The organism is Bradyrhizobium sp. LA2.1, from assembly GCF_040547725.1.
Lineage (GTDB): Bacteria > Pseudomonadota > Alphaproteobacteria > Rhizobiales > Xanthobacteraceae > Bradyrhizobium > Bradyrhizobium barranii.
The window spans coordinates 112,452-169,872 of sequence record NZ_JBEPQI010000012.1 but is presented as its reverse complement, the minus strand read 5'-3'; the positions used below and the strand labels follow the sequence as shown (position 1 = coordinate 169,872).

General features: G+C 61.9%; 51 protein-coding genes (2 of these 51 only partly in view). 12 read left to right on the top strand and 39 right to left on the bottom strand.

The window, feature by feature from the left end:
- Positions 1 to 820, bottom strand: partial view of a Na+/H+ antiporter NhaA gene (nhaA, locus tag ABIB95_RS24150; RefSeq protein ID WP_502917860.1) — the 5' portion only. Its footprint begins 554 nt before the window's first position; only the first 820 of its 1,374 coding nucleotides appear in the window; the start codon lies at positions 818 to 820; its stop codon lies beyond the left edge, outside the window.
- Between the two features lie 1,421 nt (positions 821 to 2,241).
- On the bottom strand, positions 2,242 to 4,335 hold the full coding sequence (locus ABIB95_RS24145) for an adenylate/guanylate cyclase domain-containing protein (RefSeq protein WP_247314939.1): 2,094 nt from the start codon (positions 4,333 to 4,335) through the stop codon (positions 2,242 to 2,244).
- Positions 4,336 to 4,631: 296 nt separating this feature from the next.
- Here ABIB95_RS24145 and ABIB95_RS24140 point away from each other — a divergent pair, with 296 nt between their 5' ends.
- From ABIB95_RS24140 to ABIB95_RS24125, 4 genes are read left to right on the top strand one after another with little or no spacing between them, the layout of a single operon-like run.
- Positions 4,632 to 4,937 (top strand): BufA1 family periplasmic bufferin-type metallophore, encoded by a 306-nt coding sequence (locus tag ABIB95_RS24140; protein WP_027544620.1) that lies wholly within the window; start codon positions 4,632 to 4,634, stop codon positions 4,935 to 4,937.
- Positions 4,938 to 4,975: 38 nt separating this feature from the next.
- The gene (bufB, locus tag ABIB95_RS24135) at positions 4,976 to 5,878 is read left to right on the top strand and encodes an MNIO family bufferin maturase (protein WP_247314937.1); all 903 of its coding nucleotides are present in this window, start codon (positions 4,976 to 4,978) and stop codon (positions 5,876 to 5,878) included.
- A complete protein-coding gene (locus tag ABIB95_RS24130; protein WP_354242645.1) occupies positions 5,868 to 6,650 on the top strand; it encodes an HvfC/BufC N-terminal domain-containing protein in 783 nt (260 codons plus the stop codon). The genes bufB and ABIB95_RS24130 overlap by 11 nt, the downstream gene beginning before the upstream one ends.
- Positions 6,647 to 7,159, top strand: coding sequence for a DoxX family protein (locus ABIB95_RS24125; protein WP_354116267.1), 513 nt, complete (start codon positions 6,647 to 6,649; stop codon positions 7,157 to 7,159). Before ABIB95_RS24130 ends, ABIB95_RS24125 begins: the two co-directional genes overlap by 4 nt.
- A gap of 142 nt (positions 7,160 to 7,301) precedes the next feature.
- Here the strand turns inward: ABIB95_RS24125 and ABIB95_RS24120 are convergent, their stop codons facing one another.
- The 3 genes from ABIB95_RS24120 to ABIB95_RS24110 form a co-directional block, all read right to left on the bottom strand.
- Positions 7,302 to 7,541, bottom strand: a complete 240-nt coding sequence (locus ABIB95_RS24120) for a DUF2798 domain-containing protein (protein ID WP_247314930.1) — start codon at positions 7,539 to 7,541, stop codon at positions 7,302 to 7,304.
- A gap of 90 nt (positions 7,542 to 7,631) precedes the next feature.
- Positions 7,632 to 8,783: a DUF3734 domain-containing protein gene (locus tag ABIB95_RS24115; protein WP_354242641.1), complete on the bottom strand. Its 1,152-nt coding sequence runs from the start codon at positions 8,781 to 8,783 to the stop codon at positions 7,632 to 7,634.
- A 70-nt stretch (positions 8,784 to 8,853) separates the two neighbouring features.
- Complete coding sequence (locus ABIB95_RS24110; RefSeq protein ID WP_354242638.1) at positions 8,854 to 9,678, bottom strand: 3-hydroxybutyrate dehydrogenase; 825 nt, start codon at positions 9,676 to 9,678, stop codon at positions 8,854 to 8,856.
- A 189-nt stretch (positions 9,679 to 9,867) separates the two neighbouring features.
- Here ABIB95_RS24110 and ABIB95_RS24105 point away from each other — a divergent pair, with 189 nt between their 5' ends.
- On the top strand, positions 9,868 to 10,755 hold the full coding sequence (locus ABIB95_RS24105; protein ID WP_247314923.1) for a LysR family transcriptional regulator: 888 nt from the start codon (positions 9,868 to 9,870) through the stop codon (positions 10,753 to 10,755).
- A 39-nt stretch (positions 10,756 to 10,794) separates the two neighbouring features.
- On the opposite strand, the gene ABIB95_RS24100 is transcribed toward ABIB95_RS24105, so the two are convergent.
- Positions 10,795 to 11,511, bottom strand: coding sequence for a peroxiredoxin-like family protein (locus ABIB95_RS24100; protein ID WP_247314921.1), 717 nt, complete (start codon positions 11,509 to 11,511; stop codon positions 10,795 to 10,797).
- Between the two features lie 273 nt (positions 11,512 to 11,784).
- Between ABIB95_RS24100 and ABIB95_RS24095 the strand changes: the two genes are divergently transcribed.
- From ABIB95_RS24095 to ABIB95_RS24080, 4 genes are all read left to right on the top strand, one after another.
- Positions 11,785 to 12,279: a DUF302 domain-containing protein gene (locus ABIB95_RS24095; RefSeq protein ID WP_247314919.1), complete on the top strand. Its 495-nt coding sequence runs from the start codon at positions 11,785 to 11,787 to the stop codon at positions 12,277 to 12,279.
- Between the two features lie 11 nt (positions 12,280 to 12,290).
- On the top strand, positions 12,291 to 13,715 hold the full coding sequence (locus ABIB95_RS24090) for a dihydrolipoyl dehydrogenase family protein (protein WP_354242633.1): 1,425 nt from the start codon (positions 12,291 to 12,293) through the stop codon (positions 13,713 to 13,715).
- A 48-nt stretch (positions 13,716 to 13,763) separates the two neighbouring features.
- On the top strand, positions 13,764 to 14,246 hold the full coding sequence (locus tag ABIB95_RS24085) for a cupin domain-containing protein (RefSeq protein ID WP_247314917.1): 483 nt from the start codon (positions 13,764 to 13,766) through the stop codon (positions 14,244 to 14,246).
- 114 nt (positions 14,247 to 14,360) lie between these two features.
- On the top strand, positions 14,361 to 15,563 hold the full coding sequence (locus tag ABIB95_RS24080) for an MFS transporter (RefSeq protein ID WP_354242629.1): 1,203 nt from the start codon (positions 14,361 to 14,363) through the stop codon (positions 15,561 to 15,563).
- Positions 15,564 to 16,041: 478 nt separating this feature from the next.
- Here the strand turns inward: ABIB95_RS24080 and ABIB95_RS24075 are convergent, their stop codons facing one another.
- The 14 genes from ABIB95_RS24075 to ABIB95_RS24010 form a co-directional block, all read right to left on the bottom strand.
- Positions 16,042 to 17,220: an LPD7 domain-containing protein gene (locus tag ABIB95_RS24075; RefSeq protein WP_354116265.1), complete on the bottom strand. Its 1,179-nt coding sequence runs from the start codon at positions 17,218 to 17,220 to the stop codon at positions 16,042 to 16,044.
- The gene (locus ABIB95_RS24070; RefSeq protein ID WP_354242625.1) at positions 17,204 to 19,150 is read right to left on the bottom strand and encodes a type IV secretory system conjugative DNA transfer family protein; all 1,947 of its coding nucleotides are present in this window, start codon (positions 19,148 to 19,150) and stop codon (positions 17,204 to 17,206) included. The genes ABIB95_RS24075 and ABIB95_RS24070 overlap by 17 nt, the downstream gene beginning before the upstream one ends.
- Positions 19,116 to 20,147: a P-type DNA transfer ATPase VirB11 gene (virB11, locus tag ABIB95_RS24065; RefSeq protein WP_247314913.1), complete on the bottom strand. Its 1,032-nt coding sequence runs from the start codon at positions 20,145 to 20,147 to the stop codon at positions 19,116 to 19,118. Before virB11 ends, ABIB95_RS24070 begins: the two co-directional genes overlap by 35 nt.
- Positions 20,144 to 21,289, bottom strand: coding sequence for a type IV secretion system protein VirB10 (virB10, locus tag ABIB95_RS24060; RefSeq protein WP_354242622.1), 1,146 nt, complete (start codon positions 21,287 to 21,289; stop codon positions 20,144 to 20,146). Before virB10 ends, virB11 begins: the two co-directional genes overlap by 4 nt.
- A gap of 12 nt (positions 21,290 to 21,301) precedes the next feature.
- Positions 21,302 to 22,153 (bottom strand): P-type conjugative transfer protein VirB9, encoded by an 852-nt coding sequence (gene virB9, locus ABIB95_RS24055; RefSeq protein ID WP_354242619.1) that lies wholly within the window; start codon positions 22,151 to 22,153, stop codon positions 21,302 to 21,304.
- Complete coding sequence (locus tag ABIB95_RS24050) at positions 22,150 to 22,821, bottom strand: VirB8 family type IV secretion system protein (RefSeq protein ID WP_354242750.1); 672 nt, start codon at positions 22,819 to 22,821, stop codon at positions 22,150 to 22,152. Before ABIB95_RS24050 ends, virB9 begins: the two co-directional genes overlap by 4 nt.
- Positions 22,822 to 23,172: 351 nt before the next feature.
- Positions 23,173 to 24,159 (bottom strand): TrbL/VirB6 family protein, encoded by a 987-nt coding sequence (locus ABIB95_RS24045; protein WP_354242616.1) that lies wholly within the window; start codon positions 24,157 to 24,159, stop codon positions 23,173 to 23,175.
- Between the two features lie 11 nt (positions 24,160 to 24,170).
- Positions 24,171 to 24,416, bottom strand: coding sequence for an EexN family lipoprotein (locus ABIB95_RS24040; protein WP_247314904.1), 246 nt, complete (start codon positions 24,414 to 24,416; stop codon positions 24,171 to 24,173).
- Positions 24,413 to 25,132: a P-type DNA transfer protein VirB5 gene (gene virB5, locus ABIB95_RS24035; protein ID WP_354242748.1), complete on the bottom strand. Its 720-nt coding sequence runs from the start codon at positions 25,130 to 25,132 to the stop codon at positions 24,413 to 24,415. Before virB5 ends, ABIB95_RS24040 begins: the two co-directional genes overlap by 4 nt.
- Complete coding sequence (locus ABIB95_RS24030) at positions 25,132 to 27,498, bottom strand: VirB4 family type IV secretion/conjugal transfer ATPase (protein ID WP_354242613.1); 2,367 nt, start codon at positions 27,496 to 27,498, stop codon at positions 25,132 to 25,134. Before ABIB95_RS24030 ends, virB5 begins: the two co-directional genes overlap by 1 nt.
- Positions 27,491 to 27,829 (bottom strand): VirB3 family type IV secretion system protein, encoded by a 339-nt coding sequence (locus tag ABIB95_RS24025; protein WP_247314900.1) that lies wholly within the window; start codon positions 27,827 to 27,829, stop codon positions 27,491 to 27,493. Before ABIB95_RS24025 ends, ABIB95_RS24030 begins: the two co-directional genes overlap by 8 nt.
- Entirely contained in the window at positions 27,829 to 28,125 is a 297-nt protein-coding gene (locus tag ABIB95_RS24020; RefSeq protein ID WP_025038371.1) for a TrbC/VirB2 family protein, read from the bottom strand. The genes ABIB95_RS24025 and ABIB95_RS24020 overlap by 1 nt, the downstream gene beginning before the upstream one ends.
- Positions 28,126 to 28,204: 79 nt before the next feature.
- A complete protein-coding gene (locus ABIB95_RS24015) occupies positions 28,205 to 28,774 on the bottom strand; it encodes a lysozyme family protein (RefSeq protein ID WP_354242609.1) in 570 nt (189 codons plus the stop codon).
- Between the two features lie 43 nt (positions 28,775 to 28,817).
- Positions 28,818 to 29,453 (bottom strand): acyl-homoserine-lactone synthase, encoded by a 636-nt coding sequence (locus ABIB95_RS24010; RefSeq protein WP_354242606.1) that lies wholly within the window; start codon positions 29,451 to 29,453, stop codon positions 28,818 to 28,820.
- Between the two features lie 204 nt (positions 29,454 to 29,657).
- Between ABIB95_RS24010 and ABIB95_RS24005 the strand changes: the two genes are divergently transcribed.
- A complete protein-coding gene (locus ABIB95_RS24005) occupies positions 29,658 to 30,389 on the top strand; it encodes an autoinducer binding domain-containing protein (protein WP_247314897.1) in 732 nt (243 codons plus the stop codon).
- A 902-nt stretch (positions 30,390 to 31,291) separates the two neighbouring features.
- On the opposite strand, the gene ABIB95_RS24000 is transcribed toward ABIB95_RS24005, so the two are convergent.
- The 8 genes from ABIB95_RS24000 to ABIB95_RS23965 form a co-directional block, all read right to left on the bottom strand.
- Positions 31,292 to 31,795 carry a DUF8737 domain-containing protein gene (locus ABIB95_RS24000; protein WP_354242603.1) on the bottom strand — a complete coding sequence of 168 codons (504 nt, stop codon included), beginning with the start codon at positions 31,793 to 31,795 and terminating at the stop codon, positions 31,292 to 31,294.
- Positions 31,796 to 32,060: 265 nt separating this feature from the next.
- Positions 32,061 to 32,999, bottom strand: a complete 939-nt coding sequence (locus ABIB95_RS23995; protein ID WP_247314895.1) for an NmrA family NAD(P)-binding protein — start codon at positions 32,997 to 32,999, stop codon at positions 32,061 to 32,063.
- 87 nt (positions 33,000 to 33,086) lie between these two features.
- Entirely contained in the window at positions 33,087 to 33,908 is an 822-nt protein-coding gene (locus ABIB95_RS23990) for an alpha/beta fold hydrolase (RefSeq protein ID WP_247314893.1), read from the bottom strand.
- A gap of 134 nt (positions 33,909 to 34,042) precedes the next feature.
- Positions 34,043 to 35,053 (bottom strand): nitrilase-related carbon-nitrogen hydrolase, encoded by a 1,011-nt coding sequence (locus ABIB95_RS23985; RefSeq protein ID WP_354116254.1) that lies wholly within the window; start codon positions 35,051 to 35,053, stop codon positions 34,043 to 34,045.
- A 114-nt stretch (positions 35,054 to 35,167) separates the two neighbouring features.
- The gene (locus ABIB95_RS23980) at positions 35,168 to 35,566 is read right to left on the bottom strand and encodes a hypothetical protein (protein ID WP_354121848.1); all 399 of its coding nucleotides are present in this window, start codon (positions 35,564 to 35,566) and stop codon (positions 35,168 to 35,170) included.
- A 162-nt stretch (positions 35,567 to 35,728) separates the two neighbouring features.
- Positions 35,729 to 36,103, bottom strand: coding sequence for a hypothetical protein (locus ABIB95_RS23975; protein WP_354242599.1), 375 nt, complete (start codon positions 36,101 to 36,103; stop codon positions 35,729 to 35,731).
- Between the two features lie 42 nt (positions 36,104 to 36,145).
- Entirely contained in the window at positions 36,146 to 36,289 is a 144-nt protein-coding gene (locus ABIB95_RS23970; RefSeq protein ID WP_247314888.1) for a hypothetical protein, read from the bottom strand.
- Positions 36,290 to 36,590: 301 nt separating this feature from the next.
- The gene (locus ABIB95_RS23965; RefSeq protein ID WP_354242596.1) at positions 36,591 to 37,463 is read right to left on the bottom strand and encodes an alpha/beta fold hydrolase; all 873 of its coding nucleotides are present in this window, start codon (positions 37,461 to 37,463) and stop codon (positions 36,591 to 36,593) included.
- A 147-nt stretch (positions 37,464 to 37,610) separates the two neighbouring features.
- Between ABIB95_RS23965 and ABIB95_RS23960 the strand changes: the two genes are divergently transcribed.
- Positions 37,611 to 38,567: a GlxA family transcriptional regulator gene (locus tag ABIB95_RS23960; RefSeq protein ID WP_354242593.1), complete on the top strand. Its 957-nt coding sequence runs from the start codon at positions 37,611 to 37,613 to the stop codon at positions 38,565 to 38,567.
- Positions 38,568 to 38,733: 166 nt separating this feature from the next.
- Positions 38,734 to 39,705 (top strand): GlxA family transcriptional regulator, encoded by a 972-nt coding sequence (locus ABIB95_RS23955; RefSeq protein WP_354242590.1) that lies wholly within the window; start codon positions 38,734 to 38,736, stop codon positions 39,703 to 39,705.
- A gap of 99 nt (positions 39,706 to 39,804) precedes the next feature.
- Here ABIB95_RS23955 and ABIB95_RS23950 read toward each other — a convergent pair whose 3' ends face one another.
- The 11 genes from ABIB95_RS23950 to ABIB95_RS23900 form a co-directional block, all read right to left on the bottom strand.
- Positions 39,805 to 41,187 (bottom strand): tyrosine-type recombinase/integrase, encoded by a 1,383-nt coding sequence (locus ABIB95_RS23950; protein WP_354242745.1) that lies wholly within the window; start codon positions 41,185 to 41,187, stop codon positions 39,805 to 39,807.
- 344 nt (positions 41,188 to 41,531) lie between these two features.
- Positions 41,532 to 41,711, bottom strand: coding sequence for a hypothetical protein (locus ABIB95_RS23945; RefSeq protein WP_247314882.1), 180 nt, complete (start codon positions 41,709 to 41,711; stop codon positions 41,532 to 41,534).
- A 125-nt stretch (positions 41,712 to 41,836) separates the two neighbouring features.
- Positions 41,837 to 42,346: a cyclic nucleotide-binding domain-containing protein gene (locus tag ABIB95_RS23940; RefSeq protein WP_247314881.1), complete on the bottom strand. Its 510-nt coding sequence runs from the start codon at positions 42,344 to 42,346 to the stop codon at positions 41,837 to 41,839.
- A 63-nt stretch (positions 42,347 to 42,409) separates the two neighbouring features.
- A complete protein-coding gene (locus tag ABIB95_RS23935; RefSeq protein ID WP_354242587.1) occupies positions 42,410 to 45,262 on the bottom strand; it encodes an NHLP bacteriocin export ABC transporter permease/ATPase subunit in 2,853 nt (950 codons plus the stop codon).
- A gap of 38 nt (positions 45,263 to 45,300) precedes the next feature.
- Positions 45,301 to 47,517, bottom strand: a complete 2,217-nt coding sequence (locus ABIB95_RS23930) for an NHLP family bacteriocin export ABC transporter peptidase/permease/ATPase subunit (RefSeq protein ID WP_354242584.1) — start codon at positions 47,515 to 47,517, stop codon at positions 45,301 to 45,303.
- 12 nt (positions 47,518 to 47,529) lie between these two features.
- Positions 47,530 to 48,798: an NHLP bacteriocin system secretion protein gene (locus tag ABIB95_RS23925; RefSeq protein ID WP_354121853.1), complete on the bottom strand. Its 1,269-nt coding sequence runs from the start codon at positions 48,796 to 48,798 to the stop codon at positions 47,530 to 47,532.
- 1,197 nt (positions 48,799 to 49,995) lie between these two features.
- Positions 49,996 to 50,727, bottom strand: coding sequence for a sulfite exporter TauE/SafE family protein (locus tag ABIB95_RS23920; RefSeq protein ID WP_247314876.1), 732 nt, complete (start codon positions 50,725 to 50,727; stop codon positions 49,996 to 49,998).
- 91 nt (positions 50,728 to 50,818) lie between these two features.
- Positions 50,819 to 50,992 (bottom strand): hypothetical protein, encoded by a 174-nt coding sequence (locus tag ABIB95_RS23915; protein WP_354116247.1) that lies wholly within the window; start codon positions 50,990 to 50,992, stop codon positions 50,819 to 50,821.
- Between the two features lie 69 nt (positions 50,993 to 51,061).
- Positions 51,062 to 55,006, bottom strand: coding sequence for an autotransporter domain-containing protein (locus tag ABIB95_RS23910; RefSeq protein WP_354242581.1), 3,945 nt, complete (start codon positions 55,004 to 55,006; stop codon positions 51,062 to 51,064).
- Between the two features lie 293 nt (positions 55,007 to 55,299).
- Positions 55,300 to 57,069, bottom strand: coding sequence for a hybrid sensor histidine kinase/response regulator (locus ABIB95_RS23905; protein ID WP_247314875.1), 1,770 nt, complete (start codon positions 57,067 to 57,069; stop codon positions 55,300 to 55,302).
- 57 nt (positions 57,070 to 57,126) lie between these two features.
- Positions 57,127 to 57,421 carry the final stretch of a response regulator gene (locus ABIB95_RS23900; RefSeq protein WP_354116245.1) on the bottom strand. It continues 368 nt past the right edge of the window, so 295 of the gene's 663 nt are visible here — the last part of the coding sequence; its start codon lies beyond the right edge, outside the window; its stop codon occupies positions 57,127 to 57,129.

Genomic DNA, 57,421 nt, shown 5'->3' with positions numbered 1-57,421 from the left:
GCATCGGTATGGCGCGTGCCGGAGTGATCAACCCAAGCACGACACCCGCAAGGGTTGGATGGATCCCGGCTACCGTGAACCCGATCCAAACCAAAGAGCCGGGCAATACGTAGAACGGTGCAGAACCGATGCCGATGCGCTGAAATCCTAAAGCCGCGAGAACGCCAATTGACGCGATGATGAAACCGCCAGGCTGAAGACTGGCGGTGTAGAACAGGGCAATGATCAGCACCGCAATGATGTCGTCGATCATCGCCAGAGCAAGCAGGAACACACGCACATTGACCGGGATGGTTCGCCCAAGCAGCGCGAGCACTCCGACTGCAAAGGCGATGTCTGTCGCGGTTGGCACGGCCCAGCCCTGCCCTCTAGCCGGATCGCTGTTGAGGCTCAGATAGATGAGCGCCGGGACGATGACGCCACCAGTCGCGGCGACCAGCGGCAGAATGGCTTGGTCGAGTTTGCTCAGTGCGCCTTCGTGGACCTCGCGCCGAATCTCCATGCCCACGACGAGGAAGAAGACGGTCATCAGTGCGTCGTTGACCCAGAAATGCAACGACCGGGAAAACACGTATTCGCCGACACCGATTGTGAGCGGAAGGTTCCAAAAGGCGTGATAGCTATGAGCGAACGGAGAATTGGCCCAGATAAGTGCAGCGGCAGCGGCCGCGAGGAGCACGGCACCGCTGACAGCCTCGACATGCAGGAACCTGTGTAGGGTGCTGAGGGCCTGTTCCGCGAGCCGCTGAGCTTTCGGCAGATCGTCGAATAAAGAGCTATCGTTCACGGGCGCACGCTTTCCGCGTGGCGGCCCGACCATCGCTTGACCTGTCGCTGCTCAATGCAGCGAGCACCCGAACGTCGTTATACATCGTGGCAATGACAATTCAACCTTGGAAGAAGGCGCCTGTCTGTTTCAGGGCGGTCTCGTTAGTTCGGTCTAATTCCGGGAGCATCCAGTCTCCATCGCCGGGGGGCAAATCTTCGGAGCGGGGAGCTGACGTTTTCGTCTAAAGGTGCATTAGACTTCGGTCATATTGGTCCAGGCTGACTTTGCTCTAGGATCGACCAATGCGGGGAATGATCATCATCACGGTGGCCTTCTTGGCCCTGGCGCTCGCATTCTCGAGCGCACATCAACCGGTCATCCAGCCGACAAGCCGCATCCTCCCGTAAACGTGCCAGCCAACTAAGGGCAGCCCGACTGCTTCCTTTGCGTGCGGATTGGCGAAGCGGCATGTCGTCTTTGAGACCCGAAGCGGACCAAGCGGTGACAGTCGACCCTATCGCATCGCATAGTCCCGCACCCTGCCAAGCAGTCGATCCGCCCGCACGCGCTCGCCCGGGGTCATGTCGCGAAGATCGTTCGCGTCATCTTCGCAAATGTAGATAATTTCTCCCATGGGATCCAACCCATCGCGCTGGGATATGCCCCCCAAGCTGAGATGCGCTCTCCATGGCTTCGCCCTCGTCAGAGACGGCTGCCAATTCGATCCAGTGGGCGCGTGGATTTCGTGCGATGACACACTCGCCCAAAAATACGGCGAGGTCGAAGATTGCGTTCAGTCCACGCAAAGTGCCCTCCCATGGCGTCAGATGGCGAAAGAAGATTTGCATCACTTTATCTCTGGGCAATGTCGGCATGAGTACGCCGTAATGACCCGGGAGCCAAGCGGATACAGCAGCGAGACCATCGTCCCGCAAATGCGCACTTACACTGAAGCGCGCCAGAAAGTACTTGAGCGCGTCCAGCTGTTCCGCGCGATGGTCCATAAAGTAGCCAACATTTTTCCTTGCCGCGGGTGATGAACTCTCGCTCCTCTAGATCGGAAACGCCGCGAGGGCAATTCGGGCCCTGACAGTGAGGTGGCTTGTAGGTGGGATAATCTGCCAAGGCTTCTGACATCTGGTGAAAGGTCAGTGAGTTGCCGAGGCTCTCTGCGAAACCAACTGAGCATCGTCTTTCCCTATCAAGAACCACCTTGAAGCAATCTAACACACGCTCTCGCAATAGAAGCGACATTCCGCGAGTGACGTCGGCCGACCTTACGACACTCTAAGATCCTCCGAAGTCAGCTTGTGGCCCGAAGCCGTCTGCGAGGGCAGAACAGAGCGCGTCCGCTCTGCCCCGAAGTCAGACGTCAACCTGTTCTGCTATTGCGATGGCGTCGTCGACCTCGATCCCGAGATAAAGTCGGCCTGATTGCCCAGCAGGCGCAACGAAGGAGTGGCTATTGTGTGCTATTTCGATTTCAATGCAGAAACCGGATGCCAATCCTCTGGATCATCACTTAGCAACTTTCTGCAACGACCCAACAGCTCGACTGCAGACGAATCCTGCGGTCGCTCCAATAGGACGGCTTCGAAATCGGCAATCGCGCCGACGAAATTGCGTTCGCGGTATTTGGCCAGACCCTGCTCATAGCGTGCGATCCAAGTCTCGGATTGGCGCGCTGAGCCCACCTCGCTCGCCAAACCTATCAATTCATGGACTGCGATTCCCCCTTCGCGACCGTAGACCGCGATAGTGTCGATCTCGCGCGTGACTACCGCGCCGCGCGCGAGACGCTCAGTCGCCTCACCGATCAATATTTGTGTGCCGTAGCTCTTGTTGGCCCCTTCCAGGCGGCTCGCCACATTCACGGCATCGCCGATCACCGTATAGTTCAGCCGCAGCTCGGAGCCGATATTGCCGACCAGCATGCGGCCGGAATTGATGCCGATGCGAATCTGCAGGGGATGGCCGAGATCGTCGCTGAGGCCGGAGTCCGCGATGGCGCGGCGGATGTCGAGCGCGGCGCGGCAGCAGCGCTCCGCATGATCGGCTTGCGGCTGTGGTGCGCCCCAGAACGCCATCACGGCATCGCCGATAAACTTGTCGATCGTCCCGCCATTGGCGACCACGACTTCCGAGGCAAGGTCGAGATAGCGCGACAGCAGGGGCACGACGCGGTCGCCCATGCGTTCTGAGAGGCCGGTAAAGCCGGCCACATCCACGAACATCACGCTCAATTCCTGGATCGCGCCACCGGGTTTTGCCTCGACACCCTGGCGCAACAGCGCGCGGACGAGATCGGCGGGAATGAACTTTCGGAACGCCGAAAGGCCGGCTGCCATCTCTGCGATGGCGCCCGACAAGCTTGCGATCTCCTTCAGCCGCGAGGGATGACGGCGCACCAGCTCCAGCGCAAAGGTCTCGACGTGGCGGATCTCTCCGACGACGCGGGTGAGCGGTGCCGCGATCACCGTACGCGCGAGCAAGGCGGAGGCGAGCGCCGCAAGCACTGCGCCGACAGCGAGGCCGAGAATTAAGCGACGCAACGTCGTCTCGACAGGACCGAGAAACTCGGCCTCTGGAATGATGGTCGCGAGCCGCCAGCCGGGAAACGGCAGCGGCGTGAGTGCGAACTCATAGGCGGCACCGTCGGACGTAAGCCTGCTGCGCCAGCTGTCCTTGCCAGTGCCGGCCTGGGCCAGCGCCTTCTGTGCCAGCGGCAGCAGTTTCTGGTCGCCGCGCGCGGGGTGCAATTCGTCAGCGTCCTTGTCGGGCGCGGCGACGAGCTCGCCGCTGCCGTCGAAGATGAATGCCGTTCCTGTGCGCCCGACCTCGAGCTGCGCAAGGAAGCGTGCAAGGCGAGTGTATTCGATGATGATGGCAAGCACGCCCTGCCGCTCTTGATAGACGTCGATCGGACCTGCAAAGGCGATCGACGAGCGCTCCCCGATCGGATGGTCTGTGACCCTGAACCACTCGGGCTGTTCCGCCTTGATGCCGGTCTTGAACCAGGTACGATCAGCGACACGGAAGTCAGTCGGCTCGAAACGGCGGTTGGCGAATTCGATATCGCCGGGCACGACGTCGTATTCGTCGACGCGGCGCTGGCCGGCATGATCGGTGAGCGAGATTTCCATCATCTCGAGACGGCCGTCGCCGAGCTTGTGGGCGGCAAAGAAAGCGCCGTCGGGCCACCCGAACGCGACCCAGGAGATCGTGGCCTGCGATTGCAGTTGAGACAGGAACACGAATTCGCGTTTGTCGGCCTCGCGGGTATCGAGGACGTTCTGCAGGAACAAGGTACGGATCGCGGTATGCGCCGCGCGCGCCTCGTCGACGATCGCGGCGACTTCCTTGCGGACAGCAGCGACGATCTGCTCATTGATGGTCAAGGCGAGTTGTCGGCTGGTTGCCTCCGCCGTGCGCCACCAGACAAGGCTGGACAAGGCCGCGGTCAAAAGGATCGCTGTCAGGACCAGCGCCGACACCGCGAGACGGATGCTGACCGTCAGCCGCCGCAGCGCCTGGCCTGATGTCGCATGTCCGGGGCTGGCGTTCATGGCTTGATCCGACGGGTTGGCGAGGCCGACTGTAACCTCCTTCGCAGGCCCGCAGCCGTTCGTTACATCTCGCAAATGCCCGCAGTCCCGGCCAATGCCCGCTGGCTAAGGTCTCCATAGAGACTAGGCATTGGAATTATCTTCCCACCTGCCGCTAATCCGTCACCCAAGCGCACGACGTCGCGCGCTTCACCCAACGATCTCACCAACTCGTGAGCGGCTTTTCCGGTAACGGCGGCTGCGGCGGGGACGAACGAGACAGTGGGCCCATTGCCCTACTCCAGAGGAGAGAACTCATGTCTGCCAAAACCACCATCAGCTCGCTCATGCTCGCCGGCGCCGTCTCGACCGCGCTCGCGACCCTCGCCACCGCCGCTCCGCTGACCAAGGCCGAGGCCGATGCCGCCATCGCAGCCAAGAAGGAAAAGTGCTTTGGCGTTGCGCTGAAGGGCCAAAACGATTGCGCCGCCGGACCGGGCACGACCTGCCAGGGTACCTCGACCGTCGATTTCCAGGGCAATGCGTGGAAGTTCGTCCAGGGCGGCACCTGCGCCAGCATCGAGCTCCCCGGTGGCAAGAAGGGCTCGCTCAAGCCGGTCTGAGACAAACGCAGCATCAAGGCAAACATGCGGAGGACGACATGGACGCAGCGATCAGGCCCCGGACGTCTGCGGCCATTCCCCTCCGCTTTTCGCTTCCCATCGGCAGTGTTGCCGGGACGAGTTTCAAGCCCGAGCACCTCACCGCGATTCTTGAGGAAGGTCCGCAGCGCGGCTTCTTCGAGGTCCACGCCGAGAACTACATGGGCGCGGGCGGACCACCCCACCGGATGCTGGAACGGCTGCGCCGGGATCATCCGCTCTCGCTGCACGGCGTCTGCATGTCGATTGGTGGACCCGCCCCACTCGACCGCACGCACCTGGCACGCTTTCGCGGCCTCGTCGCGCGCTATCAGCCGGCGCTCGTCTCCGAGCATTTGGCATGGTCGACACACGAGACGAGCTTCTTCAACGACCTCCTGCCGTTGCCCTACAACAAGGCGACGCTAGCTCGCGTCTGCGAGCACATCGACGAGGTGCAGGAAGCAATCCGGCGACCGATCCTGCTGGAAAACCCCTCGACATACGTGGCGTTTCGCAACTCCACGATGTGCGAAACCGACTTCATCCGCACTGTCGCCGAGCGTACCTGCTGCGGCCTATTGCTCGACGTCAACAACGTCTTCGTCTCCGCCGCAAACCACTGTTTCTCGGCATTGCAATATCTCGCCGATTTCCCGTTGCCGCGCGTCGGCGAAATTCACCTCGCTGGCCACACCGAGCAGAGCGGCGAAGGCGAGCTGTTGCTGATCGACAGCCATGACGGTCCCGTCGCGGACGCCGTGTGGAAGCTGTTCGAGATCGTGATCGCGCGCTGCGGCCCCATTCCGACGCTGATCGAATGGGACAGCAACATTCCGGATTGGCCGGTCCTGAAGGCCGAGGCCGCATCCGCACAGGCGATCCTGGATCGTCATGTCCGGAGGATTCGCCATGCAGCCTGAACCGCAGGCCTCCTACGCGGCAGCGTTCGCGCCGGCCTTGCTCGATCCTGTCAGCCACGTGCCCAGCATCGTGACCGGCCCGTGCGGAAAATCGGCCGTCAAGTGCTACAACGTCTATCGCAACAACGTCATGGTCAGCCTGATCGACGCACTCGCTTCGATCTACCCGGCAGTGCTGCGTCTGACGGGTGCAGGTTTTTTCCGCGCCATGGCGCGTTTCTATATCCGCGAATCCCCGCCGACATCCCCGCTGCTGTTCGACTACGGTCGCGATTTTCCCGCCTTCATTCAAGCCTGTGAATTCGCTCAATCGTTGCCCTGGCTCGCCGACGTCGCCCGGATCGAGCGGGCATGGCTCGACGCCTATCACGCCGCCGACAGCGCGCCGTTGTCGCCATCCGCACTCGCTGCTGTCGCGTCGGATCGTCTTGCCAGCCTCGTCTTCACTCTGCATCCCGCGACGCGCGTGGTGTGCTCGCCCTTCGCAGCGGTCACGATCTTTGCCACCAACCGCAATACGGCGCCGAATTGCATGATCGACGCATCAACGCCTGAGGATGCCTTGATTACTCGGCCGGACGCCGACGTCGTGGTGCAAATACTGCCGCCGGGCGGCGCAGTCTTCCTGACCTCCCTGATGTCAGGATGCATGCTGGCAGAAGCCGCCGCTGCGGCGCTGGAGGACGCACTCGACTTCGATCTCGCCACCAACATCGCCGGCCTGTTCGAGGCTGGCGCAATCACATCGCTGACGTCTGGAGATGCAAGATGATCTCGGAACAACGCATCGTGCCCGCAAATGCCCTGCCCTCTTTCGGTGTGCTCGTCGATAGAGCCAAAGGTCTTGTCCAGACAATCGCGACTCCGTCCATGGTGCAGCTCGTGCTGCGCCTGGCATTGGCCGTCCCGTTCTGGCGTTCCGGGATCCTCAAATGGACCGGCTTCCTCAAGCTAAGCGACGTTGCGGTGACGCTGTTCACCGACGAGTTCATGCTGCATCTGCCCGGCGGCCCCTATCATTACCCGATCCCCGCGACAATGGCCTTCCTGTCCGGCTGCGGCGAGATCATGTTTCCGATCCTGCTCGTGCTCGGCCTCGGCACACGTTTTGCTGCGCTCGGCCTTCTCATCATGACCGTCATCGTCGAGCTCACCGTGCCCGACGGCTGGCCGGTCCACATCACCTGGGCCGCGATGGCGCTCGGCATCATGGCCTACGGGCCTGGTCGCATCTCACTCGATCATCTGCTTTGTAGATTTGTGATGCATCGCAACAGGTAGCGCGAGACTGCGCAATGGGGCCCATCAGGGCGGCTCCACGCGTTTCCGCCGTGCCGCCGTTCAACCTCATCCTCGAGGCGCGCCCATCAGGGACAGTTGGATGTCCGTGGTTATATTACCGCGGACATCCACTCGTCAGGTCTCACGCGACGGGTTCGTCGCGGGTCAGGGTAAGCGACAACGACCTGATGGCCGGAGCGGCCAAGAGAACGATGGGTGCCATTGCGATCCACGACACCAGCCACGACGCCATCCAATTCAACAGGAAATGTCCGCTCGCGATGGCAGAGAGGCTCGCGATTCCCGCTGCAATCAGGGAGGTCAATCCCGACTGAATGACGCCGAAAACAAAGTGACTGTAGCGACGCGGAATTGCGAGCATGACGTTTCGCTCCATCTCGATGCGGCTACCTTACTCGGCCAGACTCCATTTTCAATCCCACGGGAATGCTCGCGCGTGCCTATAGTCTACTCATTCGGCTGCTATTGGCATCATCTCGTGCTGATCGTGCAGGATCACGCCCGCGAGAGGGTCGAATTCGCCTTCCCATGGCTTGCTTGCCAGCGCCGACCGTGTGTGTGTGTAGCCGGCTTCCCAGCGCCGCATGATGCCGGACGGGCTGAAGTCGATATCCTTGGTGTGGGTTTCGTGGTTCAGTTGTGGGGCGAGCAGCCGCACCACGTGCATATGCGTGGGACAGCCATAACTCGTCAGTTCGCGCACCACGGGATCGTTGCGTTCGCTCTCGGGGAGCCGCGCGGCCAACTGGTTGATGACGTGACGCAAGCGATGCGCCTGCTGCTGACGCGTGATCTGGCTTGCGATACGGCTGGAATACTGGACGTCCTTATGGCGGTTCAGGACTTCGGCCATTGTGGTCGGCTCGGCCCCCAGAGGGTTCCAAAGGTGCACGGCGAAGATCAGCGAGTTCTTGCGCGGATTGTCGTCGAATACCGCTTCGGTCTGCGTGTTGGAGAGAATGCCGCCGTCCCAGTAGAGCTCGCCGTCGATACGCACGGCCGGAAACGCCGGCGGCAGCGCGCCTGACGCCATCACGTGCTTCACCGTCAGCTCACCGTCGCGGCTGTCGAAATAGCGCATCCGGCTTGTGCGCACGTGGGCCGCGCCCACCGTGAGCCGCGGCATGCAGCGATTGATCAGGTTGAAGTCGACGAGTTCTTTCAGCGTCTTCTCGAGCGGCGCGGTCGAATAGAAGCCTGCGTGATCGGCACCGAGCGGATAGGAATCGCCGGCATGCGCCAGCGGATTGGGCCGGAAGAAGCCGGGAATCCCGTTGGTGACGGTCGACCAATAGGTGAGCTTTTCGTTGAAGCCGGGGAATGCGGTACGGAAGCTCCAGGCCGGATTCTGCTCTATCCGCTTCCAGAATTCTCTCAGGCGCTCAAGCCGGTGCTGCGGCTCATTGCCGGCGATCAGGCTGGCATTGATGGCGCCGATCGAGGTGCCGATGATCCAATCCGGCTCGATGCCAGCCTCGTGCAGTGCCTGGTAGACGCCGGCCTGGTAGGAGCCGAGGGCGCCGCCGCCCTGCAGCACCAACACGACCTGGCCCGGCAGGCCCATGGACCCGATGCTCTGCGTATTGCCCTGCATGCCGTTCATGTCACGCTCCTGATGAGCTTCTATTGGTCGGATATTCGTCGGCCGTCGCGATTTGTTACGCCGGCTCATGTCAATGCGCGGTCCAGCCGCCGTCGACCGGCAGCGCGATGCCGGTGATCGAACCCCCGGCTTCGGTCGACAGAAACACCGTGAGCGCGCCAAGCTCCTCGACCGTGGTGAAGCGCTTGTTGGGCTGCTGTGCCAGCAGGACGTCACGGATCACCTGGTCGCGCGAGATGCCGTGCGCCTTGGCCTGGCCGTCGATCTGCGCCTCGACCAAGAGCGTATAGACATAGCCGGGGCAGATCGCGTTGCAGGTGATGTGCTCTTCCGCGGTCTCCAGCGCCGTCACCTTGGTCAGACCGACAATGCCGTGCTTGGCCGCGACATAGGCCGCCTTGAACGGGGACGCGATGAGGCCATGCGTCGAGGAGACGTTAATGATGCGGCCGAACCCGTTCTGACGCATCGCGGGCAAGGCGAGCCGCGTGGTGTGGAAGGCCGACGACAGATTGATCGCGAGGATCTGGTCCCACTTCTTGACCGGAAACTGCTCGAGCGGCGCGACATGCTGGATGCCGGCATTGTTGACGAGAATGTCGAGCCGGCCGGACTGCGCGACGGTTGCCGCGATCATGTCGGCGATCGAATTTGGCCGGGTCATGTCGGCGGGCGAGAAGCTCGCCTTGACGCCGAACTCGGCGGCGATCTGCTCCCTGACCTTGCCAATCTCGGCGGCGACGCCGAGCCCGTTCAGCACGACGTCGGCGCCGGCTGCGGCAAGCGCCCGGGCGATGCCCAGCCCGATGCCGCTGGTCGAGCCCGTGACGAGGGCAACCTTGCCGGCGAGCGCCCGCGTGGCTTGAGACGTCTGCAGCTTGACGGGAATGTTCATGGCCAATCCTCCGGTTGCGACGGGCGGCCCGATGACCGCCCCCTGACTTTCGCAGACAGTGAGGGACGGCCTTTCGAAACGGAAATACCGGCTGGCTTCCGAAACGATACGTGCCCGCTATCGCGCGCAGGATGTCATTCCCTGCCCCGATCGGCTAAGTTCCGGTCCGATCCTGTTGGGAGCCGATCCATGGAAATGCACCAGGTCCGCTATTTCCTCGCGGTAGCGCAACTCCTGAACTTCACGCGCGCCGCCGAGGAATGCAACGTGACGCAGCCGTCGCTGACGCGGGCCATCAAGCAGCTCGAGGCCGAGCTTGGCGGCGATTTGTTTCGCCGCGAGCGGCCGGCCGCGCAATTGACCGAGCTCGGCCAGCGCATGCATCCGCTCCTGAAGCAGTGCTACGAGGCCGCCGCCGGTGCGCGCTCACTCGCCTCCTCCTTCAAGAGCGGCGAAATCGGCGCGCTGCGCGTTGCACTGACGCATGCGATCGATCTTTCCCTGCTCATCCCCCATCTCAGCCAGATCAAGCGGCAGTTCAACCGGCTCGAATTCCGTTTTCTGCGCGGCACCGGCCGCGAGGTCGCCGAATATCTGAAGAAGGGCGAGGCCGAGCTCGGCATCGCCGCCGAGATCGACGAGGCCTGGGAGCGGCTCGATGTCTGGCCGCTGTTCACCGAGGGTTTCGAGCTCGTGGTCGGCAAAGGCCACCGGCTCGCAGGCCACAGCACGATCGAATTCGACGACCTGCGCTCGGAGCAGTTACTGAGCCGAAACTATTGCGAGCACGCTGGCCGCATCTCGGCGAATCTGCGCGAGCACGGCATCGACGTGGACCACAGCCATGAGACCTCCAGCGAGCGCGACCTCATCGAGCTGGTCGAGGCCGATATCGGCATTGCGATGGTGCCGCACACCTCGCCGGTGCCCGAGAGCCTCAAGCGCGCCGCTGTGAGGGGCCTCGACGCGCGCCGCACCGTTAACCTCTACGGCGTCGCCGGCCGTCAGCGGACTGCAGTGGCCAACGCGGTGATGCGAATGCTGCGTGGCGCGGACTGGCGGGAGATTGCGGGGTGATCTTCTCCCCTCGTGAAGGATGATTGGGCAACGAGAGAGCTAATTCTCCCGCCCCGCGCTCTCCAGCGCCGCGAGCAGATCGTCGATCTCCATGCGCTTGCGAAAATCCGGGTCGACGAAGCGAGCTTTGACGAGGCCGTCTCGACCGACAACGAAGACGGCCGGAATCGGCAGCATCCAGCCATCATTACCGTGGAATTTTGCCATGTCCTGATAGGACAAGAGCTGCTGGATCTCGGTGCCGAGCCAGATCGCCAGGTTAAGCGACAGCGCATAGCCATTGTCGAGATCGGTCAGCACCGGAAACGGTGCGCCAGAGTCGGCCTTGAACGTCTCGGTGTACTCCTGCGTCTCCGGCATGATCGCGACGATCTGCGCGCCCATCGCCTTGATCCGCCCCTCTGCCTGGATCACCGCGCGGACGTTCAGCCGGCAGTAAGGACACCAGTGCCCGCGAAAGAACATCACCGCGACCGGCCCGCACGCAAGCAGCGAGGGCAGCGCGATGAGCTGTCCCCGATCGTCGGGCAGCACAAAGGGCGGCATGGCCTCGCCCGGACGCGGCGCATTCTCGCCGCCGCCGTTCTGGCTCAGCCGCTCCACCAGGCGATCGACCGCATCGCCATAGGCAGGGAAGATCTCGCGGCCGGCGCTCGCATAGGCACGGAGCTGCTCGTTCAGCGTTCCCTCCATGTCGCGGCAGCGCTGGAAGGCTGATTTGAGACGTTCGGCATCGGCTGGGGTCAACGACGTCATCTTACCGCTCCGGCACCATGATGAGAGGGACATTATTTTGCGTTCGGGCCACCCTGCAAGGATAACCGTGAACGCCCGCCAGTTGGGTGCCCTGTCATCGAACGCCGGATCTCCCGGGAGCGGAAATGCCGATCCCCAATCGGTTCGATAGCTGTCGCCTATCGCAGCCCGATAGCGAGGAGCTATCGCATCGAGAGCCAGTTCGCATTTCACCTCTTTCGGTACGGCGTCCATCCTGCGCGCAGTTCAAGCTGCAACCGACAGGAGCCGGTCATGAATCGCCAAATCGCCTTGCGTCTCTCCCGTTTCGCCAGCTGGCTGGCGCTGTTGTTCCTCCTGCTGTCGGCGGCCACCCAGGTGGCCCGCGCCGACAGCGATGACGGCGTCGTTCGCGTGAAAAGCGCCGTGCCGATCCCGGAGGCGATCAGCCGCATCAAGGCCGACATCGCCGCCAAGGGCATCAAATTCTTCATCGAGGTCGATCAGTCAAAGCTTGCCGCAGACGCCGGCATCAAGCTGCGGCCTTCGACCCTCCTCATGTTCGGCAATCCGCCACTGGGCACGCAGTTCATCACCGCCAATCCCAATGCCGGGCTCGACTGGCCGGTGCGCCTGCTGCTGACGCAAGACGACAATGGCGAGGTCTGGGCGGTGTGGACCGATTTTGACTGGATCGCAAAGCGCCACAACATCACGAACCGCGAAGCGCAGTTCAAGATGGCAACGACGGTCGTCAAATCGATCACGTCCACCATCACCAGCAAATAACGGCTGCCCCGGTGGCGCGCGAGACATTCGACGTGGTGATCCTGGGCGGCGGCAATGCCGGCATCGGCGTGACCGGCGCGGTCCGACGTGCTGGCCAGTCGGTGGCGATGATCGAAGCGTCCGATCTCGGGGGCACCTGCCCCAACCGGGGTTGCACTTCGAAAAAGGTCCTGGTCGCCGCAGGGCAGGTCCTGCACGATATCGAGCGCGCCGCGGTCCACCACATCGCGGTCGGCAAGCTCCGGCTCGACTGGGCCGCGCTGATCGACCGCGAGAAGGACCTGATCAAGGACATTCCTGCTAGTCTCGCCCGCGCCATGGTGCGCCGTGAGGTCGAGGTGATCAAGGGTTTTGGCACCTTCGTCGCGCCCGATACCATCCGCGTCGGCGACCGTCTGCCGGAAGCCCGTCACATCGTGATCGCAAACGGATCAAAGCCGCGGCCATTGCCGATTCCCGGGGCCGAGCACATGATCACCACGGACGATATGCTACGCGACCGTGAGCTGCCTGCCTGCGTCATTTTCGTCGGCGGTGGCGTGATTTCGCTGGAATTCAGCCACGTCTATGCGCGGGCCGGTGCGGACGTAACCATTCTCGAGGTACTTCCGCAACTCCTGCCCGCCATGGACACCGACGCGGTCGCCCGCTTGCAGACCGAGAGCGAGCGCATCGGGATCAAGATCAGTACCAGTGTCAGCGTCCGACGCATCGAGCCCGCAGGCGAACAGTTTCGCGTGATCTTCACCCATGACGGCGTCGAACAGGTCGCGATGGCCGATCGTGTCGTCAACGGAGCCGGACGTGTGGCGAATATTGACAATCTCGATCTCGCCGCCGGTCGCGTCACGCATGCCAATGGACGTGTCGCGGTCGATCAGTACCTGCGCTCGACATCCAACCCCCGGGTTTATGTCTGCGGTGACGCTGTCCCGATCTCGCCGCAACTGTCGCCGATCGCGACCTATGAAGGCGACATCGTCGGACGCAACATCGTCGCTGGGGCGAAATACATGCCCGACTATGTGGGCATGGCGACGTCGGTCTACACCGTACCGGCGCTGGCCGCCGTCGGCCTGACTGAGATCGCGGCACGGCGAACCGGCGCCACCATCGACGTTCATGACAACGACATGCGCGACTGGTTCTCAGCCCGCTCCTATGCCGAGACCGTGGCCTGGTCGAAGGTGATCGTGGACCGCGTCTCCGACTGTATCCTCGGTGCGCATTTCGTCGGACACGGCGGCCAGGAGCTGATCAACATCTTCGGGCTTGCTATCAAATTCGAATTACGGCCGGCGAGATCCGAGACAACGTCTACGCCTATCCGACGTTTTCGGCCGACATCAAGCACATGCTCGGACGCGCATAGCGACACGCTATCGTCTCAAGAGCGAGAGGGCATTTCATCACGCACGCCATTTCGACGATGCTGAGGCCATAGCCGGTGACCGGAGGTCGCGGCCAACAGAGGAGACACATAGATGACCACGAATACCAAACTCTTGCGCGCGATCGGGCCTGCCCTCGCTCTGGCCGGCGCCGTCACTCTCATCGCGCAACCCGCGTCCGCCGGCGAATGCCCGGCCGACAAGATGAAGCCGAATGCACGTCAGATGGTCGACTACAAGCCGGTCGGAGTCACCGATGTCACGCTCGGCTCAATCAACCTCGAGAAACAGCCTGCCAATATCAAGGACCGCGAGCTGCGCTTCCGCAAATTGACCATCGAACCCGGCGGCATCGTGCCTTGGCACAGCCATGACGATCGCCCGGCGCTGATCTACGTGCAGCAGGGCGAGATCGTCGAATATGCCTCCAACTGCATCGACCCGATCGTGCACAAGGCGGGCGATCTCCGGCCCGAGGTGTTTGGCACCTCGCACTGGTGGAAGAACCTCGGCGAGGAGGCCGTCATTCTCTATGTCGGCGACGTCCGCAAGGACCCGCACGACCACAATATGTAACGAGCGCCTCCGGCCCCCCAGCCGCACTCGTTACCGGATGTGATGACCCGGAATCCCCGTGCCAGCCCCGCGCCGGGCGTCACATCCTCCCTTCTATGCAGGAGACGTCACGTCATGACCGACCTGACCACACATATAAGACCGGCAGCAATTGAGATGCATGGACATTCTCCAGGCGTCCTGCTCCGTTCATTCGTCATCGGCTTGACCGCCTTCCTGACCGTGGTCGATCTGTTCACCACTCAAGCGATCCTGCCGTCGCTGACCCGCCACTACGGCGTCACCCCAGCGGCAATGGGCTTTGCAGTGAATGCCAGCACCTTCGGCATGGCGACGGCGAGCCTCGTCGTCGGCTTTTTCAGTCCACGGATCGACCGGCGGTTGGGCATCCTGCTCAGCCTCACCTTGCTCGCGATCCCCACAAGCCTGCTCGCGGTCGCCCCCAACCTTACCGTCTTCACGGTTCTGCGCATCGCTCAGGGCTTATGCATGGCTTCGGCCTTTGCGCTAACGCTCGCCTACCTCGGAGAGCAATGCAGCGCGATAGACGTCGGAGGCGCTTTTGCCGCCTACATCACGGGCAATGTCGCGAGCAATCTGGTCGGCCGGCTGATTTCGGCGGCACTTGCCGATCATCTCGGGCTGTCCTGGAACTTCTATTTCTTTGCCGCGCTCAATCTGACTGGTGCGGTCCTGGTCTATTTCACGATAAGGCGCGTCCAGCCGATGCGGGCAACGATGATCACGGAATCCCCGCTTACTGCGATCATAGCGCATTGGCGGAATCCGCAGCTACGTGCGGCGTATTCTCTCGGCTTCTGCATCCTGTTTGCGTTCATAGGCACGTTCACTTTCGTGAACTTTGTACTGGTGCGGCCGCCACTGTCGCTCGGCATGATGGAGATCGGCTTTGTTTACTTCGTGTTCGCGCCATCGATCGTCACGACTTTGCTGGCCGGCACCGTCGCAACACGCGTCGGTACCCGGCCAACGATCTGGAGTGCGCTGGGTTTTGCCGCGCTCGGTCTTCCCTTGATGCTTAGCTCACATCTGCCCGAAGTGCTAACAGGTATGGTCCTCGTCGGAGTAGGCACCTTCTTTGCGCAAGCCGCTGCAACCGCCTTTGTCGGGCACGCCGCGAGGGAGAACCGGGGCGTTGCCAGCGGCACCTATCTGGCATGCTACTTTTTCGGCGGCCTTGTCGGCACTGAAGTTCTTGGCCAGCTATTTGATCATTTTGGATGGACCGCGTGCGTCATTGGCGTCGCAGTTTCGCTTGTGTCGGCGGCGCTGCTGACTTCGTCACTAAGAAGCTAACGATTATTTCGCCGAGTCCGCTTTGGCCGAGGCTGGCCATCCGCGATTTCGCATTTTGCTCCGGGATCGCACTTCCTGATCGGCGAGAAAATAGTCAGCACTCAGTGCCGCAATAGTTTTAGCGAATCCCTCGAATGCTCGATGACGCTCTCCGTTTCCGACGTCTGATGTCGGCGCATCCGCCGTCGGCCGCCCCTTCGCACCGTCAAGGGAAAGTAGGTAAGACCGTTTGAAAAATCAGCTGCTCAAACGGTATTTCTCGCTAAATCATTGATATGGTGGGCGCACCAGGGCTCGAACCTGGGTTAAGAGTCGGCTGTCCTGAACAGCGGGTGTTTACGTGACAGCCCAACGCCTAAAGCAACTGCTTGCTATCTCGTACCGAGATCACGCACGAGCGTGCAGCCAATATGGCTTGGAAACTTTAGCACCATTTGCTGACGGTTTCGCAGTAATCGCTAGACCGTCCGGCCGATCCTCACCGCTCTTGTCCTTGAGTTCTAATACGCTCACTATTTGGGTCTCGACGGATATCGTCTTTGTCATTTCCGGATCGGCTGCGAGTTTGCATCGATTCCATAACGTTCGCTCGCGCAAAAAGATGTCCGTGCTCGAGGTGCTGGGAGATTCGCTCCCGTGCCACTCCAGCAAGCTTTTGTCGTGCACGCTCATTGTCCGGGAATGCGCGTTCTAAAGCTCTCTCAATGATCGCCATTTGCGATTGAGCTGTCACAAGGGCGGGATCACGCGCGGCCGTCTGCCGGTCGGCTGAGCGAAACGTCTCCGCTGTCACCCGCCAGCGGTTACGCAGCACCTGCCGTCGCTCGACATGCGCCTGCCCGTTGGCGGCGTCAATCACCTTGATTGTCTTTGTGACCTGTTCGACGCCGTCCCTCCGCACCTGAACGCGATCGCCGGGCTTCGCGTCGCTGTCGGCGGTCGCCTTTTCGAGACCGACGCCCCACACCTGATGCCGACGGCCGCTGTCGAGCTCGATCGCCACGTAGGCGGTTTTCTCGGCATCGTTTTGATTGCGATACGGTGCCTGGCCAACCTCGATCAAGCGTCCCGAGACACCTTTGTCGTAGTCAAGTCTCTCTGCGCGCCCATCTTTGTCAGAAACCGGACTAGGCCCTGTCTCCAGACTTCGCGGTTGCGTTCGTTTCCAGACGTCTTGCCGGTCGGCGAGCGTCTGCCTGTCGAGTTCGGTCGGCTGATAGCCCCGCACCTGCATGCCGCGTGCGCTAGCCTCGAGCCACGCCTCACGACGGAATTCCACGGAGCCACGGACCTCGAGAGACGTCCATTGCCGATGTTGCGCCACGCTGACCATGTCGCGGATCACCTCGGCCGCCGCGTGGCGCGTGACCAGGCGGTCGTCGGCGACCTTGAACGCGAGATACTCGCCCTTATCGTCGGCATAAAGCCGGGCACCGCCGTTTGCCCCTTCTTTGCCGGGCTCGTTGACCGCAACGTAATATTTGCGGCGGATGCGATCGGGTAGCGCATTGTCACCCATCGCCGCGGAGGATGCATTTTCGGCCGATGCTGACTTCGCTGCGGATTCCTTGGCTGTGATATCCGTGCCAGGATCGTGCCCTGTCCGCTCTCGCCGTTTGAAGCTGAAGTCCTGGCTGTTCTCACGCGTGTTGTTCATGTTGCCGTCCATTATGCTTCCGGCTTGCCCGTCGCGCCGGCGGGATGGCCTGAGCGTCGATGTAATTCAGGGTCCAGGCTTTCATGTCGTCCTCGGACAACCCTTCAAGGTCGACGTCCGCGTCTCCGAAATCGAAACTAGCGTTGGCGGGAATTGTGGACGGGTCAGCCACCTCCTCATCCGTCATCGGCCGGGCCCGGAACACCGCCCGCAACTCGGCGACCTCAGAGCGAAGCACCTTGATCTCTGCATCGAGGAGCGCGTTTGAACGTCCTTTGGGCAATTCCGGGGCTGGCACCGGCAGCAATCGCTTCAGGAACGCCTTGTCTTCGTAGTATACGATCTTGTCGGCGATAACGGGCGGAATGCCGGTACCCAGAACGAACGCTTTGGATTTGGGAAGAAGCTTCAGCTCCTGCGGCAGCATGAGGGCCCGACGATGCTCGGAGACCGTCTCGCTGGTCGAACGCATCGCCAGCCCTTTCGGTCCGCTGCGACTGCGCGCTTTCACGGTGTCGTACCCGATGCGTTCCGAAAGTTCATTGGCGACGTCCTGTTCCTTTGGGGCGAACACCACCTCGACAGCATGGTTGGTCATGAAGTTGCGGGCCGCGTCGGTCCCGTAAATCGCGCGTAACTGCGCCGGGCTCTGGACCACGGTAAGCAGGCGGATGCCGTATCCGGCGATGAACGCGACGGATTTCGCGAGCACATTGACATTGCCCAAGGCGGGAAACTCATCAAGCAGCAGCAAAAGCTTGCGATTGAGTTTTGGGTTCTGTTCCGGCAGTTCGCGGGTGTTGAGATCGACGACTTGCTGGAAAAACAGATTGAGAAGTGGCGCCATGCGGTCGAGATTGTCAGGCGTGACCCCGAGATAGATCGACATCGGCCGTTGCCGCAGTTGCCGCAAATCGAAATCATTGGCCGAAGTTGCGGCATCGATCCTGGGGTTGAGCCACAAACCCAGGCGCGCCGTCACGGTCTTGCGCACCGAGTTCATGGTGTTCTCGGAAGCGGCAAGGAAGTCATTCAGTGCCGTGATGCAATGCCGGGAAGGAGGTGACGGACCTGACTTTCGCGCCGCGATGAGTTTATCGAAATGCGCCTTTAGGTCGGGGGCAGCGGACAGCTGGTGCAGGATCTCGCCGATCGTCAGGGGAAGGCCTGGAGTTTCCGCGACATAGCCTCCAACAGCGACAAAGGCCGAGCGGGCGGCCTCGAACCAGAACGGGTCGCCGCGGCTCTCCGCCGGAAACAGCATGACGGCAATGCGTTGCAGATCATCATAAAGATCCGCAGGATCGCTGCGCACGTAACCGAGCGGATTGTAGCGCGCGGTGCGTCCGTTCGCCTCAAGCGGGTCGAACAGATGGACCTCCTGAGCATGGGCCGCCCGAAACCCTGCAGAGCGATCCCAGTTCTCTTTCTTGACGTCGAGAACAACCGCCGAATCTGGCCAGTTCAGCAAATTGGGAATGACATAGCCGACGCCCTTGCCTGCCCGGGTCGGGGCATAGACGAGGACGTGTTCGGAACCGCCGAAACACAGTAGCGCACCGTCCTTGCGGCCGAGCAGGATGCCTTCAGTGGAACGCAAGCCCGCGGCCTTGATCTCCCGCTCTGAGGCAAAGCGCGCGCTGCCGTGAAGAGGCAGAGGACGGTGACGGAGCACAGCACCCAGCATTCCGAACACCACAACGACACCGGCAAGCGTCGCCAGCGTCAGCCACCGGTCGAAACGTGGGTCGGCGCCGTAACGCGGCCAGCCTGTGACGATCTCCGACCAGTGCAAGCCACCGTCGTGAAGCCGCAGCCCGAGCAGCAGAACATTCGAGGCGACCAGCAGAAACAGCGCGCAGGCCGCGAGAGCCAGCGCGATGCCCCGCGCCGCCTTAGCTGATGCGGTCGCGCTTGCGAACGGGGTCATAGTAAATCTCCGAGATGCGGTAGCGGCCGTCCCGCTTCTGCATCTGGATGACGACGTCCACGAGAAGCAGCAGCAGCGAGCGAATGTCGTCGCGATGAAGGTCGCGGCCTTCCGCGCTTTCCTTGACCAACAACGTCAGCTGCTCGAAGGCGAGCCGCGCGCTGTCGGCATGAACCGTTGTGATCGATCCTGGATGGCCTGAGTTGACATTTCTCAGATAGAAGAACGCCGTCCCGTCGCGTAGCTCCTGCAGCAGGATTCGATCCGGCCGCATCCGCAGGCAGGACTCCAGAAGTTCGCGCGGTCCAATTTTGGCAACGCCCTGCCCGTCCTTGGCGTAGAGTAGCCGCACGCAATTCTGATGCGGGATGACAAGCTCGGCGGTGTCCTCAATGGTGATGAGCCGCTCTTGTGCGGGGATCGCCGTGATCAACGCCTTGGATAGCGTCGTCTTTCCCGAACCGGTCGCCCCGGAAATGATGACGTTGCGGCGAGTTGAGACGGCAAGCTGGAGGAAGTCGCGCCAGGCGCCGGCATCTTTCAGCGCCAAAAGCCGATGCTCGTCGGCCGTGAGATCGTCATTGGCGACACGGACCTCATCGAACAGTTTTGTCCGCTCAAAGGCGTCCAGTGTCAGCGTCAAAGCCGACGGCTTGCGGATTGTGAGACTGACCGTGCCGGCTGGCACAGCCGGCGGGACGACGATTTGGCAGCGCTCCTCGCCGATCAGGGTGGTCGACACCACTGGATGCTCCGGACCGATGTCCTGACGGGTATGGCCGGCGGCCGCGGTCGCGAGATTTGAAAGATAGGCGTGTGTCAGAGTTGGCGCTTCGTGCCGGGTCCAGCCGCCAGGACCTTCCACGAAAATCTCGCCGGGGCGGTTGACGACGATTTCCGTCAGGGAGTTGTCTGCCAGAAATGGAGCCAGCGGCTCCAGATAGCGCGCCAGCACGAGCCAGCTGCCATCGCGTTCGACGGAGTGTACCGCGCTCACTTTGTCACCACGGCCGGGGCGGCGAGGCCCCCGGGGATGGTGCGGTCCAATATCTGCGTGCGGGTCTCGACCCGCCGCAGTTGATAGACCGAGGAGAAATCGACGTCGCGGGCGACAAAGATATTGACCAATTCGCCCTGATTCTTGTTGAGCGTCGGCGGAATGTTGATCGACTGCTCGACAGCGATACCGGCGGCGGTGTTGGTGGCGCCGGTGGTGTTGTTAATTTGGATGGAGCTGTCCTGTAGCTGCTGACGTCCGATCGAGGAGGCATCGCTAACGATCGACAGCAACAGCGCCGAGCCGAACCGTTCGAAGAAGTGGGTGTCGATGTCGCCGTCAAAACCGGCGCGGCCCAGAGCATCGGTGGCCGGCGAGGCCAGTGCCGCAATGACGCCGGTCGGTGTCTTGGCGCGGGTCCACAGCACGAACAGGCGTTTTGAGCCGCGTCGCACGTTGCCGCGATATTCACCGACCACTTGCGTGCCCTTTTCCATCAACACCACGTTGCCGGAATCCGACATCGCGTCGCGTACGACGACGCAGGAGACGAAACCCGCCACGTCCGAGGACATCGCCGTCTCCAGCACGCACGGGATCGAGGTGCCCTGGGTGATGAGCAGATTGCGGTTGGGAAGCCGCGCTGCGCGCACGCCCTCAATCGGCGTGGGCTTCAGCTTGTCGGCAAGGTCGTTGCGCGGCTCGCCCCGGCCAAATCCATAGGAATCGGTGACGACACTTCCGGTCACGCTGTCGTGGGCAGCACGCCCCGCAGAGATCGGCCGATTATAGGCCAGCACCGGTGCGCGCCGGGCACTTTCCAGAAGCTGGTCGGAAGCGAGCGCGGGGGCGGCTGGCGTGGCTGCGACCGGCGCGGCTCCAACTGAGGCCGTCGTGATCGGTGCGGGAGGTAGCTCCGGGATGGGCTCGAACGCCGCCGCCTGGCGGATCACCAGCTTGCGGGCGGAATCGCTGACGGGCTTATCACCTTTCCAGGTGCCCCAAATGATCAGAGCGGCAAAGGCGGTGAGTGCCAGCGCGCCGAAGCCGCGTTTGAGCATTGCCGCTCGACCATTGTCCCCTCCTCCCACGGGCGTAATGCCACGGTCGCCGGCGATCGTCTCATCGTGATGTTCGGTCATGTCGCCGCTCGCCTATCGTGGCCTTGGGGTTGCTGGTGATTTCTTCGCCCGCCGATCGATCGAGGGGCTTGTGGTATTGGTGCCCGGGTTGACCCCCACAGCGTCGAACGCTTCGTTGAAGATGCAGAGCACGTTGTCGCCTTTGCGCAGCCGAAATTCCCGGGCCGTGGCATGAACGACCACGAGCTCGCCGCGGACATCCTTGGGCACCAGGCTTTCCGAGCCGTCCGAATTGATCAGGTAGATCGCGGGGATTTCGCGGTTCCCTGCAAAGCGGAACGTGGTCTCCTTGCCGTCGTCGAACACGGCTTCGGGTTCGAGGTCGACCGAGCCCTGTGCCGAAAAACGCCAGTTGCGGGCGCCATAGGCATGATGCAGGTCGAAAGTCTGGTCGATCAGCGCGCCTTCCCGCTCGGCGCCGCGGGCGGTCGCCTCCGCACGCCGGCGTTCGATCTCATCGCCGGGATAAGCGAAGCGGACGACGAAGTAACTGTCCGCGAGCGTCGTTTCGGCGATCGACAACTCGAATTGATACGAGCGCTTGCGTCCGTCAGGACGCGTGGTGACGACCTGCAAATTGGTTGGTGGATGTTTCTCGCGGGGTTTAAGGAACAGGATTGAGCCCGCCGGTGCGACCTCCCATGCAATCGCGTCGCCGATCGCGACATGCGCGACCTCCTCATCGTCGGCAAACAACACCTGGGTCGATGCGCGAATCACGCCGTTGACCTTGACGACGTTGGCTGGGTCGTAGGTCACGGTTCTCACGCGGGCATCATGTTGACCTGGTGACGGCTGTTGCAAGGCCATTGCCGGCCCCGCGAATCCCAGGGCGAAAATCATCAAGAGAGCGAAGGATTTCATGGCACGACCTCCGGATCGGCGCGATATTCCGAGACCAGAAATCCGAGGGGATTGGTGAGAGGGTCGGCGGAGGACATTGGCGCATTGGCGTAGGCAAACGTCAGGGTCGAAACCCAATGGGTGACGCGGGTTTCCTCGCCCTTGCGGCTCTCTTTCATAAAACGGACCGAGGCGACATTGTCTGCCAGGAGCGAGATCGCCTTGATCCGCACCGTGGCGACCCCGAAACGGCCCTGAACGACTTGTGGGCTTTCGGGATTGGAGCCGCGATACCAGGCCGCGAACCGGGCCTGTTCGCCCTGACCCGAAAGTAGCGAAATGGTGCGGAAGTTGGTTTCGGCCTCCGGATAGCTGTAACCTTCGCGCGCGCGGACGTAGCGGCCGAGGAAATATTTGGTGACGGCTTCATCATAGCGCGCCGGAGTCGAATTGAGCGCGGAGACGGTATCTACAATCCCGGTCGCGTTATCGACCCGGATCACGAACGGCTCGACCGTCTTTAGCGGCGCAAGTGCTACGACCGCGCCAACCGAGGCGACCGCCAACGCGCAGGCGCCCGCGGCAATCACCCACGCCGTTCGCCGCGAGCGATGCGCCGACAGCAACAGATCCTGTTCCCATCGCCGCGCATTGTCGAAATAGGTTTGCAGCTCGTCGTGTCCGACCATCTCACGCCTCCTTGCCGCAAGCGCGGTAAGAGGCTGCAATCTCGGCGCGCTGGTCCGACGCGGCGAGTTGGCTAGAGGGCGCCGCCGGGCTGGCTTCGCCTTTGCGGATGACTGGTCCTGGCGCGGATGGCGCAGGTGATGGCTCGGGGGCCGCCAACGGCGTGTTGATTTCCCAATCCCACAACGACCGATTGAGCGGCCGCCGAGCTTGGCCATCGCATGACGGCGGTCCCTTTGACCAGATCGCGCATCCGCCAAGCTGAAATCCGATGACGCAGATGATGAATAGTCGACGCCACATCGTTCTGATGCCCCTGTCTGTCTTTCTCGTCTGTTGCCGACGATGATTGCTTACGCGGCTGTGGCCCCCGACGATCGGGTGCGCCGCATACTGCCGCCCTGCCGACTTGCTCTTACGGCGGCGAGACCGCGGCTGGCCGACCAACGGGCGCCGGCATAAGCGCCGCTGGCTGCGGCCGAAGCGTTGGCGATCATTGGGCTCGTGACCAGCCGGCTTGCGAGCGACGCACCACCCCCGGCGAGGCCGCCTGCGATGACCGGCAGTTGAAGCGAGATGTAACCGGACAGGCCGAGCACCGCGCTGATGGCGACAGCGGCCACCACCATCTCGCCGGCTGTGCCGGCGTTTGCCGCAAACCTGTCGATGAAGCCGGTGACGGTCGTTAACATCAACCCGACCAGAGCGACCACCAGCACCAGCAGGATCACGAAATTCGCGACCTGCCGAAGCCAGGCTTCAGTAAACGGCCGCGTGGCCTCAAGTAAGCCAAGCGCAATGAAGACCGGGCCGAGCGCGATGACGACGCTCAGACCAATCTTGGCATAGAGAAGGATGGCAAACTGCAAGAAGGACCCAACCGCAACAAAGACCAGGAGAATGGCCGCAATTAGTGCGGGCGCGATGTTAGTCAGACCGGCTTGTTCGTAAATCCGGTTGGCGACGTCAATTCCTTTGGACAGAAGCTGATCGAATGGAGCTCCGGAGTTGGTATTCAGTCCAGAGCCCGCCAAGGCGTTGCCGATCTCCTTCGGCAAGGAATCAAGGAACAGACCGGTGACGTATTGCTGGAACGCACTCGAGTTGGTCGCGAGCAGCACCACGACCACGATCCGCATCGCCCGCCAGGCAAACTCCATGATTGGCTCCGAGATTGCGCCCCGCATTACGGCGAAACCGTACAGGATGACATAGAGCATCACGGCCGCGCGGAGGGGGCCATCAATGTAGGAGGCAAGATTAGACACTGAGGTCGATACAAATGCCGTGATCGGCTGCTCGAACTCTTTCAGGAAACTGTCAAAGACGTTTACGGCCATCGCGGCGATCCTTACTTCAGGGCGTCTTTCATCTCTTGGATGGTGATCTTGTTGCTTGCTTCGTTGGCGTTGATGCAGTTCGGCGTCTTTCCCAATTCTCCGGGATTGTCGCGGCACGCCTTGATGGCCACCGCCAAACCGTCCCGATGATCAAGAAACCAGCCGACGGTTTTCGTCTGCTCACTCCTGTCGGCCTCGTTACAACCCGTTAGGGTGGCTGCGACGGTGATCGCCAGAATGGATGCCTTCATCGTCATTGCAGCGCCGCCTTCATTTCATCAACCAATTGGCGCTGCTTCTCGCGCTCGCGTTGTCCGTCCATGTCCGTTCGGGCCTGCTGGATCATTGCGAGACCCTGCATCCGGAGCACATCGTTCTGCAGCAACGCCTGTTCAGCCTGAAGCCGCGCCGACAGATCGAGCGTCTCCTTGACGTCGGTCGCCGAGCTGATGCGCGTTCTCAATTCTTCGAGTGCATCGATACGCTGCGACGCCGTGTCATAGACCGCCTGGCCCATCGAGTGCTTGGCGCCAGTCTGCCGCGCGATGCGATCGAGCTCGCTCTGGTAATACGAATTGCCGCTGTTGCCGGCATAGGCGCGGTTCTGCGAAAGATAATGGTTCATCGCGTCGGCGAAGTTGCCGCCACCCTGCCCCGCAACGAGACGTTCGATGTCGGAGAACTGTTGGGGTAGAACTTTCCGGAACTGCGGCGTGTTCAAAAGCGCGCCAATGTCGTTGGCGTTGGTCCGCTTGTTGAAACTATCATAGAGCTGCTTGGCCTGGTTCAATTGATCCTGCGCCACCCGTAGCTGGGACGTCAGAGTGTCGACCTGCTTCTTCAGTTCCGTCAGTTGCTCGAATTGCCGCGCATAGACGCTAGGATCGAACACAATCTGCGCTCCTGCAGGTGATGCCGTCAGGAGCGTCAAGACTGAGATAGATGTGAGAATCGTCGGGATACGCTGAACCATCATCGGACCGTCCTCCGTTCCGCGTGAAATACGGGCAGCCATTGGGCCGGATCGTCGCCGACCTCCGCCCGAACGCGGTCGAGCAGTTCGACCGTTTCCGTCCGTCCGGACAGCACGGCGAGCGCATCGTCGAAACCGCCGAGATCAAGTTCCGCCACCACCGAGTTGTGGCCTTGCTTGACCAGGAACCGCCGACTTTCGGGCGCCAGCTCCTCCTTGATCAGACGGAATTCCGTGTCGGTCAGATGGAAACCGTCGACATAGTCCGAGCGAGTCCCCCGCGCATTCGGCAGGAAAATTTGCGTCGGGCATTGCTCGACAATAGTGTGTGCGATTGGGGAAGCCAGCGCATCGCGCGGCGACTGCGTGCCGAACACCATGACGCCGTTCTGCTTGCGGATGGTTTTCAGCTTGTTGTTGGCGAGATCCCGAAAGGCCTCGTCGCCGAGCGCCTTCCAGAACTCGTCGATGTCGATGATCAAGCGCCGGCCGTCGATCAGGCGCTCCACGCGATGAAAGAGGTACATCATGAGCGGCGTGCGAACGGCGGGATGATCGAGCAGATCGGTCATGTCGAAGCCGATAAACCGGGCATCGAGGCCGATCGCGTCGTGCTCGCCATCCAGCACCCAGCCGAAAGGAGCACCCCGGCACCATCGCTCCAATCGGGCGCCGATTCCTTCGCGATCCTGTTGGCCCAGAAAAGCCCGCAGCGCACCGAACGAGCGCTCCGCCTGCCGCAGGTGACCAAGCGCTCTCAACCCGGAATCGATCCGCTCCTCCTCGGATACGGTCAGCGCGCGGTCTTCTGGCGTAACGAGCTTCCGGATAAGAGTGCCCAGGAAGGAAAGATTGGCTGGCGTCAGCTCTAGCGCCTTGAGCGGCGCGCAGCCGGTCGCAATGCCGTTGTGGAGCGTCAGATAGGTGCCTCCGGCGGCACGGACGAAAATCTCAGCGCCGCGGTCCTTGTCGAAGAAGACGTAGGTGGCGCCGAGCCGCTCGGCTTGAGACAGCAGGAAGTTCTGCACGACGGTCTTGCCGGACCCCGAGGGCCCGCAGATGAAGGTGTTGCCGAGGTCGCCGTGATGGAACGAGAAGTAGAACGGCGAGCCGGACGCGGTCTTGAGCATCGCAACCGCCGGTCCCCAATGGTTGCCGGCAGGCTTTCCGGTGGGATAGGTGTGGAACGGAGAAAGTGCCGCGAAATTGCGCGAGGTGATCGCACCAGTTCGCGCCCGATACTTGAACAGTCCCGGAAGCTGGGCCCAATAAGCCGCTTCAAGACCGAGATCCTCGCGCGCAACCACGGCACCCGCGTCAGCCAGTGCGCGCCGCGCCACGCTCATGTGATCCTGCAGCTGCGAAGGCGTCTCGGCGTAGATCAGCAGCGACAGGTGGTGATCTCCAAGCACGAACCTGTTGGATTCGAGATCGTCGAGCGCGTCAGAGAGCTCATCGACCTGCGAGGCCGCCGGATCCTGAGCCGAGACCAGCTGGTTCTGCTTGCGCGTCAGGACAGTCTTGGCGTCGGCTTTCGACAAAAATGCCAAGGATTGGGTGAGGATAACCTCGAAAGGCGCGGAAAGCAGTGCGTTCAACAGGCCAGGCCTGGTGGACGCCGGATACTCCTTAAGCCCAAACATGCCAGCGAAGCGCGACCCGCCCGCGCTGCGGACTTCGATGGCTTCACGGCCGAAGATGACCCGGTTTGAATAAAGTGCGGGGCCAATCGGTCCTTGCGGCAATGGCATCGGCATCCACTCGCCGGAGGCGACGGCATGGAGCAACTCCATTGGCTCTGAGAAGACGATGCCGTCGCGCTCAATCAATCCGAGGGCATGGGCGCCGTAGCGCTCCAATGCCGCGACCATATCGCGGGCGGCATCGTTGAGCCTCTTGATGGCGTCGCTGTCGACCTCGAGGGAAGCCGCAGCACTCCGACCAAGCCGTTTGAAGAACGCGGCCGCAGCGTCGGCGGGGGCGCGACCGGGATGCCAAACCAACGTCAGATAGAGATCGTTGCGAAACAGCGCGGCCTTGCGGAGCCGGTCGCGATATTGCGCATCGAGCGAGGCGGCAAATGTCGATCGGAACGCACCGTCCGGGTAGTCCGACGTTCGGCGTCGGACCAGATGGGTCCAGAGTGCCAGCCGCGGATCTGCCACATTGCGCAGGGTGAGGTTCAGCTTGGCGTGCAGGTCGTTCAGATCCGCAGTCTCGGAGGTCTCGAACGAGGTGCCGTCGAGCCAGATCACCGTCAGCAGGGCCCGCGTCGTGAGACTGATCACCGTATTGGTGACGTGCCGGCCGAACGGCAGGTAGACATCGGGCCCGATCTCCCGGGTTTTGAGCGCTGCGTTACGCATAACCAAGGTCCCGTGTTCGATATCGCCGGACGAGCTTGAGCGGCGTGCAGGACGATCCGCCCCAGAATGACGCGTTGCGCGTGCGTCCGCGGGTTTCGATCCAGGCGAGCAGGATTCGGAACATGTTGGGGTCGTGCCGGCAGATGACGCGGCAAAGACCATGGATCGGGATCGCGACCAGACCGTAGATGATGCTTCCGGCCACCAGGAACAGGATGCAGGAAAACATCATGTTGAGCGCCATGGCTTCCATGGTGACGCCGGCAATCATGGCCGGACGCGTGCAGGCGAGGAACAAGGTGTCCTCCGTGAGACGCACGGCCTCATTCATCAACGCCCCCCGGTCAAGGTCGAGACCACCTCGGAGGCGCCAAACGTGATGGCGACACCGAGCACGACATAGGCGGCCTTGCGCAGATCGAGATAGCCGAACATCCAGGCGATGCCGACGATGATGACCGCCAGCGTCGCCAGCAGGCGCGCGACGTTGCCGGTTAGCATGTTGACGATGTTCTGCAGCACACCCTCGATGTTCGCGGTCTGCGCGAGCGCAGGCTCGACCAAGGCGATGCTGAGAACGGCCCCCATGCAAAGAAGGGCAGCGGAGTGTTTAAGAGGAGAAGTCATGACACGGCTCCGATTGGCGGCGCAGCCGGACCATCCCGGACCGCGGTGTTGAGTTGAGGCAAAAAGAGGTCCTCATCGTTCATAGACGAAGGCTGACGTGCCGAGGCCCGAGCGGTAAACATCCCAGTTCGGACGTTGCCTTGGTAGGTGTGGCTGGCGTGTTGATCGTTGGGATGTCGCCGGTGGAAATGTCGGCACTGCGAGTGACTGTCGGTCGGGTACGGGCTTCGGGCGGTGTGGCGGGAGCCTTAATCGCGAAGCTCGCGAAAACGTTGGCAATGGCCTGTTCGTGGCCCGAGGCGTTCGCATTTGCTGCTTGCAAGCGGGTTTCGAACAATCTGCCGAGGCCCGCGATGTGCTTGCAGGCGTTGAAAGTCGTGGTGGTCGTCAGCCCCGCCTCTTTCATGTCCTCAGCATCGAGCTGAGCGAGACCGGTCCGGACCGGCTGGCCAGTGGCGATGGCCTCGGCCGCGAGCTGGATCGCTTCGTCACGGTCACTTGCCTGAATCGGAACTGGTTTGCGCGCCTGAACTGTGATGAGCAGCGGCTCGAACGAACTCGCCTGCCGCACAATCGTCGTCAGCGGCCGCACCAAGTCCGGCGTCGGGGCGCACTGTTCGACCAGAGCTACGAAGGCAGCTGGATCCATTGCTGAAAGCCTCTTTATATTTTGGGGAGCTGGAGACGCGACGCTATGCCGCGAGCGCCGTGTTTGACGGAACATCAATTGCCGGCTTCGAAACCTTGCCGGCCGCCCGGATCTCCCCGAGGGCCTCATCGGAGACTGGCAACAGCCCAGCGACGGCCGTGGTGGCTCCGATTTGACGGGGTGTGCCGAGGCGATCCAGATGCCATCCGGCCCGGCGCAGGATTCGCTCCATGCGCACGTCAGTGACGGTTGCGATGGCCAGCAGGCCGCGCTGCTGGCCCCATTCGATCATGGCCGCAAAAAGCAGGAACGTCGCTTCCCGCAAGCCGTTCTCGGCTGTCGCAGCGACGGTTTTGGTGTCAACGCAAAAGCGCGAGCTCTCCCAGATTCTGGCTGCTCTGGGCGCCGCGTGGCCATCCAGCAACACCGGGAACGTGTCGGCCAGCATGTTGCGCCCAGTGGTGGGCAGCAGGCGAACACAACCGACAACCGCGCGCTGCTCGATCACCAAAAGATAAGTCGGCTTGAGTGCGTCGTACTGGTCGATCTCCAATCCGCCTGCGACAGAGACGTCCCAGTCGAGCCGCTCCTTGAACACGCGCCCTCGCAGACGATGCATTCCCATTGTCAGGTCGGAGTCCTGCAGGAGTGCCGTACGTGTGCGCACAATGACCTTCATTCTAAACCTCCCGCTTACGAATCACAGCTTCGAGATCAAGAAAGCAGGCGCGGTCACAGCGTTGCGCTGTCAGTTCTGACAGGGCGTTTTGGAATCGTTCTTGCCGCAAAGCTGCCGCAAGGCGGCAATACATGCCCCACACGTAGCGCGCGAATGTTGCGCGGTTGTCGCTTTTGGGGACCAGAATAGTTCTAAAGGGGTGTGATGAAAGAAGTCAAAAGAGCATGCGATGAGTTTGTCGATTGTCTTCACTCTGCCCATACGGAAGATGATTTTAGACGCGTCGCGGAACGAACCGCGCATGCATTGGGCTTTCGCTGGTTCGCCTACTTTGGCCACCGCGCGAATGGTCCCCAACTGATCTCATCGTATCCGAAGAGTTGGACCAGCCACTATTTTCGGGAAGGATACGACAACATCGATCCCGTTCTTCAGGACCCGCGAAACACAAGCCGGATGTTCCTGTGGGATGGACGTGAGGCGCGAAGCGCAAAGTCGGCGAAAGAACGCCGTCTGTTTGACGACGCGCTCAGCTTCAAGATCAGGACCGGTCTGACCGTTCGCATTCCCGCAAGCCAAAATCAGTTTGCAGCGTTCACGCTGGCGGTGGACGATCGCAGCCTTGGACTCGACCGTTTCATCGAGACTTCGCGGGACATGTTGGAAAGGATGGGCCTCACCTATCATGCGCATGTGAACGCCGCCAGAATCGGACGCACGCCCGCCGATGGTCAGCAGGGAAGCCCGCTGACTCAGCGCGAGCGGCAGTGTCTCGCGTGGATCTCTGATGGCAAGACGATGCAGGACATTGCCGACCTTCTAGGGGTTTCGTCGCGTGGGGTGAAGTATCATCTGGACAATGCCAGGCGAAATCTTGCTGCACTGACCCTTCCACACGCTGTGGCTCTCGCGTTTCGGCAAGGATTGCTCCCATAGTCGGGCGACCGCCGTCCAGTGCGGCCAACTTGCCATGCACTCGTGGTTTGGCCAGGATGAGCTTGCCAGGAGAGTGCAAGCGGTCGCGTCGAACGAAGTCAACGCTACATCATTTGCGGCATTCAGCCAGAAATGGATGGTTGCTCGCAATTCGTCATAGCCATGTCTTTGCGGAACCTTCGGCTGGGCAATTGGCCGTCGCCCTGCGGCCGGGCTGTTGGCCCGCTGAAGCCCCGCAAGCGGGTCTCCCCAGCCTGGCGCGGAAACCGCTGCCGCAGTGATGAAAGTTGCCGTGTGGTGCATCGCGAGATGACCGATTGCCTTTCGCTGCCTATCCGAGCAAGGGGGCATAGCCACACATGGCGCCCGATCGAGAAGCCAACCTCGCTCGCTCGGCTGAAGTATTTCTCTCCGAAGGCAAAGGTCACACGTTCGAATCGTGTCGGGTGCGCCAGCTTTCCTTTGTTTTACAACGCGATATGCAGACCCAGCCTCGGACTTCAGTTCTGGTTCATTCGCGCGAGTAAGCAGTTGGGAGTAACACGCGCCTAATTTAGCGCTCGCAATGCAGGTCGGTCCAGTTCACCGAGAGGAAGTTGTTCGGGCTAGGTCAGGATAGCGGGAGCTAGCGAGACATCCACAACGACCGCTTCGCGCCGATACTGTTGAAAAACGAAACCCGAACGACATCGAAACCGCGCGAATGTCCACTCTTGGCCGTCTCTAACGCTAAAGCGCTCTTCAGCGCTGGTACGAAGGCTGGTGGCCGTCTTGGTGTGAAACGATGTGGGCCCAGGTCCCTGGATGCGAAATGCATCGGCGGCCCTGAGAAATTTCGTTTGTCGCCAAATAGACTGTTTCAACAATATCCGCCAGAAGCGCTCCTTCGCGGACTCACCTTATTAGCTTCCGGCGGCTGCGTTGGTCGACATTGACCGGGCCTTCAGGAGAAGCGCGAAAAGCATAAAATGTACACACAGAAGAAGGGGCACATATACGGTCGGAATGTAAAACGTGGCGCCCAGTGCCGAGGGGTGAAAGTCTTCATCAAAGAGGCCTTGGTAGAATGCAAATAGAAGATCGCCCGCTCCCCACAGGTTGAAGAGCCAGAGCGCGGCGTATCCGGCCGGTCTCCGCAGGAGCATTAGGGCCACCCCAGCGAGTACAACTGCAAACAAGTCGCCGAAAGCACCGGGCGCCGCGAAGGCTCTGGGCAATGAGCCCGCGACACCAGGAACAAGGAAAGACGCCCCAACGAAGCGAAATACATTGAGATAAAGCAGCGGCGTGGCCGCGTCGGGCAATGAGCGGGATCGGACAAATGGCCAAATGTAGCGGGAGCAAACCGCTCCCCAAGCTACAAAGCTGAACGCGACGCTGATTCCGAAAATCATAAGGTCGGTCATGAGATTCATCCAATGAATGACTTCAATGTGACTAGAAAGCAACCCTGGTCCGCATCGCAAACGCGTTGAACTTCTAACCTGCATCTCCAAAGTTCGTCGCACTTAGGGGCCATACATCGACCGCCAACTTAAGCGCGACGTGATAAGGCTCATTCGTGATGAACGGCCTGGTAGAATTAGAGGCGCGAGCGTGATGGCCGCGATTCGCCTTGGCCCCGCAACCACGCTCCTTAGCGAAGCCGGACCCCTGTCTACGATGCCGTGCTTATTCAGCCGCGCTCGAAGGCGCGACCGGTGCGAACGCATGTGCGTTCTTCTGCACGAATTCCCGAACGCTCATCGGACGTATGCCGGTCAGCCTTTCGACATCATTGCTGAACCGATCGTACCGGTTGTCCTGATGTAGTTCCGCCATGGTCGCCACGTGCGCAACGACATGAAGCGGCATTCCGAAGGTGGCGAGTTGCCCCTTCATGACCTCAAGTGGAACGTTGACGTACGAGATCGTGCGACCAAGCGCGACCGAGAACTCGCGTGCAACCGCGTCCATGTCCTGCGAAACCGGGCCGGTCAGATGGTAGGCCTGGCCGATATGCTCGGCGGGCTCACTCAAGATCTCGGCGATCACCCGAGCGACATCGGCTGCAGCGATGGCTGAGTTCTTGCCCCTACCAAAGGGCGCCATGATTTTGTCCTGCATGGAGACGGTTTTCGCGGTTTGAAGCAGTAGCCCTTCCATGAAGGCCGTTGGTCGTACTTCCACCACTGGCAGCCCGGACCAGGATAATATCTGCTCCGCCAACCAATGCTGCTTTTGCTGTGGGCTAGGGGTCGTATTGAAAATGTCCATCTCGTTGACGGTCATCTGGGAGAGATTGACGAACGCCTTTACGCCGCGGTGCTTCGCGACGACGGCGACGTTGACAGCCGCTTCGAGATAGGTCGGCGCGACCGACATTGCGAAGCAGAGACGTTCGCACCCTTCGATCGCCCGATGTACCGCCATAAGATCAAGCAGATCGCCAACCACGACTTCTGCACCGAGCGCGCGCAACCTTGTGGCCCGCTCGTCGTCCACACGAACCTGCGCTCGTACCCGGAACCCACGGGCGAGAAGCAGCTCCGTCACGCAGCGGCCCACCGAGCCGATCCGTCCAGCCGCCCCGGTCACCAGAATCGGAAGTTCGTGTTGTGCCTTGCTCATCTTTCGCCTCACTCAGAATGAATATGCTTTGCCGCGCGACGTATCCGCTTTTGCCGCCGGTCGATCGGCAGGAGGATTTCGTCCCCGTCATCCTTTGAGGAAGGCCAGCAGGTCTGCGTTCACTTGATCGGCGTGGGTGACGCACATGCCATGTGGAGCACCGGCATATTCCTTCAGGCTCGCGTTTGGCAGGATCTTCACCGAACGCCGGGACGCGATGTCGATAGGAACGATCTGATCGTCATTACCCTGCAGCAGCAGGGTTGGGATCGTCATCTTCTTGAGATCATCCGTAAAATCGGTCTCGGAGAAGGCCTTGATGCAGTCATGCTCGCCTTGGAGGCTCCCCATCATGCCCTGAAGCCAGAAAGAGTCTATCTGGCCTTGCGAAACCTTTGCATTGGGACGGTTATAGCCAAAGAACGGCATTGCCAGTTCTTTGAAGAACCCCGCCCGATCGGCAAGCAGGCTCGCGCGCAGACCGTCGAAGACGCTCATCGGCGCGCTGTTAGGGTTGGTGGGCGTCTGCGCCATATGGGGAGGTACCGCGGAAATCAGGACTGCTTTCGATACACGCGATGTGCCATGGCGGCCGATATAGCGCGCCACCTCGCCTCCACCGGTCGAATGGCCGATCATCGTCGCACCCTTGACGTCGAGCGTCTCGAGTAGTGTGGCGAGATCGTCGGCATAGGTATCCATGTAGTTGCCGGTCCAGGTCTGATCCGATCGACCATGGCTGCGTCGATCATGAGCAATAACGCGGTAGCCGTGGTTCGCCAGGAACAGCATCTGGGCGTCCCAGGCGTCTGCGGTGAGCGGCCAGCCATGGGAGAAGGTTACGACCGGACCGGCACCCCAGTCCTTGAAGTAGATCTTCGCGCCGTCTTTCATTGTCGCGGTCGTCATGAGCTTTGATCCTTTGTGAGCAGGTTGGTGGGCTGGCGGCCTGGCGACCTTCGTCGCGTCCGCGAGCGCCGCTTTCGGGAGGCCGAGCGCGGCGACGAGACCGCCGCCAGTGAGAAGAAGATGCCGGCGTGAAGTCATGAGGTAGCTGCCACTACCAGACGCGAGTCGACTTCTTCCAGCCGATCGGCCGGGTCTAGGGATTTCAGCGCTGGATGCGCGTTGCGCTCATGCACATGGGACTTCGGCGTACGGTCGATCAGGAGGCTGAGCAGTTCCGGGCGGCTGTAGTGACCGCGCGAGTCCATCAGGCGCTTGCGCTTGTCGATAGCCCAGAAATCGAGATCGGCGATGACCTCGCCTTCGCCCGATCGCAGCGGCGCGCCCATCAATGCGCCCTCTGGAGAGACGATCGCGGTGAAGCAGCCGCTAGAGATCGGCTCGATGCTGCAGCCGGTATCCTTCATGATCTGAGCTTGCTGCTCAGCGTTCAGCCAGGCGGTCGCACAGACCACGAAACACCCGGCCTCCAGTGCGTGCTGGCGAATATTGACTGAAATCTGCTCGGAGAAACCGTCACCGGCGAACGAGCCAGGATACATAGCGGAGTGAATCTGCTCGCCGTCGGCCATCAAGGCGTAGCGGGCCAGCGGGTTGTAATGCTCCCAGCAGGCCAGTTGACCGATGCGCCCTATGGCGCTGTCGACACAGCGCAGCCCGGAGCCATCGCCCTGACCCCAGACCATGCGTTCATGATAGGTCGGAGAAATCTTGCGACGGTGCTGGATGAGTGTGCCGTCGGCATCGAACAGGAGTTGCGCGTTATAGATCGTGCCGCCATCGCGCTCGTTGACGCCGACGGAGACGACCATGCCGGCTTGCTTTGCGGCCTCACCGATAGCCCTGGTGGCGTCAGACGGCACGGTCACAGCCTGATCGAGCAACTTGTAGTGCTCCGCGCCCATAAGGTAGGGCGCTTCGACGAAGGAAAAATAGGGGTAGTAAGGAATGACCGTTTCCGGGAAGGTCGCGAACTGGACGCCTTGGCGCCCAAGCTCGATGATTTTCTTGACCACTTTGCCAACAGTGCCTTCCCGGCTGTAGAGAACGGGACTGATCTGCACGGCCGCGGCTTTGACAACAGGCATCGTGGCGGGTCCTTTTTGGCGGGTTGTTGATGTAATCTTTGGTCCCCGACATGGCTTCACCATACCCCGGTCGACCTCAATCGGTTGGCGATGGAACCTGGAGCGCCACCAAGCTCACAACGAAACCCGCGGATCGCTTTGCGAACCCGGAGGTTCGGCGATGAGCATGGCGAGCGGCGCAAGCGGCCCGAGAGCGATCAACTCGAATTCCATCATTCCGGCGACGCCGAGTGGAAGCTTCTCCAGGAGTTCGTGCGCCTCTGCCGTGCTGGTGGCGTTCACGATGAAGACGACGCCGCGGCCCTCTGTCTGGGAGAACCACTGCTCGATTTTTCCAGCGAGATGATTGCGAACCGTGGCGCGAACCTCATGGGGGCGGACCGAGGCGATCGCCTCGGGTGTGCCCTTCGCCGTGACCGAGCCGATCGCCAGGATCTTGGTTGTCGGAGCGACAACGGCGGCGAGCGCGGGCAATATCTCGGCATGGACGCGCGGATTCTTGACGTCAGGCATTTTACTGCTTGCTCTCGGCATATCGGTAGGGGGACCACGAACGACTTCGCAGTATCCGTAAAAAGCATCCGAAGCGGAGCGATCGGGTAGTCACGAAGCTACGAATGCGGTCTGACGGAGTCTGGGGCGCTACCAAGTTCCCAACGCGGTTTGCGGATCGCATCACGAACGCGGAGGCTCACGGATGAGCATGGCGAGCGGCGCAAGCGGGCCGAGAGCGATCAGCTCGAATTCCATCATGCCGGCCACACCAAGAGGAAGCTTCTCTAGGAGTTCGTGCGCTTCCGCAGTGCTGGTCGCGTTCACGATGAAGACGACGCCGTAGCCCTCCGTCTGGAAGAACCACTGCTCGATCTTTCCAGCGAGATGATTGCGGACCGTCGCACGAACCTCATGGGGCAGGACCGGTGCGATTGCCGCGGGCGTGCCCTTGGCCGTGACCGACCCGATCGCCAGGATCTTGGTCGTCGGAACGACGACGGCGGCAAGCGCGGGCAGTATCTCGGCATGAACGCGCGGATTCTTGTTGTCGGGCATTTTGCTAATTCCTTTTGATAGATTGGTCCGGAGCGCCGCGAACTACTTCGCAGGCTCGGTCAAAAGCACGCGAAGCGGCGCGATCGGGCCGAGCGGGATGATCTGGAATTCCATCATCCCCGCCTGGCCGAAAGGAAACCTGCCCAGCAGTTCCAGAGCCTCCTTCGGATCGGTGACGTTCATCATGAACACGACACCGCTCTGGTCCTGCTTGAGGTACCATTGGTCGATTCTCCCAGCGAGATAGAGCCGTACGGTGTCGCGCACTTCAGAAGGAAGGAGCGGCTTCCACTGGTCCGGCGTCCCTTTGGCTGTGAAGGTCCGATCGCCAGCAGCTTGGTGGTCGGTACGTCAAGGCCCGAAGATGGTGCCGACTGAGCGGACGAAGTGGCCGGGCTGATCGCTACGAACATCGCGACGAGGGCGCCGAAGCAGGCGAGCCTGGTCATGCGGGTCGCGTTCACAGCGAGCTTGTCGAGGACGCGGCTCATGACAGCATCGCCTTCGCCACTTGCGCGGGCTCGTCGGCCTGCAGCCAATGACCTGCCGGTATGACGGTGAGGGACGCATTCTTGAGCTGAGACTGGCGCCGCTCGGCCATGGCGGCGGAGAAGTAAGGATCGTACCGTCCCCAGATCAGCTTGACTGGAATATCCAGCGTCTTGAGCGCCGTCAGATGCTTTGCGTTTCGGGCATGTTCATCGAAGAATTCCGCCGCCAACTGGACGAAGGCAGGACCGGCGCCAGGTTGGACGATAAAGTTGTCGCTGATCAGCGGACCGATGAACGCGCTGAAATGGGACTTTTGCGCCTCGGGCAAAGAATCCAGGAATTTCTTCTGCTGCCATCTCAGCAGCCAGCCAAACTGTTCGGGGCTCTGGGCGATCGCCATGGCCAGGGGCTGCATGCTCCGGGTCGCGAACAGCGTGATCATCTCGGGCCAAAGAACCGTGGAGTCCTCGCTATAGGCCGAGTTGAGCATGATCGCGGAATCGACACCGTCCGAATGGGTGAGCGCGTAGTTGAGCGCCGCCATCCCCGAGGAATCGTGAGCGACCGGGACGATCGTCCCCAGACCCAGACCCTCGACCACCGCTTCAAGGTCGCCAAGTTGCTGCTTAAAGCTATAGACGGTGCCGGCGGGCTTGTCGGAGGCGCCAAAGCCCAAAAAATCGAACGTCACCACGCGCCGCCCGCTGGCGACCAAGTGCGGAATCAGGTCGTCCCAGATGTGCAGATTGTCGGGGAAGCCGTGCATGAGTACGAAGGCCGGGCCAGAACCCGCATAATCTCGAGCGTAGACTTTTCCTTCGCCCCTAGAAATGCGATGCTCGACGAAGGCGGCGTGATCGGAAGACATGCATCATCCTTTCTTCCTCACGGAAGCGCTGACATGGGTGTCGCTTAGCGGCGAGGAGCCAGTGCGAGATTTGTTGCTCGGACTCTAGCGATTACGGCGGGGCTGACGTAGGTCGTTCTTGCCACCATTCGTGCCACAGGAGCGAAAATGCATCGGGTCGGTTTCATCGTGCCGCAACGGTTTCAGCTGATGAGCCTTGCGGCTCTGACGGCATTCGAAATCGTCAATCTGCCTCCCGCCGACCAGCGCTACGACATCCATTTGTTGTCAGAGCATGGCGGTCCGGTTCGGTCTTCGTCAGGAATGACGCTGCAAACCGAGGCGTTCGGAGATCCCGCCTTCGACACAGTTATCGTGGGTTCGATCACCGAGATGGACATGCCTTCGTCCGATGCGAGCATGATCGCGTTCGTGCAGGAGGCAGCCAAAGCATCCAGGCGGATCGCCTCGATCTGCAGCGGCGCGTTTGTGCTGGCTGAAGCGGGCCTTCTGAATGGTCGACGCGCGACGATGCATTGGGCTCATGCAGATAGTTTCAGGGCTCGGTTCCCGGATGTCAGGGCGGAGGAGGACCGCATCTACATCAATGACGGACCGGTCTGGACTTCGGCGGGAATGACCGCGGGGATCGACCTCGTTCTGGCGTTGATCGATAATGATCTCGGTCCCGAAGCCGCGAAAATGGTCGCTAGGCTTCTGGTCATGAACCAGCGTCGGATGGGTGGACAAAAACAGCATTCCGCACTCCTTGATATGACGCCGAAGTCCGATCGCATCGAATTGGTCCTGGCGCACATCCGCCAAAATTTGCAGAACCCATTGACGATCGAAGAGCTTGCGGCGGTCGCCAACCTGAGCCCCCGCCAGTTCAGCCGCGCCTTTCTGGCTGAGACCGGCCAGTCACCAGCAAAAGCCGTGGAGCGGCTCCGGCTGGAGGCCGCTAGGTTCATGATCGAAGAGGGACGGCACACGGTTAACGTCGTGGCGCGGGAAACGGGCTTTGTGGACCGAGAACGCATGCGGCGCGCGTTCCTCCGGACCTTCGGCGTGCCACCGGAGATATTGCGCAGGAACGCTCGACGGGAGGCGGTGGCGGCTGCCTGACTTGGGCTATAAAAAATGTAGGCTTGAGTCTGGCTCTCAATGCGGGGCCGAACGGCGCTCTCGGCCATCCGGCCCGTGCGTGAGCATCCGGGTTCGACAGCAGAGCATGCCTCCTGGATGATACCCGTCTGGACTATCATCCACATTTCGGACAGTAGGAGCAGCCATGCATCGGGTAGGTCTCATTGTCCCGCACGACTTCCAGCTCTTGAGTCTTGCGCCCATGACGGCATTCGAAATGACGGGATTCGGGCTTGCGAAGCCGCCTCCGGCCGATACCCACTATGACCTCCATCTGTTGTCAGAGCACGGCGGTCCCGTTCGATCTTCCTGTGGTTTGACCGTTGACACCGAAGCATTCGGCGATCCGGCTTTTGATACAATTATTGTCGGCGCGATCACCGCGTTCGAAATGGCCCCATCGAGCGCAAACTTGATTGCCTTCGTGCAAGAAGCTGCGAGGGCGTTGAGGCGCACCGCTTCATTTTGCAACGGGGCGTTTGTTCTCGCTGAAGCCGGACTTCTTGATGGTCGCCGTGCGACAACGCATTGGATTCAAGCGGCAAGTTTCAAGGCTCGGTTTCCGGATGTCAGGATGGAGGAGGACCGGATCGACATCAATGACGGTCCGATCTGGACGTCGGCTGGAATGACCGCAGGAATCGACCTTGTCCTAGCGATGATCGATAAGGACCTGGGTCCCGAAGTTGCGAAGGTCGCTGCCAAGCTTATGGTCATTAATCAACGTCGGATGGGCGGACAAACACAGCATTCCGCTCTCCTCGACATGACGCCGAAATCCGATCGCATAGAATTGGTCGTGGCGTACATCCGTCAAAATCTGCGGAATCCGCTCACAATCGAGGAGCTTGCGGCCGTCGCCAACCTCAGCCCTCGTCAGTTCAGCCGCTCTTTTCTGGCCGAGACGGGTCAGCCCCCGGCGAAGGCTGTCGAGCGACTTCGGCTGGAAGCTGCCAGGTTCATGATGGAGGAAGGGCGGCACACGGTTAACGTCGTAGCGCAGGAAGCGGGTTTTGCTGACCGCGAACGCATGCGGCGGGCGTTTCTCCGGGCCTTCGGTGTGCCCCCGGAGGTGTTGCGCAGGATTGCTCGACGGGAGGCGGTGGCGACTGCCTGACTTTGGGTCTGGCCGAGGTTTTCTGTCAGGATTGGCATCTACGGAGCGCATTCTCTTTGGGGATAAGTCGCCTGCAACCCCACTAAGCGCCGATTATACCTAGGCGGCCAAGCGGCGATCCTCTTCGCCGTCTTCGTGGTCGCCGTTGGATGCCTTCTTTAAGAAGCGGGCCAGCGCGGCTTTTCGTGAATCGCGGTCCAACGCGTAGGCGGTTTGCTTGAATTCGATGCCGTCAAGGAGCCCCTGAATATAGCCCGAGATGGTGTCCGCAGCCATGATGAGCGCGGTGTCAAGCGTATGGATGTACTTGCTCGTCACCGAACCTTTGGCATGACCGACCAGAGCCGCGATGGTCACCTCGGTAAAGCCGAGATCGTTGGCCATGCTCGCGAAGCTGTGACGGAGGACGTGCGGCGTCACATCGGATAGCGGGGAGTCCTTGAAGATATGCTTCCAATGGCTCGGGAAACTGCCGAACGCGTTGTCCTCGCCCTGCCCCGGGAAAACAAATGTGCCGACATGGTCGGTGCGACGCTGCTCGAGATATTCGACGACAGGCAATCCTACGGGGCGGATCGATTCACCTTCCTTACTGTCCTCCAGTCGCAAACAACTCGCCTCGGTATCAGCCTCCGTCCATTTCAAGCCGATCATTTCGCTTCGCCGGGAGCCGGTCAGCGCAATCTGACGGACAATGTCCCCGATCGTGGTGTATTTCTGCTGCTTGGCGGCGTCGCGGAGCATCCGACCGAGTATTCGATACTCCGCCTCCGATAGTCGACGCTTTCGCACATTGTCCTTTGGCTTGCGGATACCATGGGCCGGGTTGCTCTCGATGATCCCTGCTTCGACGGCGTAGGTAAGGATGCCGCCGAGAAGGCCCACGGTACGCGTGGCCGTTCCAGCGCCGCCCCGGACGATGGCCTTGCCGCGCAGCTTCTTAGTCTTGACCGACACCCGGGTCTTTCCGGCCATGATGTCCTTGAGGACCTTGTTGATGTCGGTCTTGGTGAGATCCTTGACCCGCCTGGTTCCTAGGAGCGGAATGATGTGCCGCTCAATGCGGCCCGTGTCTGTGGTGATCGTTGAGGCCTTCTTCGGTCGCCCGCCTTTCCCAAGGATGAGGCCGGCCTGCAGATCCGCGAGATAGCGGGTGCACAGCTCCCTCACAGTGATCGCCTTGTGATCGAGTTGGCGATCTTCGACGGGATCATCACCCCCAGCGACCCGGCCGAGTTGCACCCTTGCCTCTCGGCGTGCCGTCTCTGGTGCCCAGGCTCCGTGAAGCCCAATTGTGTATCGACGAGACCGACCTCTCGATCGATACTGGATGACGTAGCTGCGCTTTCCGGAGCTAAAAACCCGGAGTCCAAAGCCCGGTAGCTCGTCGTCCCAGATGAGGTAGTCCTTCTCTCGGGCATCCGCCGCCTCGACAACCCTCTTCGTGATCTGACCATGACGTTCCTTCGTTCCAGGCGCGATCTCCCAAGTAAGCAACGCGTAAGCAGGCGGGAGAAAATCGGTGCGGGGTTTCGGATAGGAACGTCGCTGTTGTTGTTGAGAATACCCAGTTGCTTCAGGTGGATAGCGTAGCATAGCGTGCCCTATCGCATTTTTCGGATGGGTACGTTATCTTGCTCCGAAGGCAGAGGTCACACGTTCGAACCGTGTCGGGCGCACGATGACCTGACGCCCTTTCCACCGGGAATGGGCAAAGCGGAGAAGCGAGTATTTACGCGATGGCTATTTCCGGCCCGATGCACCGCGGCCGGGCCGAACTCTTCGATCACGCCATCGGATGACGCGCGTTGTTGGTCAGCAAGAAATCAGATGGTCCGGTTGTATGTGCTGCCGGACATTACAGACGGCCAAAGCCCGCCTGAAACGTCATCCAGCGAGCTGTCGCCGAGCGCATCCTTATGCGAGTTTGACGAGATCTTTTGCTCGCTCACTTGCTGCCCAGTCGGAGCGCTGTTCGCTTGTTGATGCAACTTGTCGTCCGTCATCAAATGCTCCTTTGCTTGGTGCGCTTGAGGGGGAAAGGTACCGTTGGATTCGTTTGCGAGCGATACGGCAGATGTCGTACTTCGTCGTCGGTAAGCGGGAAATTCCGAAAGGCCCTGCCTCGACCTCAGGATTTGGCACCCTTCATCGCGACCTGCTCGACAAACTTGAGCAGACGGTCAAATCGCTCGCCTGCCACCGACACCTGATCGAGGACGCCAGGATCAAGCTCATCCTTCAGGCGTATCGCTTCGTCACCCAGTCCATGGTCCTGCTCGCCGTAGGCCATCCTGCGCTCGGTGGCCCGCAGGCGATCCGACAGCAGGATTGCGAGAGCGCGATAAAATCGGCTGGCGAACGCGTGGTCTCCCGCGAGCTTCCGGAGCAGGATTTTCTTGTCGAGAAAAAGGGCGACGGAATCGATCTTCGCAGCAACCGTGGCCGAGGGCGGCACCGAATCGACCAGCGACATCTCGCCAATGAAGTCACCGGCCTCGAGCTGGGCGATCTCACCGGCGCCGGACACGCTCACGCCCATCCTTCCCTGCAACAGCAGGACCATCGCGTCGATCGGCACGCCCTCCCGGATCAAGACTTCCTGTCGTCCAATTCCGCGGCGGAAGCCGGTACGCGCCATCCAGTCGATGTCGGAATCATTCAGCACGCCAAATATGAAGAGGACCTTGCGCATATCGGCTCCCTAAGCCAGTTGACGTTCTGCGAAATCCGTAAACAGGCCCGGCTGCGCCATCAGCTCGGCAAAGGTGCCGGTCTGTACGATCCTCCCACCACCCAGGACGACAATCCGGTCCGCCGACTGAACGGTGCTGAGCCGGTGTGCGATGACGATGCGAGTCAGATTGAGCCGCGATATCGAATCGCTGACAACGGCCTGGGTCGGATTGTCGAGCGCGCTGGTCGCCTCATCCATCAGCAGGAGCTTCGGTCCGTGGGCAAGCGCCCGCGCGATCAGCAGTCGCTGGCGTTGACCGCCCGAAAGCGTGCTGATGCCTTCGGCAATGATCGTTTGCATGCCCATGGGCATGGTTTCGATGTCGGCATCGAGTCCCGCCAGCCGTGCAATCTCCCAGGCGCGGTCAATCGACAGTTGAGCTCCGCCGCAGATGTTGTCATAGATGCTGCCGGATGCGAGCCTGGAATTCTGCAGCACGACACCGGCCTTCCGACGCAGCAGTCCAATGTCGATAGTCTCGAGTGACTTACCGTCGACAAAAATTACGCCCGCTTGAGGCTTCTCGAAGCCGAGCAGCAGACGGAAAAGTGTCGATTTCCCGCTTCCCGACGGGCCGACAATGGCGAGGTACTCGCCTGCGCCGATGCTGAGGCTGATGTCGTCGAGAATCGGCGGCCCGTCGCCACCATAGCGGAACGACACATTGGCGAACTCGATCGCGCCGCTGATGTCGCCGACCGATTTCCGGTCGTCGCTGATTTCAGTCGCCGTCGAGATGATCGGCCGGAGCCGCTCGATCCTCGGGATGGCGACCAGCAGTTCGCCGACGGCCTGCGCCCACTCGCCGACCGCAGCGAGCGACAGGCCGAATGCCGCATAGAACGCGAGGAAGGTGCCGAGGTCGTGCTTGAGGCCAGACACATTCTCAGCCACCGCAAAGATCAGCAGCGTCGCCAATGGCGGAAATGCCGCTTCGAGGCTCTTCTGCAGATTTCGCGCGCGCTGCGACGTGACGAAATTGCGCTTCTGTTCGGCGAAGCGCTCGACCCAGATGGCCAGCGCGTGCATGGTCGCATTGGCGATCCGCAGTTTTCCGACGCCGGTGATAAACTGCAGAACCAATCCCTCCAGCAGTCCCTGCAGATGAAGGCTCTCGCGTTCATGCGACAGCCGGGCCAGACTGATCGCCACCACGATTGCGACGCGCAGCACGGCGAGTGCAGCAGCCAACATGCCAAGCCTGACATCGAGGTACAGCATCACGGCAAAACTGAAGAAGCAGGGTACCAGGGCCAAGCATCCGCGAATGACGCGGCCGGTGACGATCGTGCGCACGGCTTCGATCCCAAGCGCGCGGTCGCCGAGATCGCCGACGGAAAAGTCGCGGAAGAACGCGACCGGCATCCGCAGCAGACGGTCGACGACCGCCGCCTGAAACGCCCAATCCAGCCGGCTCTCGAGCCGGAGCATGGCGATCCCCTGCATCATCTGAAATCCGCCGGCGACCAAAGTCACGACAATGAGCGCGATGGTGCAGATCAGGAGCTGGTCGGCTTCCGCGCGCGGCAGCACGGAATCGATCAGAAGCTTGGTGACCAGGGGCGGCGCCAGCGCGAGAAGGCCGAGGGACAAGGCCGCCCGCATGATGCGCAGGAGATCGGCCCGAACCATCGCGGCGCCGAATGTGAAGAGATCGCGAACCATCAGGGCCCGCGACGGCAGCGGCCGATAGAACGTCACGGCTTCGGGAGCCAGCTCGGATGCGGTCGCCCGCGTCAGGTCGCGGCGCGTGCCGGCACCGGGATCGACGATGATGTGGCGACCGCTTGGCCCCGGCAGGACCGCGACAGCCCGTCGGTCTTCGCCGAGAAACGCAACGAACGGACCGGCGCTGTTTGTCCACCACTCCGCTCGCAGCAACAGGCGCCGGCTCCGCACCCGCGACGCCCTTGCGATGATCGTTGCGTTCGCGAGATCGTCGCTTCCGGACAGCATGCTGGCCGGAGCTTCGAGCGATATGCCCATGGCATCTCCGACCTTCCGGCAGGCGGCAAGCAGATGGCTGGCGCCAACCGTGCCGGACTGCGATCCGGCTTCGGCGGCGATGATCCCGGCAAGACGACCAACAACGCTTCTGGTCCGCATCCGGTTGAGATTCGAACGCTGGCGCAGGCGCTCGGCCTCCGCGACGGCGTCCTCGTCGATCCTGCGACGCAGGCTCTCCATCACGCGTACATGGAATCGATCGAGGCCGGCCCATATCTCGGCAAGCGGAAACGCCCCGCTCTCCCGCACCGTCAGGGTGGCCTCCTCACGGGCGACGATCCACGTTCCCGGCGGCATCGGCACGGGGACGTCTGAGGCATCGCTCTCCGGCATCGCCATCACGCCGATGGTCCCGCGCTCGATCCCAATCCAGCCGACCCGCCGGCCGGACAACCGGAGAAACTCCGTCGACGCCAGGGTGTATTGCGATCCGATCGCGGCCTGCTGCACGAGTGCTCCTGCAGGGGAGGCTGCGATGAGTCCTGCGACCTGCGCAGTCCATGCGTCGATCCTGTCCCGATCCGCAAAACGGCCGCGACGACCGATCACGATCTCCGTCTCGAGACCGCCAACCGCAATAGCGGCAAGCGAATTGCTGCTCGCATCGCAGATACCGGGCAGGCCGAAAACGACGCCGCCCTGCTCGACCCGAAACAGATGATGCCGCCGGCTCGGCTCGCCCGCGGCAGTCTCCCTCACCGCAAAAATGTCGACATAGCCACGCACGACGTGAAGGACGCGATCGACGTCATCGATCGGTAGCGGTCGATGGCTCTCGAGCGCCACCGGGGCGGACGAGGCGACTTCGCTCAAGGGCGGGATTTCGAGATGTGGAGGCTGATACGCACTGTTCATTCGGCCGATACCAGCTGGACATATTCGCCGCCCTCGGCAAGCAGCTCCTGATGCGTCCCCCGCTGCACGACCCGCCCGTTGTTCATCACCAGGATCTCGTCACAGTCGCGAATCGTGCTGAGCCGGTGGGCGACGATGATGCAGGTACAGCCCCTGCGCCGGAGATTATCGTCGATTGCCTTTTCGACGATCGGATCCAGCGCTGAAGTCGCCTCGTCGAGCACGATCACGGAAGGATTGCCCACCAGCGCCCGCGCGATTTCAAGCCGTTGTCGCTGGCCGCCGCTGAAATTCCTGCCGTCCTCGGCAATCTGGCAATCGTAATTGCCGGCGCGGACAGCGACTTCCTCATGGATCACCGCATCTTTCAGCGCGCGCGACACGCTGGCTTCGGGCACGGTGTCGTCCCAGAGCGTGAGGTTATCGCGGGCGGTCGCTTCGAACAGCAGGATCTCCTGATCGACATAGGCGACCGAGTTGGTGAAGATCTCCTGGGGAATCTCCGCAAGTGGCCAGCCGTCGATGCAGATGTCGCCGGACCACGGCCGGTAGAGCCCGCTGATCAACCGTCCGATCGTGGATTTGCCGCTGCCAGATGACCCGATCAGGGCCACCCGGCGGCCGGGCTCGACGACCAGCGAGAAATCCTCAATCAGCGGCGGCTCGAGCGCGGAATAGCCGAACGAAATATCCTTGAGCTCGACCCGGCCCGAGAGCTTCGGCGGCATGCCTGCCGGCGCGTGCTCAATCGGCACCAAGGGACGGGCGGGATAGTTGAAGACGTCCTCGATCCGGAACAAATTGCCCTTGATGGTAAGGAACGCAGTGGTCTGCTGTACGAGCGCGTTGACCGGCTCGACCAGGCTCGCAAGCAGCGCCTGCAGCGCGACGAGGCCGCCGATGGTCAATGCGCCATCGACTATCCGTAAGCCGCCCACGCCCAGCACGACCGCGATGGTCAATCCAGTCAGGAAGATCGGGCAGGCGTCCAGGAAAGTCGAGTAGACGCCGAGATCGCGCTCGGCGTTCAGGACTTTTGCCTGAAATCCCGCCCAGCGCGCGAAGGCGTCATCCTCCAGACCGCCGGCCTTGATGGTTTCGATCGTGCGGATGATCTCGATGGTGCTTCCGTTCAGCTTGGCCCGTTCGATGACGAGCTTGCGGTTGAGGTTCTCGCGCTGGCGCGCAACCAGCCTGAGAACGACGACATTGAGCAGAGCCATGGCGACGCTGATCGCGGCCAGAAGGCCGTCGTAGAACGCCATCGTGATGGCGATGAAGATGACCGAGACCAGATTCAGCGCATTGGCGGCCACACCGTTCGAAAGGAGCTGGGCGATCTGTTCGCTGGCAGCGACGCGGTTGGCGAGATCGCCCGAATGCCGTTGAGTGAAGAACTCCATCGGAAGGGTCAGGACGTGCCAGATCAACCGGCTGACCATCGTCACCGTGAGCTTGGTCTGGATGCGCAGGAGCAACGATTGTTGAAACGCGGTCATCAGCGCCCGCGCCAGCGCGGTGATCCCCATGCCGATCAATAAAGGCGTGAACCAGCCCTCGGCGCGCTTGATCAACACGTCATCGACAAAGATCTTCGCGAATGCCGGGACCAGTATGGCAGGCACCACGAGCGCCATGCTGAGTGCAACCAGCAGCACCACCGCCCCGAATGAATTCGACAGTTGCCGCAGCAGCAGCGGAAAGAAATCGGGCTCGCGGCCGCCTGCCTTGAACCCGGGACCCGGCTCCATCGCCAGGACCACGCCGGTGAAGGCTGCGTCAAATTCCTCGTGGCCGACCTTGCGACGCCCGACGGAAGGGTCGTTGACATAGGCGCAATCCGAATCCAGCTTTTCCAGTACCACGAAATGATTGAAGTTCCAGTGGATGATCGAGGGCATCGGCAGCTCATGCAGCGTCGCCGGCTCCTTCCTGAAACCTTTTGCGGTCAATCCGAACTGTCGCGCAGCCTTCAGCACATTGCTGGCCTTGCTGCCGTCCCGCGAAACGCCACAGGCTTCGCGCAGCTTTTCCAGCGGCACCCAAAGACCGTGATAGGCCAGAATCATCGCGAGCGAGGCTGCGCCGCATTCCAGTGCTTCCATCTGGAACACCGTGGGGGTGACCCGGCGCCGTCGCATGCGGCCGATCTTGTTGCCGAGGCGATCGAGCAAACCCGGCCGGTTGTCAGCTTGATGCGATAACCCGGTCATGCGCTGGTATTCCTAGCCACCAATGCCACTAAGCCGCTTCATCAGCGGGATCACCAGATCGATCGGCGGTTGCTCGCGCGTCGTGACTTCGGCGCGGGTCAACGTGCCGCTCGAGAGCAGGATCGGCGGCCCCTTGCCGGAGGTCCAGCGATACCCGCTGGCGGTAGAAGGATCGCGCTCCAGGGTCACCTTCGCCGCATAGGGCGCGCCGTCCTGCGAAAAGCGCTTCACCAGCGCGTCGTTGTGCAGGTCCGCCAACATGCCCTGCGGCGTCACAGGGAAATCCGAGACCGTCACCACCCTGCCGACAATCGCGCCGTATTCTTCCCGCTTGACGGTGGTCGGCTCGACACGAACCTCCATACCCGGCCTGATGTTCTTGCCGCGGTCCGGCGGCATATAGACGGTCGCCTCCAGAACCTGGCCCGCGGTCTCGATTTCCACGATCGGCATCCCCGTTGTCAGCACGGCGCCGCCGGATACCTTGACCTCGACGACGCGGCCATCAGCGGGGCTGACGATCCGCGACCCCCGCTCCAGGTCGGCTGCAATCTGCTCGACCGTCCGCCTTGCATCGTTCACCTTGAATTCCGACTGCAGCCGATCGCGCTCACGCTGGCTCTGCAGATCCAGCCGCTGCGCGTTGAGCTTGAGGATGTCGTTCTTCGCGTCGGTGATGCGCTCCCGCGCATTGTTGAGCTCGACCCGGCGGTCCTCGAGATATCTGCGCGTGACGGTTCCGTTTGCCGCGGCAGGCTCGAGCTTGGCCACCTCGTCTGTGAGATAGGCGGTGCGCCGCTCGGCGGCCGCAATCACGTTGGCAAGGCCGGCTTCCTGAGCCGCATAATTCGCAAGCTTGGCATCGATCTCGCGCGAGATCGCCCCGGTGAGCTCGGCATGCTCGCGCTCGCGCTCGCGCAGGACGTCCCTCGCCTGCTGAAGCCGCTGCTCGGTCTCGGTCTGCGCGACCCGGGCAATCACCTGATCACGGCGGACCTCGTCGCCGATACCGACGTCGAGCGAGGCTAGCCTTCCACTGACCGCGGACACGGCGTCGACCAGGCGACCACCGCTGCTCAACAAAATGCCATCGCCGGACACGCGGGTCGGAATGCGGCCCAGCACGCTCCAGGCGAGCAGCACGGCAAGACCCAGCGCCAGCGCCGCTGCGGCCATCCAGTCGAACGGGCGCGTGACGCCGACGACATGATCGAGCTGTTCGGGATTCGAAAGCCGCTCGATGGCCGCGTCCCGAAAGATTCGCTCCGTCCCCCGCTTCACACAGGCTCCCGCAAATGCCGAACCCACTTCGGCTGGGCTCAAGTTGAGCCGGAATGCTTTCATCTTTTCAAGCAGGATATCGCCTGCCCGCGCTGGCAAATTCTTTGACCGCGCGCTTTTTGAAACCCAAACCTTCAGCTCGCAGCCTGGCATTCGTGCAGCCACGCCGAACTCGCTCATATCGGGCCACGCGAACAGCTTTTCGACATCGTCCGCTCGCTTTGGCCGCAGCCCGCCGCGTCATACGAAGCACAATGCCTGATTGGCAGGCATGGCTGTCTCGAGGCGGTCAAATGCCGCCGCCGCAATGGCGCACCAAAGGCAAAATGACCGACGCCCCGCGCGCGGGACCATCGGTCATCGCAAAGGCTCGGCAATATCCAAGCCGGTCACGCTATGAACCCTGAGGTCAGATAGTCGGAGGGACGACCGTGGTTTTAGTGGTGCTGCTCGGCCAAGCGCCCCCTGCTACATCGTCTAGGGAGCCCTCGCCGAGTGCATCCTTGTCAGACGTCGACGAGATCGTGTTCGCGGCGCCGTCCTTGGGCCTCTCACCAGGCTGGGCCTGCCCTGTCGGATTCGTGTCCTGCCCGTTGGTCATATTCAATCTCCATGTTTCATCCATGCTGATCGGGGCCCGACATTGCAACCCGCGCTCACTGCATGTTCGCTCTTCCAGGAATGGGTAGAGCGGACATGCCTATATCGAGATGGACCATTTCCGGACCGATGGGCGGCGGCAGAGGTGACCTCTTCGAGCCGTCGTCGGCTCAGGTGCCTTCTAGCCCCCCTTGCCAGTGGTAGTGAATGGCCGCCCAGAGCTGCCGCCTGAAACATCGTCCAGGGACTTATCGCCGAGCTCATCCTTTTCAGACGTCAACAACGTCTGGGAACTTCTGTCCTGAGCGGCGTCCGCGAGGCCCTCAGCTTCCCCTTGTTTATTCGCATCTTGCGCAACGGTCATATTCCATCTCCGGTTTCATCAATGCCAAGCGTCTCATGCGAATGCTCGAGACGACATTCGTCCCCATGACCGAGCTTCATATCTTTATCTCCGTCGCTGGGCGATACGGCAAATGCCGTATTTCGTCGTCGGTCAGGAGGCTAATGTCGAGACGCCCTGCGCCGCCGCAGGTGGCGGCGAAGTGTGAGATGTCCTGCCAGAAGCCACTCACACCTTTCCACAAAGCCCCCCTGCTAGATCACAAGGCAAAGTCCCGAAAACAGCAGCGAGCCCAGGATAATACGTTTGAAGGCTGATTCGTTGATCCGTCCGAACAGGACGATACCCACAGCCGTTCCAGCAGCTAAGGCGGGCAGAGAAATGCCAAAGTCGATCAAGACCTTTAACGAGAGGCTGTGGTGCGAAAGCATGAGAGCGAGGGCGAACAGTTGCATCACCCATATAAAGGGCTGAACCAGGCCGCGCTGCTGATTTTTGGGGAGACCATGGATGTCGCACCAGATCGCAGGAAGTGTGCCGGGCATCGCGGTCAACCCGCCGACCAGTCCCCCACCAAACCCTACCAGCACGTTCCGGCTCCGGCTCTCCATCCGACGCGAGAAGGCAGGCGTCGGCCGCAAGAAGGCATATGTCGCGTAAAGGGATAAGAGAGTTCCAAAACCCAGTCTGAAGATCCCGGTATCCACCTTCTGCAGGAGATAGACCGCGATCGGAATTCCTAATAGTCCACCAGCGATGAAAACGAGGCTGGTTTTCCATTGCATGCTCTTGCGTAGCGCAATCAGCGTGGCCGCTTGCACGGTGATGCTGCAAGCCATCATCAATGGCACAGCTTCCATGGGCGGAAAAACGTGTAGCAGGATGGCGCCGGCGACCGCCGAGAACGCAAACCCGGAAAGGCCGGACACGAACGCGCCCGCGAAAACCGCCCCACTCAGTACCAAATAGGCCGCTATGTCTGACATAGTACCGCTTCCTCAAAAATGGTGATCGTCGTCAAATGGCAGGACAACATGAGGTCGCCTGAACTCACTCGAGCGACAACGACCAATCCAACTAATCGCCGTGGATCGCCGTTGCTGCCATTTCGATGGGCCGAATACTCGACGCGTGATGCAGCACGTATCCCCCGACGACGTGTAAAATGCCGAAGCCAGCCAGGACGGCGATTGTCCACGCCTTGAGAGGTGGCGATGGTCGCCGGGTGTGGGAGCTATCGGTAATTGCCATGTCCAAATTTCCTTTTTGTAGGCGGCCCGTTGCGCGGTCCCCGGATGCCCACAAACGATACGCAGATGGTCACCATTGGTATCGCGCGACAACTTTTCCGGCGTAGGAGCGCGTGACGTTGGAGAACTCTCCCTCGAATGTCGTCGCTGTCGACCAGCCACTCAGCCATTTCATCTCGACGGCGCCGGTGGCAAGCGCAGAGTCGGACGCTTGCGCCGCGCCGCTGACGACGAAGCTCGCGCCGGGCAACGTCTGGAAGGTGGCCGCGATCGAACGGTCCGCGTTGAAATCGTGCGCCCACGCCGTGCGCCCGCGCAGCGTCAAGATGCCGGCCTGCATCGCAAAGGATTTGTCAGCGCGCAGGCCGAGTTCGCTGCGGCTATCGGTGACGCTCTTCGAATTGTAGGTCAGCGCAAAGATGTTGCTACCGACGATGGCCGCTTCGGCGTAAGCTGGCAGGTCGACGGTCGTAAACTGTCCAGCGGCATAAGGCGTGAGCCCAAAACCTAGCGCCACGAAGCGGTAACCGCCTTCGAGCCGGCCTGACCAGGCATTGGCCCTGAACTCGGCGCGCAGCCGGTCAACGCCGGCAACTGTCACCGTGCGATCCGTGGTGATGTCCTGCCAGCCATAGGCAAGCGCACCGGTCAGATAAGCCGCACCCATATTGTGCCGAATGAACGCACCGGCCTGGAACAGGTCGGAGCGACCGCCGCCGAGATTATTTGCAACCGAGAAATTGGTGCCGCCGCCGGCGAGCGCAAAACCGACGAGCGTATCCGGCGAGAAACGGTAGTCGGCGCCGACCGCCGTGCCATAGATGCTGCTTGTGGTGTTGTTCGAGCCGAGAGCCACATTGCCGTCGGTGGTCTGCGACCCGCCAAAGCCCGCCGCCCACACGCTCCAGCGCTGTTCGAACGTAGGCGCGCGCGGCGGCGCCTTGGTGTAGATCGCAGCCAAGGCGTCACTTGGCTTGCGGGTTTGCGCATACGCCAAGGCTCCCTGATCGGCGTAACCGACAGCCGTCCCGCCGACCGGGACGCCGTCGCCGCGTCCAGCGACGAACGGATCGGTCATCACGCCCATAAACTGGTTCATCGCATTGAAGGTGGTCTGCTGCGGCGCGGTGCCGGCTTCGCCGGAAAGCTGCGTCAGCCCTGCCGGCGTCAGCGCCCCGAACACGATCGGAATGCCGCCAGTGCTGTTGAAAGAATTGACGAGGGCATTGCCGACATTCTGCTGGTTGGCGTTCAGCCCCGTACCCGGCGGCGGAATGAAGGCGAGCACGAGGTTGAGATACACGTTATGGGCATCGTAGCTGAGGCTTGAAGTAAAGCCCGACGGCAGATCGGTGTTGACCAGCGACGAAAATGTGCCGTTCACGCCGCCTGCCGCATTGAGGATCGTGTATTGCTTGGCGACGTAAGTGCCCGGCGCAAAGCTCGCGTTCACCGTCGCGCCGCCAAGCGTCGCCGCACCCGTGACGTTGGTGCGGTCGGCGCTGACGGGCGAAACCTCCACCATGTAGCTCGCAGCCGCGGTGAAGACGAGGTTGCCTTGCACGGTGAGCAAGCCGATCGAATTGCCCGGCGCCAACGCGCCGCCGTTAATGGTGGTGTTGCCGACAGTGCCGTTGCCGCCGAGCGTTCCGCCGGCATTGACGGTCACGTCGCTGACGATCGACCCGTTGACCGACAACAAGCCGCTATTCACGGTGGTGGGACCGGTATAGGCATTGGGGCCGGTGACGGTGGTGGTGCCGCCATTCGTCGTCAGGCTCATGCCGCCGCGGAGGCCGTCGAGCGTGCCTCCGGTCGAGGTCACCGCGCCGTTCAACAAGCCACTCTTGAGCGTTCCACCCGCCAGCTCCACCGCGTTGATCGTCTGCGCGGTGCCGCCGAGATTGACGGTGCCGCCGGTGTTGATCGTCATCGTGCTGGCGGTGCTGAACGCATTGTCGACAACGCTGAACAGGGTGGCACCGTCGTTGACCGTGGTGGCCCCGGTATAGGCGTTGCCGACCAGGAAGATGGTGGTGCCGCCATTCGCGGTCAGGTTCATGCTGCCCCCAACGCTGGCGATGGTGCCACCGGTCGAGGTTACCGCGCCGGTCAGCGCGCCGTTGCCCAGCCGGCCGCCCGCCAGCACCACCGTATTGATCGTCTGCAAAAAGCCGTTGAGGTTGACGACGCCGCCGATGGCGATCGTCGTCGTACTGACGGCGCTGAAGGCGTTGATACCGGAGCCCGTCAGGGTCGCGCCGTTGTTGACCGTGGTGGCGCCGGTATAGGTGTTGGTGCCGCCAAGGGTGGTGGTGCCGCTGTTCGTCGTCAGGCTCATGCCGCCGCCGACATCGACCAGATCGCCGTCGATCGAGATCACCGCGCCGGTCAAGGAGCCGTTGCTTAGTCGGCCGCCTGCCAGCGCCACATTGTTGATGGTCTGCGCAAGACCGCCGAGATCAACCGTGCCGCCGGTGTTGATCGTCGTCACGCTGGCGGCGCTGAACGCATCGGGGCTGGCGCCAAGCAAGGTTGCGCCGTTGTTCACCGTGGTCGCGCCGGTATACGTGTTGAGGGTGATGATATTGGTGACACCCCCGTTCGCCGTCAGGCTCATGCTGCCGCCGACGTGGCTCAGCGTGCCGCCGGTCGAGGTCACCGCGCCGGTCAACGCGCCGTTGCTCAACACGCCGCCCGCCAGCGCCACATTGTTGATGGTCTGCGCAGTCCCGCCGAGATCGACGATGCCGCCATTGATCGTCATCGCGCTGGTGGCGCTGAACGCGCCGGCATTGCCGGCCAGCAGCGTCCCGGCACTGACGAGGGTCGTGCCGCTAAAGGCGCTCGTGCCGGTCAGCGTCCAGGTGCTGGTGCCGGCTTTCGCGAAAATGCCGAAGCCGCGATACTGTGCTGCCGCGCCCATCGTAGACACGTCAAACGTCGCATTCGTGCTGCCGCCGAGCCGCAACGTGTCGGCACTGCTGAACGCCACCGCATTGCCGGTGATGGTCGATCCCGCCCGCAGCTCCAGCGTATTGGTGCCGCCGGTGAAGGTGATGGCGTTGGCCCGCGTCACGCTGTCGCCGGCAAGTCCGCCCGCGATGGTTCCGGTGTTGGTGATCGTCAGGTCGGAGCCGATGATGCCTGCGCCACCGGCACCGTTGGTCGAGCCCGCACCGCCATTGCCGCCGGTAATCGTGCCACCGAAATTGTTGATGGTTGTGGAACCGGCCCAAATGCCGGCTCCACCGGCGCCTCCAGCGCCTGTCCCCGTGCCGCCAACACCGCCCGCGCCACCTGCGCCGCCGCCGACAAGGGAAGCCGCGGCCAGCGCCACGGTGCTGGTCGACAGGATAAAGCCTGCACCGCCAGAGCCGCCCGAACCGCCCAGCCCCGCCGCACTTGCGCCACCCGCGCCACCCGCGCCTCCCAGGCTCTGAGAGAAGGCAGAGACACTTATCGAGCCCGAGCCGGATATAATGAAGACAGCACCGCCGGCGCCTCCTCCGCCGCCGCCGCCAGAGCCGTTTCCGTCGCCGCCCTTGCCACCCGCGCTCGCAGTAAAATTACCAATCGTACTGCCGCTTCCGGTGACGAGCGCATTCCCTGCGCCGCCGCCACCGCCACCGCCGCCGCCATCGCCGGCCGCCACGCCGGCGCTGCCATCGCTGCCCGCTGTCGTATCGCTGCCCGCGGCGCCACCCGCGGCGCCATTGTCGCCTGTTCCGCCAACGCCGCCACCAGTGCCGGCGCCGAAAAGTCCGGGCCCCCTGCCGGCGCCGCCGCCGCCACCGCCCTGTCCCGCCGCCACCCCCGGTGCACCGTTGCCACCCGCGGTCGTCGTGCTGTCTGCGCCACCCGATCCGGCATTGCCGCCGCCATCGCCACCCGCGGCGAAGGTGGAGACGACGCCAACAACGAGGGAGGTGGAGACGATCGCGCCGACAAGTGCGGTGCTTGCGAGCAAGCCGCGCCGGCGCACTTTCGGGTCGGAAGTGGTTCTTGTTGGCAATTCTTTTCCAGCCCGCAGACCCAACTGCGCTTCCAAACAGAGATGTGAGCGCGCCAATCGGAGGCCGCGCCGGTCAAGCTGACCAACCGGCTGCTGTCCAAGCGCGTCCAGTCGGGGCGAAAGATATCGCCGGGTCGATTCACGAGCGATACGGCAGATGTCGTATTTCGTCGCCGGCAGGCAGGCCAATGTCGAAGGGCCCGCCCAGCAGATGGTGGCGTGGAGATCAGCGCCGAGACACAATCGCAGCCGTGGCGGGACGATCGCCAAGCTCGGGGCAGTCACACATCCTTCTAGCGACCACTATCGATCGATTCCTTGCCGCCGACGCAGGCGGCAACGATCGCTTCGTGCAATTCCTCGCCGGTGACCGGCTTGTGCAGAATGCGATGACCGCCGGCGGTGGCTTCCCGGATGCGCGACGGCGAGGTATCTCCGGTCACGATGACGGCGGGGACCGCGCGGCCGAGATGGGCGCAGAGAGCCTCGATCGCATCCAGCCCCGTAGCACCGTCTCCGAGGCGATAGTCGGCGATGATCAGATCGACCGGCGCATCGCCGGCCACCATCGCCGCTGCATGAATCTGTTGCACCTCGGCGGCAGATCGGCCGCCATACACGCGATGCCCCTGGAGCGTGAGCAACTGCACCATGGTATCGAGGACATCCCCTTCGTCTTCCACAACCATGATGCTGACGGCGATGCCTGCGGGCGATGCCTTGTTATCGGGCAAAGGAGTTGCCACCGCACTGGCTTGCGGAACCGTCACCGAAAACATCGAACCGCGCCCGGTGACGGAGACGAGCTTCAGGGGATGTTGAAGCAGCAAGGCGGTGCGGCGAACGATGGCGAGGCCGAGGCCAAGGCCTAGCGTGCGATCCCTCGCCGGGTTCTGCAATTGCACGAACTCCTCGAAGACCATTGCTTGCTGATCTGCGGGGATGCCGGGTCCGGTATCCCATATCTGGATTTCCACCGCAGCGCCGCGCCTGCGGCAGCCGAGCAGAACGCCGCCGGATCCCGTGTATCGAAAGGCGTTCGACAGCAGATTGCCCAGGACCCGCTTCAGCATCATGGGATCGCTGTCCACCTTCAGACTGCTTTCAACAACGCGCCAATCAAGGCCGCGATCCTTCGCCACTGAAGCGAATTCGTTGCTGAGATGGTCGAACAGTTGGGACAGATTCACCGTCTCCCTCGCAACAGTGACGACGCCGGCATCAAGCCGGGAGATGTCGAGCAACCCATTCAGAAGGGCGCTGAGGTTGCCGACAATGGATTTTGCCTTGCCGGCCAGATCGCGTGCATCGCCGGATTGGACAGCGCCGCGGTGACCCAGCGCCGCGAGCGTGGCGATCAGCAGACTCAAGGCATGGATCGGCTGGCGCAGGTCATGACTGGCGGCCGCAAGGAAACGCGTTTTGGCACGATCAGCGGCTTGTGCGCGGTCGCGTTCTTCCTCAAGGTGACCGACGAGCTCGACATTTTCCAGGCGCAACCTGATGGACTCGCGCAGCATGCGGTACGTTGTGCGGCAGTAATAGAAATTGATGGTCACAAGCCCGGCAAGCAAAGAGAGATATGCGCCGGAGATGTCACCTCCATTGGTGATCGAGCGCACCGTGATCGGCAGCACCGTAGCGATGATCGAGCCGACGAGAGCAGGCGGAAACGCCGAGAGCGACGGCACCGTGCCGCAGATCAGACCGGTCAAGACAATGACGGTGAATGAAAAAAGAACAGGCTCCTGGGGAAGGAACCCAACCCAGCCGAGCATTCCCCACAGCAGGCCTGACACGCAGGAAAACGCAGCCGCAAGCCAGGCCCATCGCAACACGGACCCAGGCTCTCGATCTCGGCTGAAGAACCGGCGCGCGGCCAGGACGCGTGTGGCGGTGAGCAGATACACTGCACTGAGCCATCCGATCAACCAGCTCGCCGATACCGTGCTCCTCAGGACGTACGCCGCCGCCAGGGAGATGAGGATGTTGGCGACCACCACCCCATAGGAATTGCGATACAAAAGCTCGACGAGCGCCGCGCGTATCTTGTCTTCTTGCATCGAAACCTCTCCGCGCGCCGGCAGATGCGGCGGCTTCGTTTGCGAGTTGCCGTTGCGCTAGCCCGCTGGAAGGCCGAGACGAACCGCGTAGGCAGTCAATTCGGCGCCGCTGTGCAGATCGAGCTTCCGCATGAGATTCTCGCGATGTTTCCGGGCGGTCAGCGGGCTGATGCCGAGACGGCTGGCGATGTCGCGGTTGGTTGCGCCGTGAGGGATCATCCCCAGGATTTGCCGCTCGCGCCTTGTCAGCGCGACCGGAGACATTATCGCAGCCGTGGGCTCCGGGGTTTCATTCGGGCCGTCATGCTGGTCCACCGCAAAGCGAACCTCCTCCGCCACATAGGCATTGCCT

Excerpts from the sequence above, each read along its gene's own strand:
- ABIB95_RS24145 (WP_247314939.1), bottom strand. The coding sequence starts at position 4,335 with ATGAACGCCAGCCCCGGACATGCGACATCAGGCCAGGCGCTGCGGCGG.
- ABIB95_RS24140 (WP_027544620.1), top strand. The coding sequence starts at position 4,632 with ATGTCTGCCAAAACCACCATCAGCTCGCTCATGCTCGCCGGCGCCGTC.
- bufB (WP_247314937.1), top strand. The coding sequence starts at position 4,976 with ATGGACGCAGCGATCAGGCCCCGGACGTCTGCGGCCATTCCCCTCCGC.
- ABIB95_RS24130 (WP_354242645.1), top strand. The coding sequence starts at position 5,868 with ATGCAGCCTGAACCGCAGGCCTCCTACGCGGCAGCGTTCGCGCCGGCC.
- ABIB95_RS24125 (WP_354116267.1), top strand. The coding sequence starts at position 6,647 with ATGATCTCGGAACAACGCATCGTGCCCGCAAATGCCCTGCCCTCTTTC.
- ABIB95_RS24120 (WP_247314930.1), bottom strand. The coding sequence starts at position 7,541 with ATGCTCGCAATTCCGCGTCGCTACAGTCACTTTGTTTTCGGCGTCATT.
- ABIB95_RS24115 (WP_354242641.1), bottom strand. The coding sequence starts at position 8,783 with ATGAACGGCATGCAGGGCAATACGCAGAGCATCGGGTCCATGGGCCTG.
- ABIB95_RS24110 (WP_354242638.1), bottom strand. The coding sequence starts at position 9,678 with ATGAACATTCCCGTCAAGCTGCAGACGTCTCAAGCCACGCGGGCGCTC.
- ABIB95_RS24105 (WP_247314923.1), top strand. The coding sequence starts at position 9,868 with ATGGAAATGCACCAGGTCCGCTATTTCCTCGCGGTAGCGCAACTCCTG.
- ABIB95_RS24100 (WP_247314921.1), bottom strand. The coding sequence starts at position 11,511 with ATGACGTCGTTGACCCCAGCCGATGCCGAACGTCTCAAATCAGCCTTC.
- ABIB95_RS24095 (WP_247314919.1), top strand. The coding sequence starts at position 11,785 with ATGAATCGCCAAATCGCCTTGCGTCTCTCCCGTTTCGCCAGCTGGCTG.
- ABIB95_RS24085 (WP_247314917.1), top strand. The coding sequence starts at position 13,764 with ATGACCACGAATACCAAACTCTTGCGCGCGATCGGGCCTGCCCTCGCT.
- ABIB95_RS24080 (WP_354242629.1), top strand. The coding sequence starts at position 14,361 with ATGACCGACCTGACCACACATATAAGACCGGCAGCAATTGAGATGCAT.
- ABIB95_RS24075 (WP_354116265.1), bottom strand. The coding sequence starts at position 17,220 with ATGAACAACACGCGTGAGAACAGCCAGGACTTCAGCTTCAAACGGCGA.
- ABIB95_RS24070 (WP_354242625.1), bottom strand. The coding sequence starts at position 19,150 with ATGACCCCGTTCGCAAGCGCGACCGCATCAGCTAAGGCGGCGCGGGGC.
- virB10 (WP_354242622.1), bottom strand. The coding sequence starts at position 21,289 with ATGACCGAACATCACGATGAGACGATCGCCGGCGACCGTGGCATTACG.
- virB9 (WP_354242619.1), bottom strand. The coding sequence starts at position 22,153 with ATGAAATCCTTCGCTCTCTTGATGATTTTCGCCCTGGGATTCGCGGGG.
- ABIB95_RS24050 (WP_354242750.1), bottom strand. The coding sequence starts at position 22,821 with ATGGTCGGACACGACGAGCTGCAAACCTATTTCGACAATGCGCGGCGA.
- ABIB95_RS24045 (WP_354242616.1), bottom strand. The coding sequence starts at position 24,159 with ATGGCCGTAAACGTCTTTGACAGTTTCCTGAAAGAGTTCGAGCAGCCG.
- ABIB95_RS24040 (WP_247314904.1), bottom strand. The coding sequence starts at position 24,416 with ATGACGATGAAGGCATCCATTCTGGCGATCACCGTCGCAGCCACCCTA.
- virB5 (WP_354242748.1), bottom strand. The coding sequence starts at position 25,132 with ATGGTTCAGCGTATCCCGACGATTCTCACATCTATCTCAGTCTTGACG.
- ABIB95_RS24030 (WP_354242613.1), bottom strand. The coding sequence starts at position 27,498 with ATGCGTAACGCAGCGCTCAAAACCCGGGAGATCGGGCCCGATGTCTAC.
- ABIB95_RS24025 (WP_247314900.1), bottom strand. The coding sequence starts at position 27,829 with ATGAATGAGGCCGTGCGTCTCACGGAGGACACCTTGTTCCTCGCCTGC.
- ABIB95_RS24020 (WP_025038371.1), bottom strand. The coding sequence starts at position 28,125 with ATGACTTCTCCTCTTAAACACTCCGCTGCCCTTCTTTGCATGGGGGCC.
- ABIB95_RS24015 (WP_354242609.1), bottom strand. The coding sequence starts at position 28,774 with ATGGATCCAGCTGCCTTCGTAGCTCTGGTCGAACAGTGCGCCCCGACG.
- ABIB95_RS24010 (WP_354242606.1), bottom strand. The coding sequence starts at position 29,453 with ATGAAGGTCATTGTGCGCACACGTACGGCACTCCTGCAGGACTCCGAC.
- ABIB95_RS24005 (WP_247314897.1), top strand. The coding sequence starts at position 29,658 with ATGAAAGAAGTCAAAAGAGCATGCGATGAGTTTGTCGATTGTCTTCAC.
- ABIB95_RS24000 (WP_354242603.1), bottom strand. The coding sequence starts at position 31,795 with ATGACCGACCTTATGATTTTCGGAATCAGCGTCGCGTTCAGCTTTGTA.
- ABIB95_RS23995 (WP_247314895.1), bottom strand. The coding sequence starts at position 32,999 with ATGAGCAAGGCACAACACGAACTTCCGATTCTGGTGACCGGGGCGGCT.
- ABIB95_RS23990 (WP_247314893.1), bottom strand. The coding sequence starts at position 33,908 with ATGACGACCGCGACAATGAAAGACGGCGCGAAGATCTACTTCAAGGAC.
- ABIB95_RS23985 (WP_354116254.1), bottom strand. The coding sequence starts at position 35,053 with ATGCCTGTTGTCAAAGCCGCGGCCGTGCAGATCAGTCCCGTTCTCTAC.
- ABIB95_RS23980 (WP_354121848.1), bottom strand. The coding sequence starts at position 35,566 with ATGCCTGACGTCAAGAATCCGCGCGTCCATGCCGAGATATTGCCCGCG.
- ABIB95_RS23975 (WP_354242599.1), bottom strand. The coding sequence starts at position 36,103 with ATGCCCGACAACAAGAATCCGCGCGTTCATGCCGAGATACTGCCCGCG.
- ABIB95_RS23970 (WP_247314888.1), bottom strand. The coding sequence starts at position 36,289 with ATGATGAACGTCACCGATCCGAAGGAGGCTCTGGAACTGCTGGGCAGG.
- ABIB95_RS23965 (WP_354242596.1), bottom strand. The coding sequence starts at position 37,463 with ATGTCTTCCGATCACGCCGCCTTCGTCGAGCATCGCATTTCTAGGGGC.
- ABIB95_RS23960 (WP_354242593.1), top strand. The coding sequence starts at position 37,611 with ATGCATCGGGTCGGTTTCATCGTGCCGCAACGGTTTCAGCTGATGAGC.
- ABIB95_RS23955 (WP_354242590.1), top strand. The coding sequence starts at position 38,734 with ATGCATCGGGTAGGTCTCATTGTCCCGCACGACTTCCAGCTCTTGAGT.
- ABIB95_RS23945 (WP_247314882.1), bottom strand. The coding sequence starts at position 41,711 with ATGACGGACGACAAGTTGCATCAACAAGCGAACAGCGCTCCGACTGGG.
- ABIB95_RS23940 (WP_247314881.1), bottom strand. The coding sequence starts at position 42,346 with ATGGCGCGTACCGGCTTCCGCCGCGGAATTGGACGACAGGAAGTCTTG.
- ABIB95_RS23930 (WP_354242584.1), bottom strand. The coding sequence starts at position 47,517 with ATGACCGGGTTATCGCATCAAGCTGACAACCGGCCGGGTTTGCTCGAT.
- ABIB95_RS23920 (WP_247314876.1), bottom strand. The coding sequence starts at position 50,727 with ATGTCAGACATAGCGGCCTATTTGGTACTGAGTGGGGCGGTTTTCGCG.
- ABIB95_RS23915 (WP_354116247.1), bottom strand. The coding sequence starts at position 50,992 with ATGGCAATTACCGATAGCTCCCACACCCGGCGACCATCGCCACCTCTC.
- ABIB95_RS23905 (WP_247314875.1), bottom strand. The coding sequence starts at position 57,069 with ATGCAAGAAGACAAGATACGCGCGGCGCTCGTCGAGCTTTTGTATCGC.